68 protein-coding genes and 1 tRNA gene (2 of these 69 running past the window's edge) are annotated in these 57,133 nt (G+C 34.7%); 15 read left to right on the forward strand and 54 right to left on the reverse strand.

What is annotated here, in order from left to right:
* The 5 genes from ID741_RS12380 to ID741_RS12400 form a co-directional block, all read right to left on the reverse strand.
* A protein-coding gene (locus ID741_RS12380; protein WP_218327676.1) for a HAMP domain-containing sensor histidine kinase crosses the window boundary here: on the reverse strand, window positions 1-768 show its 5' portion. The gene continues 750 nt to the left of window position 1, outside the view; the window shows 768 of its 1,518 coding nt (coding positions 1-768); the start codon lies at window positions 766-768; its stop codon lies off the left edge, out of view.
* On the reverse strand, window positions 765-1,451 hold the full coding sequence (locus ID741_RS12385; protein WP_218327675.1) for a response regulator transcription factor: 687 nt from the start codon (window positions 1,449-1,451) through the stop codon (window positions 765-767). The genes ID741_RS12380 and ID741_RS12385 overlap by 4 nt, the downstream gene beginning before the upstream one ends.
* A gap of 153 nt (window positions 1,452-1,604) precedes the next feature.
* On the reverse strand, window positions 1,605-3,029 hold the full coding sequence (gndA, locus tag ID741_RS12390) for an NADP-dependent phosphogluconate dehydrogenase (RefSeq protein WP_218327674.1): 1,425 nt from the start codon (window positions 3,027-3,029) through the stop codon (window positions 1,605-1,607).
* A 144-nt stretch (window positions 3,030-3,173) separates the two neighbouring features.
* Window positions 3,174-3,353 (reverse strand): 50S ribosomal protein L32, encoded by a 180-nt coding sequence (gene rpmF / locus ID741_RS12395; RefSeq protein ID WP_218327673.1) that lies wholly within the window; start codon window positions 3,351-3,353, stop codon window positions 3,174-3,176.
* Between the two features lie 59 nt (window positions 3,354-3,412).
* On the reverse strand, window positions 3,413-3,952 hold the full coding sequence (locus ID741_RS12400; protein WP_218327672.1) for a YceD family protein: 540 nt from the start codon (window positions 3,950-3,952) through the stop codon (window positions 3,413-3,415).
* Window positions 3,953-4,100: 148 nt separating this feature from the next.
* Between ID741_RS12400 and ID741_RS12405 the strand changes: the two genes are divergently transcribed.
* Window positions 4,101-4,880 (forward strand): ABC transporter ATP-binding protein, encoded by a 780-nt coding sequence (locus tag ID741_RS12405; RefSeq protein ID WP_438720155.1) that lies wholly within the window; start codon window positions 4,101-4,103, stop codon window positions 4,878-4,880.
* Window positions 4,881-4,996: 116 nt separating this feature from the next.
* On the opposite strand, the gene pyk is transcribed toward ID741_RS12405, so the two are convergent.
* The 3 genes from pyk to ID741_RS12420 all read right to left on the reverse strand — a co-directional run bounded on the left by pyk (window position 4,997) and on the right by ID741_RS12420 (window position 11,185).
* Entirely contained in the window at window positions 4,997-6,781 is a 1,785-nt protein-coding gene (gene pyk, locus ID741_RS12410; RefSeq protein WP_218327670.1) for a pyruvate kinase, read from the reverse strand.
* 62 nt (window positions 6,782-6,843) lie between these two features.
* A complete protein-coding gene (pfkA, locus tag ID741_RS12415) occupies window positions 6,844-7,806 on the reverse strand; it encodes a 6-phosphofructokinase (protein WP_218327669.1) in 963 nt (320 codons plus the stop codon).
* 142 nt (window positions 7,807-7,948) lie between these two features.
* Entirely contained in the window at window positions 7,949-11,185 is a 3,237-nt protein-coding gene (locus ID741_RS12420) for a DNA polymerase III subunit alpha (RefSeq protein ID WP_438720156.1), read from the reverse strand.
* A 105-nt stretch (window positions 11,186-11,290) separates the two neighbouring features.
* Between ID741_RS12420 and ID741_RS12425 the strand changes: the two genes are divergently transcribed.
* On the forward strand, window positions 11,291-11,479 hold the full coding sequence (locus ID741_RS12425; RefSeq protein WP_218327667.1) for a YjzD family protein: 189 nt from the start codon (window positions 11,291-11,293) through the stop codon (window positions 11,477-11,479).
* A gap of 357 nt (window positions 11,480-11,836) precedes the next feature.
* Here the strand turns inward: ID741_RS12425 and ID741_RS12430 are convergent, their stop codons facing one another.
* Complete coding sequence (locus tag ID741_RS12430; RefSeq protein ID WP_218327666.1) at window positions 11,837-13,039, reverse strand: multidrug efflux MFS transporter; 1,203 nt, start codon at window positions 13,037-13,039, stop codon at window positions 11,837-11,839.
* Between the two features lie 168 nt (window positions 13,040-13,207).
* Between ID741_RS12430 and ID741_RS12435 the strand changes: the two genes are divergently transcribed.
* Both ID741_RS12435 and ID741_RS12440 read left to right on the forward strand, forming a co-directional pair.
* Complete coding sequence (locus tag ID741_RS12435) at window positions 13,208-14,014, forward strand: Cof-type HAD-IIB family hydrolase (protein ID WP_218327665.1); 807 nt, start codon at window positions 13,208-13,210, stop codon at window positions 14,012-14,014.
* A 1,294-nt stretch (window positions 14,015-15,308) separates the two neighbouring features.
* On the forward strand, window positions 15,309-16,319 hold the full coding sequence (locus ID741_RS12440; RefSeq protein WP_438720157.1) for an LptM family lipoprotein: 1,011 nt from the start codon (window positions 15,309-15,311) through the stop codon (window positions 16,317-16,319).
* Between the two features lie 605 nt (window positions 16,320-16,924).
* Here the strand turns inward: ID741_RS12440 and ID741_RS12445 are convergent.
* Window positions 16,925-17,773, reverse strand: a complete 849-nt coding sequence (locus ID741_RS12445; protein WP_438720158.1) for a glycerophosphodiester phosphodiesterase family protein — start codon at window positions 17,771-17,773, stop codon at window positions 16,925-16,927.
* Window positions 17,774-17,838: 65 nt separating this feature from the next.
* On the opposite strand from ID741_RS12445, the gene ID741_RS12450 reads away from it, so the two are divergent.
* On the forward strand, window positions 17,839-18,930 hold the full coding sequence (locus tag ID741_RS12450; RefSeq protein ID WP_438720159.1) for an acyltransferase family protein: 1,092 nt from the start codon (window positions 17,839-17,841) through the stop codon (window positions 18,928-18,930).
* A 24-nt stretch (window positions 18,931-18,954) separates the two neighbouring features.
* Here the strand turns inward: ID741_RS12450 and ID741_RS12455 are convergent, their stop codons facing one another.
* From ID741_RS12455 to ID741_RS12595, 29 genes are all read right to left on the reverse strand, one after another.
* A complete protein-coding gene (locus ID741_RS12455) occupies window positions 18,955-19,887 on the reverse strand; it encodes a GH25 family lysozyme (RefSeq protein WP_438720160.1) in 933 nt (310 codons plus the stop codon).
* 3 nt (window positions 19,888-19,890) lie between these two features.
* The gene (locus ID741_RS12460) at window positions 19,891-20,277 is read right to left on the reverse strand and encodes a phage holin family protein (protein ID WP_438720469.1); all 387 of its coding nucleotides are present in this window, start codon (window positions 20,275-20,277) and stop codon (window positions 19,891-19,893) included.
* A gap of 84 nt (window positions 20,278-20,361) precedes the next feature.
* Complete coding sequence (locus tag ID741_RS12465) at window positions 20,362-20,829, reverse strand: hypothetical protein (protein ID WP_438720161.1); 468 nt, start codon at window positions 20,827-20,829, stop codon at window positions 20,362-20,364.
* Between the two features lie 54 nt (window positions 20,830-20,883).
* Window positions 20,884-21,621: a glycerophosphodiester phosphodiesterase gene (locus ID741_RS12470; protein ID WP_438720470.1), complete on the reverse strand. Its 738-nt coding sequence runs from the start codon at window positions 21,619-21,621 to the stop codon at window positions 20,884-20,886.
* Window positions 21,608-23,359, reverse strand: coding sequence for a hypothetical protein (locus ID741_RS12475; RefSeq protein WP_438720162.1), 1,752 nt, complete (start codon window positions 23,357-23,359; stop codon window positions 21,608-21,610). The genes ID741_RS12470 and ID741_RS12475 overlap by 14 nt, the downstream gene beginning before the upstream one ends.
* A gap of 12 nt (window positions 23,360-23,371) precedes the next feature.
* Window positions 23,372-23,548, reverse strand: coding sequence for a phosphoribosyl-ATP diphosphatase (locus ID741_RS12480; protein ID WP_438720163.1), 177 nt, complete (start codon window positions 23,546-23,548; stop codon window positions 23,372-23,374).
* Window positions 23,548-25,509, reverse strand: a complete 1,962-nt coding sequence (locus ID741_RS12485; protein ID WP_438720164.1) for a phage tail spike protein — start codon at window positions 25,507-25,509, stop codon at window positions 23,548-23,550. The genes ID741_RS12480 and ID741_RS12485 overlap by 1 nt, the downstream gene beginning before the upstream one ends.
* A 19-nt stretch (window positions 25,510-25,528) precedes the next feature.
* A complete protein-coding gene (locus tag ID741_RS12490) occupies window positions 25,529-26,452 on the reverse strand; it encodes a distal tail protein Dit (RefSeq protein WP_438720165.1) in 924 nt (307 codons plus the stop codon).
* Window positions 26,452-29,664, reverse strand: a complete 3,213-nt coding sequence (locus tag ID741_RS12495; protein ID WP_438720166.1) for a tape measure protein — start codon at window positions 29,662-29,664, stop codon at window positions 26,452-26,454. The genes ID741_RS12490 and ID741_RS12495 overlap by 1 nt, the downstream gene beginning before the upstream one ends.
* Window positions 29,665-29,667: 3 nt before the next feature.
* Entirely contained in the window at window positions 29,668-30,012 is a 345-nt protein-coding gene (locus ID741_RS12500) for a phenylalanine racemase (protein ID WP_438720167.1), read from the reverse strand.
* Between the two features lie 92 nt (window positions 30,013-30,104).
* Window positions 30,105-30,458 carry a segregation and condensation protein B gene (locus ID741_RS12505; protein WP_438720168.1) on the reverse strand — a complete coding sequence of 118 codons (354 nt, stop codon included), beginning with the start codon at window positions 30,456-30,458 and terminating at the stop codon, window positions 30,105-30,107.
* A gap of 10 nt (window positions 30,459-30,468) precedes the next feature.
* Entirely contained in the window at window positions 30,469-31,209 is a 741-nt protein-coding gene (locus ID741_RS12510; RefSeq protein WP_438720169.1) for a phage major tail protein, TP901-1 family, read from the reverse strand.
* Window positions 31,210-31,220: 11 nt separating this feature from the next.
* Window positions 31,221-31,634: a tail completion protein gp17 gene (gp17, locus tag ID741_RS12515; RefSeq protein WP_438720170.1), complete on the reverse strand. Its 414-nt coding sequence runs from the start codon at window positions 31,632-31,634 to the stop codon at window positions 31,221-31,223.
* A 4-nt stretch (window positions 31,635-31,638) separates the two neighbouring features.
* Window positions 31,639-31,992, reverse strand: coding sequence for a hypothetical protein (locus ID741_RS12520; RefSeq protein WP_438720171.1), 354 nt, complete (start codon window positions 31,990-31,992; stop codon window positions 31,639-31,641).
* Window positions 31,993-32,307, reverse strand: a complete 315-nt coding sequence (locus ID741_RS12525; protein WP_438720172.1) for a hypothetical protein — start codon at window positions 32,305-32,307, stop codon at window positions 31,993-31,995.
* The gene (locus tag ID741_RS12530) at window positions 32,304-32,660 is read right to left on the reverse strand and encodes a phage head-tail connector protein (protein WP_438720173.1); all 357 of its coding nucleotides are present in this window, start codon (window positions 32,658-32,660) and stop codon (window positions 32,304-32,306) included. Before ID741_RS12530 ends, ID741_RS12525 begins: the two co-directional genes overlap by 4 nt.
* Window positions 32,661-32,675: 15 nt before the next feature.
* Window positions 32,676-33,563 carry a phage capsid protein gene (locus ID741_RS12535; RefSeq protein WP_438720174.1) on the reverse strand — a complete coding sequence of 296 codons (888 nt, stop codon included), beginning with the start codon at window positions 33,561-33,563 and terminating at the stop codon, window positions 32,676-32,678.
* 12 nt (window positions 33,564-33,575) lie between these two features.
* Window positions 33,576-34,229 carry a DUF4355 domain-containing protein gene (locus ID741_RS12540; protein ID WP_438720175.1) on the reverse strand — a complete coding sequence of 218 codons (654 nt, stop codon included), beginning with the start codon at window positions 34,227-34,229 and terminating at the stop codon, window positions 33,576-33,578.
* 91 nt (window positions 34,230-34,320) lie between these two features.
* The gene (locus ID741_RS12545; protein WP_438720176.1) at window positions 34,321-34,596 is read right to left on the reverse strand and encodes a hypothetical protein; all 276 of its coding nucleotides are present in this window, start codon (window positions 34,594-34,596) and stop codon (window positions 34,321-34,323) included.
* A 50-nt stretch (window positions 34,597-34,646) separates the two neighbouring features.
* Window positions 34,647-34,895 carry a hypothetical protein gene (locus tag ID741_RS12550; protein WP_438720177.1) on the reverse strand — a complete coding sequence of 83 codons (249 nt, stop codon included), beginning with the start codon at window positions 34,893-34,895 and terminating at the stop codon, window positions 34,647-34,649.
* 16 nt (window positions 34,896-34,911) lie between these two features.
* Window positions 34,912-36,330 carry a minor capsid protein gene (locus ID741_RS12555; RefSeq protein ID WP_438720178.1) on the reverse strand — a complete coding sequence of 473 codons (1,419 nt, stop codon included), beginning with the start codon at window positions 36,328-36,330 and terminating at the stop codon, window positions 34,912-34,914.
* A gap of 11 nt (window positions 36,331-36,341) precedes the next feature.
* Window positions 36,342-36,545, reverse strand: a complete 204-nt coding sequence (locus tag ID741_RS12560) for a hypothetical protein (protein ID WP_438720179.1) — start codon at window positions 36,543-36,545, stop codon at window positions 36,342-36,344.
* Window positions 36,538-37,890, reverse strand: coding sequence for a phage portal protein (locus ID741_RS12565; protein WP_438720180.1), 1,353 nt, complete (start codon window positions 37,888-37,890; stop codon window positions 36,538-36,540). The genes ID741_RS12560 and ID741_RS12565 overlap by 8 nt, the downstream gene beginning before the upstream one ends.
* Window positions 37,890-39,167: a hypothetical protein gene (locus ID741_RS12570; protein ID WP_438720181.1), complete on the reverse strand. Its 1,278-nt coding sequence runs from the start codon at window positions 39,165-39,167 to the stop codon at window positions 37,890-37,892. Before ID741_RS12570 ends, ID741_RS12565 begins: the two co-directional genes overlap by 1 nt.
* Window positions 39,164-39,556: a phBC6A51 family helix-turn-helix protein gene (locus ID741_RS12575; RefSeq protein WP_438720182.1), complete on the reverse strand. Its 393-nt coding sequence runs from the start codon at window positions 39,554-39,556 to the stop codon at window positions 39,164-39,166. The genes ID741_RS12570 and ID741_RS12575 overlap by 4 nt, the downstream gene beginning before the upstream one ends.
* Before the next feature lie 98 nt (window positions 39,557-39,654).
* On the reverse strand, window positions 39,655-40,191 hold the full coding sequence (locus tag ID741_RS12580) for a hypothetical protein (RefSeq protein ID WP_438720183.1): 537 nt from the start codon (window positions 40,189-40,191) through the stop codon (window positions 39,655-39,657).
* A gap of 1 nt (window position 40,192) precedes the next feature.
* Window positions 40,193-40,417, reverse strand: a complete 225-nt coding sequence (locus ID741_RS12585; RefSeq protein WP_438720184.1) for a hypothetical protein — start codon at window positions 40,415-40,417, stop codon at window positions 40,193-40,195.
* The gene (locus tag ID741_RS12590) at window positions 40,414-40,809 is read right to left on the reverse strand and encodes a RusA family crossover junction endodeoxyribonuclease (protein WP_438720185.1); all 396 of its coding nucleotides are present in this window, start codon (window positions 40,807-40,809) and stop codon (window positions 40,414-40,416) included. Before ID741_RS12590 ends, ID741_RS12585 begins: the two co-directional genes overlap by 4 nt.
* 197 nt (window positions 40,810-41,006) lie before the next feature.
* Entirely contained in the window at window positions 41,007-43,253 is a 2,247-nt protein-coding gene (locus ID741_RS12595; RefSeq protein ID WP_438720186.1) for an AAA family ATPase, read from the reverse strand.
* A gap of 171 nt (window positions 43,254-43,424) precedes the next feature.
* On the opposite strand from ID741_RS12595, the gene ID741_RS12600 reads away from it, so the two are divergent.
* Both ID741_RS12600 and ID741_RS12605 read left to right on the forward strand, forming a co-directional pair.
* Window positions 43,425-43,850: a hypothetical protein gene (locus tag ID741_RS12600; RefSeq protein WP_438719912.1), complete on the forward strand. Its 426-nt coding sequence runs from the start codon at window positions 43,425-43,427 to the stop codon at window positions 43,848-43,850.
* A gap of 133 nt (window positions 43,851-43,983) precedes the next feature.
* Complete coding sequence (locus tag ID741_RS12605) at window positions 43,984-44,310, forward strand: hypothetical protein (RefSeq protein WP_438720187.1); 327 nt, start codon at window positions 43,984-43,986, stop codon at window positions 44,308-44,310.
* 208 nt (window positions 44,311-44,518) lie between these two features.
* On the opposite strand, the gene ID741_RS12610 is transcribed toward ID741_RS12605, so the two are convergent.
* Both ID741_RS12610 and ID741_RS12615 read right to left on the reverse strand, forming a co-directional pair.
* Entirely contained in the window at window positions 44,519-44,743 is a 225-nt protein-coding gene (locus tag ID741_RS12610; RefSeq protein WP_438720188.1) for a hypothetical protein, read from the reverse strand.
* A 22-nt stretch (window positions 44,744-44,765) separates the two neighbouring features.
* Entirely contained in the window at window positions 44,766-45,095 is a 330-nt protein-coding gene (locus ID741_RS12615; protein ID WP_438720190.1) for a hypothetical protein, read from the reverse strand.
* Between the two features lie 119 nt (window positions 45,096-45,214).
* Here ID741_RS12615 and ID741_RS12620 point away from each other — a divergent pair, with 119 nt between their 5' ends.
* Window positions 45,215-45,448 carry a hypothetical protein gene (locus ID741_RS12620; protein WP_438720191.1) on the forward strand — a complete coding sequence of 78 codons (234 nt, stop codon included), beginning with the start codon at window positions 45,215-45,217 and terminating at the stop codon, window positions 45,446-45,448.
* Window positions 45,449-45,491: 43 nt separating this feature from the next.
* On the opposite strand, the gene ID741_RS12625 is transcribed toward ID741_RS12620, so the two are convergent.
* Window positions 45,492-45,623: a hypothetical protein gene (locus ID741_RS12625; RefSeq protein WP_438720192.1), complete on the reverse strand. Its 132-nt coding sequence runs from the start codon at window positions 45,621-45,623 to the stop codon at window positions 45,492-45,494.
* A 148-nt stretch (window positions 45,624-45,771) separates the two neighbouring features.
* Here ID741_RS12625 and ID741_RS12630 point away from each other — a divergent pair, with 148 nt between their 5' ends.
* Complete coding sequence (locus ID741_RS12630; RefSeq protein WP_438720193.1) at window positions 45,772-46,026, forward strand: hypothetical protein; 255 nt, start codon at window positions 45,772-45,774, stop codon at window positions 46,024-46,026.
* A gap of 58 nt (window positions 46,027-46,084) precedes the next feature.
* Here the strand turns inward: ID741_RS12630 and ID741_RS12635 are convergent, their stop codons facing one another.
* Together ID741_RS12635 and ID741_RS12640 are read right to left on the reverse strand one after the other, a co-directional pair.
* Entirely contained in the window at window positions 46,085-46,351 is a 267-nt protein-coding gene (locus ID741_RS12635; protein WP_438720194.1) for a DUF3850 domain-containing protein, read from the reverse strand.
* 11 nt (window positions 46,352-46,362) lie between these two features.
* Window positions 46,363-47,943, reverse strand: coding sequence for a DEAD/DEAH box helicase (locus ID741_RS12640; RefSeq protein ID WP_438720195.1), 1,581 nt, complete (start codon window positions 47,941-47,943; stop codon window positions 46,363-46,365).
* A gap of 46 nt (window positions 47,944-47,989) precedes the next feature.
* Here ID741_RS12640 and ID741_RS12645 point away from each other — a divergent pair, with 46 nt between their 5' ends.
* Entirely contained in the window at window positions 47,990-48,679 is a 690-nt protein-coding gene (locus ID741_RS12645; protein WP_438720196.1) for a DUF4145 domain-containing protein, read from the forward strand.
* On the opposite strand, the gene ID741_RS12650 is transcribed toward ID741_RS12645, so the two are convergent.
* From ID741_RS12650 to ID741_RS12685, 8 genes are read right to left on the reverse strand one after another with little or no spacing between them, the layout of a single operon-like run.
* Window positions 48,676-48,840: a hypothetical protein gene (locus ID741_RS12650; RefSeq protein WP_438720197.1), complete on the reverse strand. Its 165-nt coding sequence runs from the start codon at window positions 48,838-48,840 to the stop codon at window positions 48,676-48,678. The genes ID741_RS12645 and ID741_RS12650 overlap by 4 nt on opposite strands.
* Window positions 48,841-48,851: 11 nt before the next feature.
* Window positions 48,852-49,364, reverse strand: coding sequence for a hypothetical protein (locus ID741_RS12655; RefSeq protein ID WP_438720198.1), 513 nt, complete (start codon window positions 49,362-49,364; stop codon window positions 48,852-48,854).
* Between the two features lie 12 nt (window positions 49,365-49,376).
* A complete protein-coding gene (locus tag ID741_RS12660) occupies window positions 49,377-50,411 on the reverse strand; it encodes an ATP-binding protein (protein WP_438720199.1) in 1,035 nt (344 codons plus the stop codon).
* 3 nt (window positions 50,412-50,414) lie between these two features.
* Window positions 50,415-51,716 carry an AAA family ATPase gene (locus ID741_RS12665; protein WP_438720200.1) on the reverse strand — a complete coding sequence of 434 codons (1,302 nt, stop codon included), beginning with the start codon at window positions 51,714-51,716 and terminating at the stop codon, window positions 50,415-50,417.
* 28 nt (window positions 51,717-51,744) lie between these two features.
* Window positions 51,745-51,969 (reverse strand): hypothetical protein, encoded by a 225-nt coding sequence (locus tag ID741_RS12670; protein ID WP_438720201.1) that lies wholly within the window; start codon window positions 51,967-51,969, stop codon window positions 51,745-51,747.
* A complete protein-coding gene (locus ID741_RS12675) occupies window positions 51,966-52,157 on the reverse strand; it encodes a hypothetical protein (RefSeq protein WP_438720202.1) in 192 nt (63 codons plus the stop codon). The genes ID741_RS12670 and ID741_RS12675 overlap by 4 nt, the downstream gene beginning before the upstream one ends.
* Entirely contained in the window at window positions 52,147-52,386 is a 240-nt protein-coding gene (locus ID741_RS12680; protein ID WP_438720204.1) for a helix-turn-helix domain-containing protein, read from the reverse strand. Before ID741_RS12680 ends, ID741_RS12675 begins: the two co-directional genes overlap by 11 nt.
* A gap of 12 nt (window positions 52,387-52,398) precedes the next feature.
* The gene (locus ID741_RS12685; protein WP_438720205.1) at window positions 52,399-52,593 is read right to left on the reverse strand and encodes a hypothetical protein; all 195 of its coding nucleotides are present in this window, start codon (window positions 52,591-52,593) and stop codon (window positions 52,399-52,401) included.
* Window positions 52,594-52,891: 298 nt separating this feature from the next.
* On the opposite strand from ID741_RS12685, the gene ID741_RS12690 reads away from it, so the two are divergent.
* The 3 genes from ID741_RS12690 to ID741_RS12700 all read left to right on the forward strand — a co-directional run bounded on the left by ID741_RS12690 (window position 52,892) and on the right by ID741_RS12700 (window position 54,994).
* Entirely contained in the window at window positions 52,892-53,257 is a 366-nt protein-coding gene (locus ID741_RS12690) for a helix-turn-helix domain-containing protein (protein WP_438720206.1), read from the forward strand.
* 9 nt (window positions 53,258-53,266) lie between these two features.
* Window positions 53,267-53,701 (forward strand): ImmA/IrrE family metallo-endopeptidase, encoded by a 435-nt coding sequence (locus ID741_RS12695; RefSeq protein WP_438720207.1) that lies wholly within the window; start codon window positions 53,267-53,269, stop codon window positions 53,699-53,701.
* Between the two features lie 105 nt (window positions 53,702-53,806).
* Entirely contained in the window at window positions 53,807-54,994 is a 1,188-nt protein-coding gene (locus tag ID741_RS12700; protein ID WP_438720208.1) for a tyrosine-type recombinase/integrase, read from the forward strand.
* 124 nt (window positions 54,995-55,118) lie between these two features.
* Here ID741_RS12700 and ID741_RS12705 read toward each other — a convergent pair.
* Window positions 55,119-55,206, reverse strand: a tRNA-Ser gene (locus tag ID741_RS12705).
* Window positions 55,207-55,246: 40 nt separating this feature from the next.
* Window positions 55,247-55,819: a TetR/AcrR family transcriptional regulator gene (locus ID741_RS12710; RefSeq protein ID WP_218327663.1), complete on the reverse strand. Its 573-nt coding sequence runs from the start codon at window positions 55,817-55,819 to the stop codon at window positions 55,247-55,249.
* Window positions 55,820-56,203: 384 nt separating this feature from the next.
* Here ID741_RS12710 and ID741_RS12715 point away from each other — a divergent pair, with 384 nt between their 5' ends.
* Window positions 56,204-56,956, forward strand: coding sequence for a threonine/serine exporter family protein (locus ID741_RS12715; RefSeq protein WP_438720209.1), 753 nt, complete (start codon window positions 56,204-56,206; stop codon window positions 56,954-56,956).
* A gap of 12 nt (window positions 56,957-56,968) precedes the next feature.
* A protein-coding gene (locus tag ID741_RS12720) for a threonine/serine exporter family protein (protein WP_218327661.1) crosses the window boundary here: on the forward strand, window positions 56,969-57,133 show its 5' portion. Its footprint extends 294 nt past the window's final position; only the first 165 of its 459 coding nucleotides appear in the window; its start codon is at window positions 56,969-56,971; its stop codon lies off the right edge, out of view.

The raw sequence follows: 57,133 nt of genomic DNA on the forward strand, positions 1-57,133 counted from the left end.
TGAAAGATCCGCCAACTCATCATTTGAATTGATTTCGGGTACATGGACTTCAGCCTGCGGATCTTGCCGGATGCGATCCATTGTATCTCGTAAAAGTTTCAAAGGTTTCAAGAAGTATGAAGAAAGCATAAAGCCTAAAATACTACTAACCACTAGTGAAACAATTTCCAGCACAATCAAGGTGAGTAACAACTTACTGCGCATTTCGTAAAAATCAGTTAATTGATAAAACACTTGAACATAACCAATTTTTTCTTTGCTTTCCTTTGAGTAAACAGGTTCCACTGATAAAAAGCCATTCTCTCCATCTAAAGTCACGATTTTAGGTACCATTTCTTTTTTTTGAACCAATGGTTGATAGACATCTTGGGTTTTAAATACCAATTTCTTATTTAAATTATAAATAGAGAGCGATAATTGCGGTTGTCCTAATTCAGAAATAAAACTATCAATCCGCATAATGTTGCCTTCTAAAGTCATGTTTTGATCATATAAAGCTGTATCACTACTGGTGGATTCTGTTAAAGTCCGGTAGGTGTTTACCAAAGTCAATTCTTCGTCAGCGTTTGACAAACGAGAAGAAACTTCGGAAATCGTGTTGGCAATATTCACTCGTTCTTTATTTACGATTAAATTCACAGACGACTTATAAGTGATTACCGCAAAAATGGTAAATACTACGAATATAAAGAAAGAACTAGTAAAGGCCCACTTAATAGTGAGAGAAGGCCCTTGCAGTTCTTTGTCTTTATTGAAAATTTTTATCATGAGCGCATAACGTAACCAGTTCCACGAACAGTTTGGATATAACTGTCTTCGCCTGGTACATCAATTTTATTACGTAGATAACGGATATACACGTCCACTACGTTTGTCTCAACTTCAGTTTCGTAACCCCAGACTTTGTTTAACAATACGTCACGTGCCAATACAACATTCACATTTTCCATTAAGGTTAATAGTAATTCGTATTCACGTTTGGTTAATTCGATGATTTCACTACCTCGACGAACAACACGATTTTCTTTTTCGATTGTTAAATCGCGATAAGTGATAGTTGTTTGTTTCGCAACATTCTTATCACCTTCAATATCGATTCGACGTAATAGTGCGCGCAAACGAGCTAGTAACTCTTCAATCGCAAATGGTTTTACGATATAATCGTCAGCACCATGATCCAAACCTGAAACGCGGTCAATGACTGAATCTCTTGCAGTCATCATGATAATTGGCGTATTTTTAACTTGTCGTACGCGGCGACAGACTTCTAACCCATTTAGTTCTGGTAACATTAAGTCAAGTAAGATAGCATCCCAATCTGATTCAAGGGCAGCCTCTAGACCAGTTCGACCATTATAGTGAACTTCTGTTTCATAACCTTCATGTTTTAATTCCAATTCCACAAAACGGGCTAAATTCTTTTCGTCTTCAATAATCAGAATATTGCTCATTAAATTAATTCCTCTCCGATTTTGATTTGATTAAACCTTTGTTATTATAGGCATAAATCATTCAAAAAGCTATAGTCAATTCTAACATGAAATCTTAGATAAAAAAACTAAGGAAGATCATTTTGTTGAAATTCCCTAGTTATTTTTGGTTAATTATTCTTCGTGGTACCAGCTATAGTGGAAGATTCCTGCTTTATCTGTTCGTTCATACGTGTGGGCACCAAAGTAATCTCTTTGCGCTTGGATCAAGTTTGCAGGTAAGCGTTCAGCACGATAAGAGTCGTAGTAGGTAATTGCTGAAGAGAAAGTTGGTACTGGAATCCCTGCTTGAACCGCAATGGCCACAACTTCACGAACGGCTTTTTGATATTTTGCAGCAATATCTTTAAAGTAATCATCCAACATTAAGTTAGCAATATCTGGATCTTTTTTATACGCATCAGTAATCTTTTGCAAGAAACGAGCCCGGATGATACAACCGGCACGCCAGATTTTTGCAATATCACCAAATGGCAAATCCCAATCATATTCTTTTGAAGCGGTTCTTAATTGAGAAAATCCTTGTGCATAGCTCATTAATTTACTAAAGTACAAAGCCTGACGAATTTTTTCAATTAATTCAGTTTTATCGCCTTCGTATTTATATTCAGCTGGTGCTGCTAAAACCTTACTAGCATTTACTCGTTCTTCTTTATAGGCTGAAATGAAACGAGCAAACACAGATTCAGTAATTAATGGTAAAGGTACCCCTAAATCTAAAGCAGATTGTGACGTCCATTTACCAGTTCCTTTATTACCTGCTGCATCTAAAATAACATCAACAATTGGTTTGCCAGTGCCTTCATCGTCTTTACGAGTCAAAATATCAGCAGTAATCTCAATCAGATAACTATCTAATTCGCCCTTATTCCATTCACTAAAAACATCAGCCAATTCTTCAACTGAAAGGCCTAGTAATTGTTTCATCAAATCGTATGATTCAGCGATTAATTGCATGTCACCATACTCAATTCCATTATGCACCATTTTTACATAATGACCGGCACCGTTTGGTCCAATATAAGTTACACATGGTTCGCCATCTTCATCTGCTTTGGCAGCAATTTGTTCAAATATCGGCGCTACTAAGTCGTACGCTTCTTTTTGACCCCCAGGCATCATTGAAGGACCTTCTAATGCTCCTTTTTCGCCACCGGATACACCCGTACCGATAAAATTAATACCAGAGTTAGCTAATTCTTCATTTCGACGAATGGTATCTTGGAAGAAGGTATTTCCACCGTCGATCAAGATATCACCTTTGTCTAAATGAGGTAATAATTCTTTAATTGTTGCATCTGTTGCTGGACCAGCTTTAACCATTAGTAAAATACGGCGCGGTTTTTCAATTGAATCTGCAAATTCTTCCATTGTATAAGTAGCTTTTAAATTTTTATCTGGATGTTCTGTCACTACTTCGTCCGTTTTTGCACCTGTTCGATTAAATAGTGCTACTGAATATCCTCGACTTTCAATATTTAAAGCCAAATTTTTTCCCATTACCGCCATTCCGACGACACCAAATTGTTGTTTTGTCATACAAAGACCTCCTAAATATAGCTCATATCAAACTTATTATAGCTTAACAAATAATAAATGAGAAATGAATTGGTTTTTTTTAAAAGAAAAACCCCAAGACTCCATGGTTAGTCTTGGGGTTTAATAAGCTCTATCAAAAAATGCTTATGCTTCTTTAGCCATTACATCTTTCCCATCGTAGTAGCCACAGTTGGCACAAACGTGATGGCTTTTTTTCATTTCACCACAGTTAGGACATTCGTTTAATCCTTTGATAGTTAATTTGTAATGTGTACGGCGTTTTGCTTTCTTCGCTTTTGAAGTTTTTCTAGCTGGTACTGCCATTTGGTGTTCCACCTCCTTAAAAAATTTGTATCATGAAGATACATCTATTCCAATCCTACTTAGTCTTCTTCATTTAATAACTCAGATAACTTTGCAAGACGAGGATCAATAACTGGTTGTTGATTTTTTTGTTGTAGATAGTCTTCTTCACTAATGACCTGCCAATCATTTCCTTTTGGTAATTCATCTGCAGCTTCTTCTTCTTTTGAAAAAACTTGCAAAGGAATAGCCAGTAAAATGTTGTCTTCAATCGAATTAGTTAAATCAATTGAATCAGAATCAAGCACTAAAACCTCTTCATCCCGATCTTCTAAATCAGACCAATTTTCTCGTGTCATAAAAATCTCGTCAACTGACAAGTCTAATGGCAATTCAACTGGTTCAAGCGATCTAGCAGAAGGAACTGTTACAACAGTTTTTAGTTGATAATGTAACAAATATTCATTTTTTGCAACAGATAAAATACCTGTCACAGCAACTGGTTGCACATCTAAAATTTCGTTATCTCGGGCCATCAAATTCTTCTTAACATCAACAGTTTCGGAAAAATTTAAAGGCTCATCTTGGTAACGACGCAATTCACCAATCGACCATTTCATCTTCATCACCTCTAAGCAACAATCGCTATTATACAGGTGTTAAATTTAGTTGTCAATGAAATTTTCTTGACACCTTGAAATATTCCGATAAATTGTTTTTTTCGTTTCAATTTATGCTAAACTAGCTAAAAAATGAGGGGGTTTGACAATGATACTATCTTTTGAAAATGTCACTTTTACAAGAGAAAAAAGAAACCTATTAAAACAAATTAACTGGCAGATGGGAACAGGACAGCATTGGGGAATATTAGGATTAAATGGTGCTGGCAAGACGTTGCTACTGCAATTAATCACAGGTTCCTTATGGCCTAGCAGCGGAAAATTAACCGTCTTGGGTGAAGTATTTGGGAAAACTTCAATCCCAGAATTACAGAAAAAAATTGGCTGGGTATCCACCGCTCTTCAATACCGCATTCGTACCAATGAACTAGCTGAAATGATCGTTCTTTCCGGAAAATTTGCCAGCATAGGCATTTATCAAAAATATCAACCAGAAGATTTAAAAAAAGCGAAATCTTTACTAGGGCTCTTTGAAGCCAGTCATTTAATTGGAAAAACCTATCATTTGTTGTCACAAGGCGAACGACAAATTGTCTTGATTGCCCGGGCTTTAATGGCAGAACCAGAACTATTAATCTTAGATGAACCTTGTAATGGCCTTGATTTATTTGCCCGTGAAGAGTTGCTAAAAAAGATTGAGTTGTTAGCGACACAAGAAAATGCCCCAACCTTACTTTTTGTGACTCATCATACAGAAGAGCTTTTACCAATTTTCCAACACCTTATGTTGTTAAAAGACGGCACTATTTTTGCAAATGATACTCGCGATAAACTTTTTAATAAACAAATACTGTCAAAATTTTATAATCGACCAATCCTTTTTCAAGAAATTACACCTGAACGGTTGATGGTTTTACCAGGAGACTAAATTATTTAGTTTTAACCAATCAAAAATAATTAAACTTACTCAGTATCTTACAAATAATGAACAAGTAAAAAACTCGAAAGCAGCATAATTAGCGGTTTTCGAGTTTTTATTTACTATTAGATTGCTGTTGTTTCTCCACGGTATACAATACCACGACGAGGGTCAACAGTAACTAGTTCGCCATCAATAACAGTTGCAGTAGCATCTTTGGCGCCTACAATAACAGGAATGTCTTGAGCAATCCCTACAACAGCTGCGTGAGAAGTTAAACCACCATCTTCTACAATCAAAGCTGAAGCTTTTTCAATCGCAGGCATATAGTCCTTATCAGTTGTTGGTACAACTAAAATCATACCATCTTTAGCTTTTTTGTTTGCTTCTTCAGCTGAGCCAGCAACAACAGCATTGGCAACAACTGTTCTTTCACCAACACCTTGTGCTTCAATCAATTTAGAACCGATTAATTGAACTTTCATAACGTTAGTTGTTCCACGTTCACCAACTGGTACACCAGCAGTGATCAAAATTAAATCGCCTTCTTTAGCAAAGCCTAAATCAACCGCTTTTTTAGTTGCTAATTCAAACATTTCATCAGTTGTTGAAGGTTTTTCAGCAACAGTTGGGAAAACACCCCAGTTTAACATTAAACCACGTTTTGTTCTTTCGTCAAAAGTAACTGCTAAAATATCAGCATCTGGACGATATTTTGAAATCATTTTAGCTGTATGACCAGATTCAGTAGCTGCTACAATTGTTTTAACGCCCAAGTTTTTAGCTGCACGGGCAACAGATAAACCGATTGTTTCAGTTACGTCTGTTTTATCAAAATGATTAATTTGGAATGAACCTAATTCTGATAATGCTTGTTCAGCTTCCATATCGATTCTAGCCATTGTACCAACTGCTTCAATTGGGTAGTCACCATTTGCTGACTCACCAGAAAGCATTGTTGCATCAGTACCATCAAAGACAGCATTGGCAACGTCAGAAGCTTCTGCACGTGTTGGACGTGGGTTTTCTTGCATACTTTCTAACATTTGAGTTGCAGTAATAACAGATTTACCAGCAGCATTACATTTTTTGATGATGCGTTTTTGAACCATAGGTACTAATTCTGGTGCAATTTCTACACCCATATCTCCACGGGCGATCATAATTCCGTCAGCGACTTTCAAGATTTCATCGATATTGTCGATACCTTCTTGAGATTCAATTTTTGGAATGATTTGAACGTGCATCATATTTTTTTCTTCTAAAATTTCTTTAATATCTAAAACATCTTGTGCTTTACGAACAAAACTTGCTGCAATAAAGTCGATGTCATTATCTAAACCAAAACGAATATCATCAGCATCTTTTTCAGTGATACCAGGTAATGAAATAGAAACGCCTGGTGCATTCACACCTTTACGAGAACCTAACATACCAGCATTTTTAACAACTACTACTAATTCACGGTTGGCTTGATCTTTTTCAAGGATTTCCATATCAATTAAGCCATCATCAAATAGTACATGACCGCCAATATGAACATCATCAAATAACCCTGGATAAGTAACAGAGATTTTTTCTTTTGTTCCTTTTAATTCTGGATCCATAGCGATGCGTGTTTGATCGCCTACTTCAAATTTAATGTAACCAGCGCGACCGTAGTCAGCTTCTGTTGTATCTTGAACAGTCGTACGAATTTCCGCACCTTTTGTATCTAATAAGATGGCAGCATCCATACCAGTTTCTTTCACTGCTGTACGTACCATTTCCATCCGTTCTAATTGCTCTGCATGGTCACCATGAGAGAAGTTAAAACGAAATACATTTGCCCCAGCTTCGATTAATTGTGAAATAATTTCTACTGAGTTACTTGCTGGTCCTAATGTACTAACAATTTTGGTCTTTTTCATTACGTAAAACGCTCCATTCTTGATTGTTTATAATTAAATAGTTTCACTATTTATTAACGAGATTAAAATGAGATTGTATTGTTTAAATCAAACAATGACAAATCAGGGACATGCTTATTGTTTTCAAGAGTTTCAATAATATCGGCTGAAACAACTTCATTATTTTTCATCCCAATACATAAGCCGCCTTTACCTTCTTCTAGTAATTCAACCGCATATGCACCAAATTTACTAGCTAACACCCGATCACGTGCGCTTGGGGAACCACCACGAACAATGTGTCCTAAAATAGATACACGCGTGTGGAAATCACCATATGTTGATAATTCCTCAGCAAATTCATTTCCGCCCATGACACCTTCGGCTAAAACAATTAGACAATGTTTTTTCCCGCGGTCACGGCCAGCTTGAATTTTTTTAGCGATAGCTTCCATATCAAAATTATGTTCTGGGATAACAATTTCATCTGCTCCGCCAGCTACACCTGCCCACAAGGCGATATCGCCAGCATTACGACCCATTACTTCAATAACAAAAGTCCGTACGTGAGATGTTGCTGTGTCACGAATTCTATCAATTGCTTCCAAGACCGTGTTGATAGCTGTATCAAAACCAACTGTAAAATCCGTTCCCGGAATATCATTATCAATCGTTCCTGGAATACCCACAGCTGGGAAACCATGACGAGTCAGCGCCATTGCACCGTGATAAGAACCATCTCCACCGATAACAACTAATCCTTCAATACCAAATTTTTTCAATTGTTCAATACCCTTTAATTGCCCTTCTTCAGTAGCAAATTCAGGATAACGAGCAGAATAAAGGAACGTTCCACCTTTTTGAATTTTATCTCCAACATCCGCGATATCTAAACGACGAATATCACCAGCAACTAAACCGGCATAACCATAGTTAATACCGTATACTTCAAGTCCATCGTGGATCCCTTTACGAACAACAGCACGGATTGCTGCATTCATACCCGGCGCATCTCCACCACTAGTTAAAATTGCTATGCGTTTCATTTTCTCACCTCAAATTATATTTCAAACTAACAACCATCAATTTGATTCACGGTTTATTCTATCAAAGAAAGTTAGAAAAGTCCTCCATCAATTGAGATGTAAGCTTTTCCAACGGTAAAAAGTTTTTGGAAATCAGATGAAATCATCTTAATACGACGTTTTCTTCCCCTAATATGTCACCTAATTCAGTTAATATCCGTTCATTACGACCTATCCAAAAATTTCTACTCAGCGCAATCTTTCGACCGTCTGACTCGAAATAAATAATCACTGGGATATTTCCCGCTGATTTTTTTAAGGTGTCAGCAATCAATTGCTCAGTTTCTTTGACTGGTCGGTCTTTTGTCACTTTTAAATAAAGGGTTTGATCAGATAAAATATTCTCTACTGATTCCGCCAAGGTTATTTCCTCTACCAAAACCTGCAGACTTTGATCATAATTACTTCGCTCTACTTTTCCTTTTAATAAATAAACTTGATTGATCGACAAATTTTCACGAACACGGCGATAATACTGTGGAAATACGGTTGCAGAAATTTCACCGCTTAAATCATTGCCGGTTAAAAAGGCCATTTTTCCGCCTTTTTTTGTACGAATCTCACGAATTTCTTTTAAATAGAATAAAATCTCAGCCTGACTACCGACCGCTAATTGACTAATTGATTGAATATTGCGCTGTTTGTTTAACTTAGGAAAACCTTCTGTTGGATGCCCAGACAAATAAAAACCTAAATACTGTTCTTCGATGTCTAATTTTTCAGCTAAATCATAATCAGTTAATTCTTGCTTTTTCAAACTCATAATATTTAATAGATCTAAACTGCCTCCACTGTATACAACATTTTGTAACTTGCCCTCTAATTCTGCTAATAGTTCTTTTCGATTGTTATGCAAATTATCAAAAACGCCAATATAAATGAGTGGTGCAATGTAGTCATATTTTAACCATCGCTCATCAATTCTCAGTAAAAACTGGTCTAAAGACTTAAATGAACCACCTTGATTGCGACTACTTAAAATATTTGCCACAAAATCACGTCGAATACCTTTAATTGCATCTAAACCAAAACGCATTAAATTTTTATCTATCAGAGTAAAACTAAATTGACTTTTATTAATATCTGGACCCAATAAATCAATCCCTGCACGACTTGCTTCAGCAATATACTCCCGCATTTTTTTACTATCACCACGAACAGACTGTAATAAAGCGGTATAGAAGGGACCGGGATAATGAACTTTTAAATACGCCATTTGATAACCTACAAAAGAATAAGCAAAAGCATGGGAACGATTAAAACCATAATCGGCAAAACGTTCAATATAATCATAGACTTTTTCCGCACTTTGCTGACTATAGCCTTGATCCATAGAACCTTTGACAAAGTGTTCTCTTTCTTCATCTAAGATGTCTTTTTTCTTTTTACTTACTGCTCGTCTTAAAATATCTGCTTGTCCTAGACTAAAGCCAGCCATTTTAGCAGCAACCTGCATAATTTGCTCCTGATAAACAATAATGCCATAGGTGTTTTCTAAAATTGGTTGGAGCGCCGCTTCAGGATAAGTAATAGGTTCTTTTCCTTTTTTTCTAGCAATAAAAGTATCGATATTTTGCATTGGACCCGGTCTATATAGAGCATTCACCGCGGCAATATCTTCGATTGAAGTCGGTCCCAATTTTTTTAGAACATTACGAATACCAGCAGATTCAAATTGGAAAACGCCTGCCGTGTCCCCTCGCTGAAAAAGTTCTAAAGTTGCTGGATCATCTAATGGAATTTGGTTTAACGTAAGTGTTTCATGATTAAACTGTTGGATGTTTTTTAATGTCGTGTCAATAATTGATAAATTACGCAAACCAAGGAAATCCATCTTTAATAAACCAAGACGTTCAACGTCTCCCATCGTAAATTGCGTCAATAAAATATCTTCCGCGCCATTTTGCAGAGGAACTAAATTAACCAAGTCTTGATCACTAATAACAACTCCTGCAGCATGGGTAGAAACATGGCGAGGTAATCCTTCTAAAGTTAAAGCAGTTTGGTATAATAATTGATTCCGTTCGCTTTGATTCACTAAGTTTCGCAAACGATCCGATTGCTCATAAGCTTGGCCCAAGGTAATTTTTAATTGATTGGGAATAGCTGCTGACCAGCGATTGGCTTCGCTTTGCGATAACCCAAATACCCGGTTAACATCACGCAGAACCATTTTGGCTGCCATTGTACCAAATGTAGCAATTTGTGCAACGTGAAAACGACCGTATTTTTCTTTAACATAATGTAGAATTTCATTGCGTCGATTATCAGGAATATCCAAATCTATATCTGGCATCGAATTTCGTTCAGGATTTAAAAATCGTTCAAATAATAAATCATATTTAATCGGATCAACATCTGTGATATTTAAAACATAAGCTACTAGCGATCCTGCTGCTGAACCCCGTCCAGCACCACTAACAATCTGATTGCGGTGAACATAATCCATCACATCCCAAACAATTAAAAAGTAGTCATCAAAACCCATTCGATGAATAATGGATAATTCCATTGTTAAGCGTTCATGATATACCTCCGTAACAGTTTCCACGCGTTCAGATAATTTCTCCCAACATAATTCCTCTAAATAGTTATCGGCTGATTCCCCATCAGGGACAGGATAATGGGGTAAAAGTTTTTGATGTAAGGGAATTTCTAGTTGGCATGCATCAGCTATTTTTTGGGCATTTCCAATCGCTTCCGGATGATCATTATAAGCAGTAGCAAAAATTTCATGAGACGTTAAAAAATTTGGACCTTCTGTTACATGTAATTCTTCATTCGAAATATGGGTACCGTTTTGTAAATGATCCATCACTTTTATTGCAAAAGCCTCTTGAGGCTCTAAATAATTGACTTCGTGAAGCGCAACTAGCGGTAACTTACTGTTTATATTTTCTTGATTACTAGAAATACCTTGATAGATTTCCTTAAAAGATAAAAGTAACTGATCAACTTCTTCTTCAGAAATAAATGTTGGCAGGACTGCTATCAAATGGTCAGACTGGATATTGAAATGTTTTAAAGATAAAATTTTTTCCGCAATCATTCGTTCAGAAGAAATTCGCATCAATTCTTGGTAACCAAGCAAATCTTTGGCATATAATAGTATGTGGCGTTCTTCAATAGAAGAAAAACTTAAATTTAAACCGATAATCGGTTGTATTTGATATTTTTGACAAGCTAAAGAGAATTCAACAGCCCCAGTAAGCACATCATCATCAGTAATCGCTATGCTTGAGTAACCTAGTTCTTTAGCTTTTTTTACATAGGAATCAACGGTTAAGGTGCTTTTTAACAAAGAATATGAAGTTCTCGTATATAGTTGTGGTAATTTCATAGATTCCTCCAAGTTTAAACTATAACAATCTCTTGAGACTTTCCTTTACTTTTCAGAAAATAATGCTAAACTAAACTAGAAAATATGAGAAAAGAGGTGTCTCAAATGAAATATTTAGTGACTTTCTTTTGGGCTTTCTTAATTGGTCAGGCAGTTTGCTATCTCGGTAGCGCCTTACAAAGCGGTGCTTACAATTTCCCATTATCTACCGGCATTTCACTTTTTGTTGGTCTAATGGCAATTATTGTTGCTAGCTTCGTTAAACCAAAACAAAACATGACAAAAAAAGCATAATTTTTTCAACAAAAAACCAGTTACTCTATTGTAACTGGTTTTTTATTTTTTTCCTAGTTTCATACGATGGTTGTTTTTCACCGCTGAAGATACTTCTTCTATTTTATAAGATTCACTTTTTTAAATGCCCTATAAATCCAAATAAGAAAATTCAGCAAGAATATAACTACTGTAACCCAGACAATGGCCGTTCGTGTTTGACTAAATAATGCTAATAGCATTACTACCAAGTTGAGAATTGCTATCCAAAGTTCTGATGTTTTAAAAATACTTTTCTGCATTTTTTAATCCCCTTAATCCAAACAACATTTCGTTTATTTTCTCGCTATTTCATTGCAAAATCACAGAAACTGCTTTTTATTTAGCAGTTTTTTTGAATAATAATTTTCTAAAATTAAAGAGGCTCAAAAGAATATTTCCGAATATACAAACACTCGTCGCAATAAATACCATTGAATAGCTGAAGGTATTTGCAACTCCAGAACCCAACATTGGGCCGATAACTTGTCCAAAATTATTAAACATTTGGTTATAGCTGTAAACACGGCTGACGCCTTCTTTTGGGGTCATTTTCCCAATCAACGTATTAATAGATGGCATTAAAGCTCCTGTAGAAAATCCCAGGAAGAAGCGCAATACGCCTAATTGAAAAGGCGTCTGCACAAATGCCATTGGCACAGTACATAAGAAGGATAAGACCAAGCCAAAAATTAAAATTTTATGATTGCCGATACGGTCGCCTAATTTTCCCAATGTCGGTGAAGAAGCGATTGCAGAAATCCCAGAAACTGAAACGATAAAACCACTGATTAACAAAGTATTGCCACCATGACTATTTAATTGCCGGATATACAATGTCAAAATTGGACTAATACTGGTAATTCCCAGCTGTAAAATCATAGTACTAATAAATAAACCGATCAAAACAGAGACATGATCTATTTTTTTCGTTAGATCTCGAATACTAATCATCTCGCCTTTTTTCACTGGAACAAAATTCTCTTGTACTAAAAAGATAGTTAAAATCATACAGATGAATAAAATCGCACCGGTAATCAAGAAAACATTTTCTAATCCAAATAATTGGGCCAATAACCCGCCGATTGATGGACCAATTAAATTTCCGGCTAAAGCACCGGTTGATAAAGTGCCAAGCGCCCAACCGCTTTTTTCTCTTGGTGTTTGTGAGACAATCATGGCAGTTGCGTTTGGTATGTAGCCCGCCAAGACTCCAGTCATAAATCTCATAATCAATAACCAATAGGCATTTGGCACAAATGCTAACGAACCCATAGTTATCGTCATCCCTGCTGCGGCACGTACCATCATCATTTTTCGACCTTTTCGATCCGCCAAATTTCCCCACAATGGAGAAAAAATAGCTGCTCCTAAGGCATTTACTGAAATTGCTAGTCCTGCAAAAATATCTACTTGAGACGCTGGGGTTCCTAATTGCTCCACATAAACTGGAATAAATGGTAAAACCAAACTAAAACTGGCGCCAGTGAAAAAACAACCAATCCACGTAACGAAGAGATTTCTTCGCCAATTAACTTTCATTTTTTTCGCTCCCTATCTAGTCCAAAATGACTCAATTATACTATACTGCTATCTTTAGAATTAGACAATAAATCTTAAAAAATTTGCAAGAAACTGAAAAAAAGCCTGATATAGTTGTGTTTTCGTTACAATATGCTAGACTTAAACAAATTGAAACGAGGAGATTACATGAAAAAATTAATCGCGATTGACTTAGATGGTACTACTTTAAATCAAGATTCAATCATTACAGAAAAAACATTTAAAACTTTGCGACGTGCTGTTGAAGACGGCCATCAAGTTGTCATTGCAACTGGTCGACCTTACCGCATGAGCCAACAATTTTATCACCAATTAAAGCTAACTTCACCCATGATTAATTTTAATGGTGCTCTAGTTCATCTTCCTGGCAAACAATGGAAAGGCGAACAAGAAACTGCAATAAATCGTAAAATTGTTTTTGATTTATTGGCTGAAAAAAAGAATCTCAAATTAGACTTTATTGCTGCAGAAAATCGAAATACCTTTTTTATTGATGATTTAAATTTCTTTGATAAGGGTCTATTCGCCTCTGAACAAGCAACTTTAGATAATCTATTAACCACTGATACTTTAACTAGCAATCCTACTTCAATGCTTCTTCGTAGCCAACCTGAAAATTTAGTCAGTGTCTCTAATGAACTAAAAAATCAATTTGGTCAAGAGATTGAAGTCAATACATGGGGCGGTCCTTCATCAATTTTAGAAGTAGTAGCTAAAGGTATTCAAAAAGCCCATGGTTTAGAACGGGTAATCGATGAATTCCAAATGGACAAGAAAGATATCATTGCTTTTGGAGACGAACACAATGATGTCGATATGCTGCAATATGCCGGCTGGGGTGTTGCAATGGCAAACGGAACTGACCAAGTGAAAAGTGTCGCTAATGATATTACTGATAAACCAAACTCTGAAGATGGTCTAGCAGATTATCTAACAAAATATTTGGATCTATAATCATTTAACAATTGTACTTAACAGTCTGAAATTTTCAGGCTGTTTTTTTATTAAATAAAAAACTAACAATATCAACAGTAGTGCTATCAATATTGCTAGCTAATATAAAAAGTAAAATATAAGGAAGGTATAGGAACCTTAAACACTTAAAGTTGGCTGTCATAAGCCTTTATTTAACAAAGATTGCCCTTTACAAAAAACAAAATTCCTCATTACCAATCATGCGATTTGATCAATTGCTGGGGCAAAAACTTCAATAAGCCATGGTGGTTAATTTGTTTGTTTATTAAAATAATGTAGCCATATGAAATCCAAATATTATATAAAGCCATTACCGACGTGGCTAATAAACACATCATAATTACTGAGAAATTAATCTATTTCATTTAAATTTTTCATCCTAGCTCAAGCTCAAAAGCCCTTAAATCCTCTTGATCTTTACTTATCTGTTCCTTTTGATAGACAGTCATTAATTTTGATTTATTCAATGCATCACCATCAACTTGTAATTGTTGTCTCCGACATTGAATTAAAGACCTACCTTTGAAATTGAAATTATTTGATCATAACTGCATCTCAATCCCTCTTTGCTACAAAATAAGGCTATTAAGCTGTACTTCCAACCTGAACACCAGGTATCTTTCCTGCTCTTGTTTCTTTAAATAAAGTTGGTAATGTGACTTTCAAATATTACGCAACATGTTGCGAGTTCCACACTTTATTTGGAATAGCTTTTTCTGATATCAATACTTTCAGATCATCCAATGAAATCAAAACGAATTGTTGCATTGACAAATCCTCCTCACTTAACGCCAAATGCTTGTTTTAATATAGAAATAATTAAATTTGACTTTGGGTCAGTTCTTTTACCTGATAAAGCTGAAAATACTTCTAACTTACTAACATTAATTAAACCAGTTTGTTTGCTTCTTTAAACTTGATAATTCGCTCTCGTAAATTTGTTGTATCCGGCATAATATCGCCTCCTCATATTTATTTTGAAAGCAAATAAGTTAGCAAATCGAAATATTCATCGACTCTTTTAACACGTGATGTTAAAATTAACGCAAAGTTAAAAAAATGCAATAAAGCCTAATGAACGTTGGGGAACGGTTTTTAGGTCTTTTAGTTGTAGCCTTTTTACTAACTAACTTGGTTACAAGAACAATTTAATACCTTGTGTTAAAAATTTTCTTACTTAATTTTAAAAAAGTGTATTTTAAAGCCTTTCACAGTTTTTGTTGGTATGAACTAGGCTTTTAAAATAAATATTATGAACCTAAAGGAGAAAGAAATGAAAAAAATTATTGGTAGTATTTTAACGCTCATTGCAGTATTTAGTTTAGCGGCTTGCGGAAGGAACATATCAACAGCAGATTTAAAAGCAAATGATTGGATTGTAGAATCTGAGAAAAGTGATTATCCATCAATGATCCTTAGCTTTTCTGATCATGTTATAACATTTTCAATTGATTCAAATAACATGGAATCTTCAGCTAAAAGTGAAATGGAATCAATTGGAGAAGAATTTGCTAAAAGTATTATCGATGAAATGAATTTTAAATATGAGTATACTTTAGATAAAAACAAGCTGACATGGAAGAGCGACGATAAAGATAACTCAGAAGATGAAACATACTTGGTTGGGAGTGAAGGGAAAAATATTATCCTAACACCTGAAAAAATAAGTGATTCTTCAGAAAGTGAGAAGATGGTATTAAAACCAATTGAAAAAAATAAACAAAATAAAAAGGAAAGTAACGATGAATCTGATTCATCATCAAAATCTGAGAAAAAAGATAATTCACTCTTAAAAAATAATAAGAAATTTAGTTATTTAGCTACTAATAATGGTGCAGAAAAAACAAAAATTATTGATCAAAAAGATTACGCCACTAATTGGTCGGATAGTTCTTGGTCTGGGGTTAACGTCTCAATTGATGAAGTAAGTATACTAAAAGTTGAAGACTTCAAAGATTACTCTGATGAAGAATACCCAGCATTTATCATGGTTCACTTTAACATTGATAATACTTCAAGAGATGTTGGCATTTTTCCGGAATATGCAACTTTAAATACAAATACAGGTGAACAAACTGAAGGCAGTTACCACATGAAATCGTTCGCTGGAGATTTGTTTAGTGGTAGTAAAGTTAATGGCTATGCTTCATTTCCACTAACAAACCTAGAAAACGTTACTGATATTAACCAAATACGGTTAAAATTTAATAGCAGTTATGATACTGATGATTTTAATGATGATAATGCTTATCATGAATATGATGCAACTATAGATCTGCAATAAAAAAACACAATCCCACCCCTCCAAGAGTCAGATTGTGCAGAATAAATTAACCTAAGGAATAAGCTTATTTAATTATGCCTATTTTATCAAATTGAAAGAATTGATACAAATGGCAATTGAAAAAGAAACTGTCGAAAAGTTACCAAGCGAGAAATTCAGACTACTTATAACTGTTGGATATAACAAAAAAATCGTAAAAACGTGAATGAACTAGTGAATTATCTCGAAAGTTAGTCAATTACAAAAAAAGCTAGAAACATTAACAGAATTGCTCTGTATCAATGTTTCTAGCATTATTTGTAAGATATATAAGGAAGGTACAGGATTTGAACCTGCGCGCCGGGATGAACCGGTTCGACGGATTTCGAGTTAGTTATTTTAAATGCATAAAATTAAAAATACAGTAATTAAAAGAAGTTATCTAGATTCTGTATGACTGATTTTATGCAGTTTCACTTTTATCCTACCCACGTTTCTGCCCACATTTTTATTTTTTGTTTGTTATTTTAGAAGTCAAAACCAATGTTTTCAATATTCTATTCAACAATATCAATCAAACCAACCATATTATTAAAATATATATATCTAAAACCTCTAAAAATTGATTAATGCTCTCTTTTAATTTGTTCAAATTCTTCTATATTTATGTCATTAAATTTTGTTGTAATATAGTCAACCCCGCTCTCTTTTAAAAAATTAAATTTATCATAATCATACAAAGTCCATGATCCAACTGAAATTCCATTTAATCTAAACTTGGATACATTTTCTTTTGTTAAATCTGCTGAGTTTTGATCTACATTAACACCAAAACGATTTTTTTTGCACATTGACAGAACATCGTCATTTAATGAATTAGTTATATACCAAAGGTTAGCTTGGCCGGACATACTTCTTAATTTTTGCATTATGTCTAAACTAAGACTCATTAATATACAATTTTCAATACCTATATTTTGTTCGACATTTTTAAACAAGTTTTGATAACTTTTCTCAGAGTAATTTCTCTGTCTAAGCTCAATAATTGGTGTTAATCCCTTTTTTTTACAAATTTTCAGATATTCGGATAATGTAGGAATATCTTTTTCTTCATCCGTCATGTTGTTTATGTTAGGACCTATGTCTAATTTATATTTTCTGAGTTCCTTTAAAGTCATATCCTGAACATAACCACTTCCGTTAGTAGTTTTATCTATTGTAATATTGTGCATTAACACCCATTGATTATCTTTGGTATCAATTATGTCACATTCGGCTGCTTTTATATTTTTGGGAATACTTCTGTATCCAGGTAATGAATTTTCTGGATACTCTAGACTATTCCCAGCGTGAAGGATGTATTTAATCCCTTCTAAAATACCGTCTCCCGCTTTTACAGTATATGTGTTGGAAAGTCCCAAAACTATTACTATTAAAATTATAATTACTACCAAATTCACTAAAACCTTTTTCATTTCTCTATCCCCAATGTAATTTATTAGAATTTAATTGTTAAATAACACCAAAACAATCATATATTGTGAAAAATATTTTTTTAAATGGCTATATCACTAGATATTCCTGTATTAAATGCTATAATGATATTAAATTAAATCACAGTAGGGAGGCTATTTCAATAGATATTAAAATAAATAATGCTAAAGGCATTTTAATATTCTTAGTCGTTTTTGGTCATTTTTTAGAATTTAATGCAGGACCATATTATCCACTTTTTCTTTTTATCTACACATTTCATATGCCTTTATTTATAACGATAAGTGGTTATCTATCAAAAAGGATGACTCTTCAAAAAATTATTAGACTCTTCATTTTGTTAATCGCATTCCAAATATTTTTTGTATTCTTATTTAACTATTTTGATTTTATAAAATTCTCATTGTTGACAGCTTTGACTATTCCAATTTATCACTTGTGGTATTTGGCAAGTCTTATAGTTTGGTATCTAAGTGTTTTAGGCTTGAATAAAATTGATAATAAAAAGATAAAAGTAATGGCAATCGCAATTATCATCTTCTTCTGTGTAATTTCTAGATACTATACATCGAATATTTCAGCCTTAATTCCAATTCCTGGAGCATATAGTTATACATTTAGTTTTCAAAGAACCTTATCATTTTTTCCGTTTTTTCTTATTGGCTTTCTTATTCCAAAAAACATTATGCAACAACTTTACAATATAAAACCAAATATTTTGAAACTAGCATTTATTCCAGTTTTTCTAGTTACTTTAGCTCTGTTGAAAGTGGAGCATATAGACCTACTTCTTAGAGGTGCCGTTGGATTTTCAGAAATGAATTTATATCCAAGATTATTACCCAGCGTTCAATTATATATTTTTTACTTTCTTATTCCTTTAATATGTATTGGGGTCTTAAATATTATCCCTTCTAGAAAAACTATCTTTACGAATATAGGTTCCAAAACGCTTCCTATTTTTTTGCTACATCCTATTTTTATTCTTGTAGCTTTTAAACTTAAGTTTTTCATATTTGAATTTTCTTATTTTGTTCAGATAATAATTTGGCTAATATTTACTATCATTACTATTGCTATTACTAGTAATAAAATATTTGTAGATATGCTCAAATTAAAGAAAATAAAATTAAAGTAGCCCTCGATTAAGAGGACTACTTTTTTATTTATTCATAGATTCTAAAATGGTACTGATATCGTTTGTTGTAGATTCTCTAAACGCTTTATCTTTATAATATCCAAGTGTACGGAAAACAGCATCAGCCGTTGAGTTATTTTCTCGCCAATCAAACACCTGTAGTTCTTTTCCTTCGTGAGTTTGACTATACACACCCCGAATTGCTTTCCAATCATCTTCATTTTGTAGAACGCCAATTGTTCCACCTTGTACATAAAAAATTGCTCCTCTATTTGCAAATGCATAAATCATATCTTCTTCCTCCTCAATCACTTCTTCTATTTTTTCAATTTTTTGACCACCGATATAAGCACGCCAATCTTCTCGTGTCCCATAGAAGACATTTAAATCTAAACGACTACCATAACCATCTAACCAACCATTCGACGTATATTGGAACATAGCTGTTGTTGAAAAGTGGTTTGATACCGGCGGATTGGGTTGACTGTATCCTTGTGGTTGATCTGTATAATAATTTGCAATCCATAATGGATAACCCGCTTGAGCTATCGAACTAAAATTATAAGCATTAACTACTCCGGTATAAGTGTAGAAAAATGGCATACTTCCAGTTTGTTCTCTTACATAATCTAAAAAAGCTTTTGCCCATGCTACATTCGCTTTGTTGGTTGATTCCCAATCCAAAACTAGATTAACTTTGCCTATATAAGAAGCTATTTGTTTTAAAAAATGTTGGGCTTCTTGAATTGCTGTACCTTCTAGCCCTATTTCATTTGCGTAATGATACAACGCAACTTCTTTTCCAGAATTCATAGCTTGTATTAATTGACCTTGAAAATATGGATTAGTATAACCAACACCACCAGTAGCTTTTATAATGACGAAGTCAGCAGCTACTCCTCCAGCTCCAACATTTATACCAGCTTGCCAGCTAGCAATATCAATCCCATTTAACATGATTTAATCACCATCCTTTTTGTTACTCTTAAAATTATCCATAAATCGCTCAAATAGTGATGTATCATTACCCATCTTTTGATAGTTCTCAAAAATTGACTTGATTTCCATACATAGATAACCAATATACAAAACATAAATTAAACCGACTCCCGCCCCTCCTGGAACTAACGGCGCTAGAGGAATAAAATATATAAGTAAAACCACACTGGCAACTTTTCTTAAAATACCATTGATACCAACTTTTGATTTGAATTCTATATCTGGATTGATTTTTGCTGCAATAGTACCCGACAAAAAATCAATAATCATTGCTATACAGATGAGCATGAGAACGTAAACAGCCTTGAAATCTTGATCATCCACCAAGTGCGCTAAGTAACTAAACATTTCCATAATACCTACCTTCTTTCATAATAAAAGGGACAACCAAAATCATTTGGATGTCCCTTCCCCAAGCCCTTACTGTTGTATTTATTCCCAGAACCAGTTTTCTTTACCAAGTTCTTGAATGCGAATAAAATCTACTCCATAATTATAGAAAACATTAGGATAATTGGTATCTGCTTCAAGCTCAATCACATCACCTTTTTGAAAAGTAAAACGATTTGTAAAAGAAATGTCATTTTCCCAGCCGATATCACCGCTTAAACCAGCTAATCTAGCTAAGAATTTCCCATTTGTTTTAATATTTAAGTAACAATATGTCCCATCTCGGCGGACCATAGAATTAGAAAACATACCATCCATTTGCAGCATTGCATCACGCTTTAGAGTGACTTTTTTACCATCACTACTCAAGCTAAAAACATCATTATTAAGAGATCGCTCATTATCCCATCCCTTAATGCCTGTACCAAAAGATAGCAATTCACCTTTGCTCACTTTTTTATTTCTAACTAATCCACCACCGTAAGCAATTCCAAAATTTTCATTATTCATATTTTTCATTTCTCCTTTTAAAATTAATAAAAAAAACACACCGAAGTGTGTAAGTTATATGTTGAGATCATTCAAATTTGTAGTAATGTGGTCAACATTACAATCCAATAAATACTGATATCGATTTCGATTATATAAAGTCCATGCCCCAACTTCTACTCCAGATTGTTTAAAAGTAGTCACACGATCTTTTGTCAAATCAGTTGCACTTTCAATGACATTTACATTAAAACTATTTTTTTTACATATTGCTAATACATCCTCATTCAATGAATAAGCTAAATACCATAACTGAATTGAAGCAGACATCGCTCTTAATTTCTCCAAATTTCTCAAATAAAAACCCATTAAAACACATTCAGACATACTAAAATCTTCATTGATTTGTTTGAACAATTCCAAATAAGCATCATCAGTATAATCTCTTTGACGAAGTTCAATTAATGGTGTTACACCTTTTTCTTTGCAGATTAGCAATAACTCCTTTAATGTGGGGATCATTTTTTCGCTATCGGTCATATTATTGATATTTGGGCCAATATCTAATCGGTATTGTCTCAATTCTTCCAACGTCATATCTTGAACATAGCCAGAACCATTAGTAGTTCGATCTATAGTTAAATCGTGCATTAAAACCCATTGGTTATCCTTAGTGTTGATAATGTCACATTCAACTGCTTTAAAATTATCAGGCATAGTTCTAAAGCCTGGTAAAGAATTTTCGGGATATTCCTGACTATTACCCGCATGCAGAATATACTTATCAACAGTCAGGACATTATCGCCCCCGATTTAATGCCACCCCTATTACCTGACCAGCAAAAGCTGATGAGCCTGACGAACGATTATAAGCTCCGAATTGGATATTGGTACTTGATACACCGACCACCGCCATTGAATTGGCTACCGCTGAAGCAGCAGAAATACTAGCTGTTCCATAAACAGTATCAGCAAACTTAAAGTTATTTGGAATCTTGCTACTAGCTAATATCTCCACCCAAGCACCACTATTATTTGGTGGAGCAATAGAATAAGAAACAATAATCAAATCGTTAATCCGTTGAAACTTAATCCAGCCAGTCATACCGTTTGAAAAACCTGATGTTAAGGTTAAATCAACATATTTATCAGTGAATGGTTTACCACCTACAGTTGGCTCAGTAACAAAGTTCTTTGTCCCTGAAACAGTTTGATTCCCTGTAGCTTCGACAAATTTATCCGATGTCCATTTTGCAATTGCATCAAAAACTCTACGAGGTGTCATGAATTTGAGTAAAGAGGTACCTGATTCTGCATCTGATTGAGTAGCTGTTGCATAGTTGTCTACATTGCCTAATCCCACTTGATCTTTAGTTACTTGATTCGGATTGTCTCGTCTATCCTCAAAATCAGTAATAGCATTTGTAATTTCCTCTTTTTTGGCAAATCCACTTTGGGATAATACGGTTAAAGGATTCAAGCTAATGATTATTTGTAGACCAACATAATCAATGTCAATGCTTGAAGCTGTCACTCCATTTGAACTATCTGAATAGACGATAACATTTACTAAACCATCAGAATCAATGAAATTACTATCATTAATCTCATTAGTGAAATCAGTGTATTCAGTTGCGCTACTTTGAAGTTGTGTAGAATAACTATCAGTTGACTCTAAATAAGTAGCTGCCTTTAAGTTTTTGTTGTTTGGCGCACTCGCTTTACCTCTAATAGACAAAGAAAAAGAAACGAAGTTCTGTTTTATAAAAGCAATTGATTCTGCCAAAGACATTCCTGTGAAGATTGTAGGCGCTAAGGCTCTCACAGCTTCCACAACATTAAACTTATAAAGTTGTTGCGGAATAACGCCGCTTTGTGATGAACCAGTGGAAACACCAGTGTCATCACGACTGATTAAACTATTGTAGTTCGTTTGTGTCATTTCATTCCATGAGCCGCTAGGCTTTTTTAAGTTAGTAGCTGTGAAATCAGAAAATGCTTGATGTGGATTTGAAGCAGTGTTCCCTACTGTCTTACCACTAAAGTTCATCATCTTCGGTGTATTGACTGCGCCAGAAAATAATTGAATCGCATCAGCAGTCCTTAATCGGTTATTAAAATCACGATTTAATCGAGTCGCTAAAGTTGATTGCTTAATACCTTCAGTGTCAGTTCTTGCTTGCACAATTTCTGGATTACTATCACCAGATTCAGCTACTAAATCATCAAATTCATTCCGTAAGGTATCGAATTCTTGCTTATTTTGATTTGCCGTACTGACTGCCGAGTTTGAAGTGGTGATTGCCGTTTTAGAGTTGGCCAGAGCTTCATCAGCCTTAACGTTGGCTTGATTTCCGGCAGTTGTTGCAATTGACACTGCGTCCTCTCCAGCAGTTGTTGCAATCTGTTTTGCATCATTAATTCCATTTGTTAATTCTGTTTTATATCCATCAACTTTTGCAGAAGATTCATTTGACTGCTGTAAAATCGCATTTATCTTCACACGCCCTTGGTTCAGCGTATCTGTTTCATTAATACTTTGAACTGCCATGTAACCACTCTCCTATACTTCTTCTATGGATTCAATCGTTGATTTTTGTTTAATTATTTTTCCTAACATAATAAAAGGACCTTCCAAAGTACTATTCAATTCCTCGAATATATCTTGAAAAGTCCTACCATCATTTATTTGTATTTCAAATGAATCTATTTCATTAATGAATTTAATTTTTAATTTCACTAAAATTGTCCTCCTAATTGTGATTGTATAAATACACGACAAGTTACTTGTGCTTCGATCCTAGCTAGTTTATCGGGTTTTATCTGAATCGTATGATTTCCTCTTTGGATTTTTCCAGCACTTGTTTTCTTAAGATAATTCACTATATTCAACCTGCTTTGCGATGTATCATGATCTGGCAACGTAGTCCCATCTACAATAATATCCACCTTTGAAGCTGAATCACTAGCTTGAAAAATCCCCCATTCTAGAGGATGTGTATGTTCTGGAAGTTGTACCTCATGCTTATGAGCTGGTATATCAACAGTATGTCTATGATTAGGAATATTTACGGTATGGCGATGATTTTCTACTGTTAACGTATGGCTATGAGGATTAATATTTATCGAGTGTACATGATTACTTGAACCACCCGCTGTCTCAAGATCACTTAACCCTCCACCAGCAACGTAAATAGAATTACCATTTTTTGCGTGATATACATTTGCTACTTTTTCACTCCCCCAATCATGATTAACATACCTTATGGCTCTGAACATTAGATGAGTATGATCGCCTCCAGCTCCTGATGTCTGGGAAACCCCTCCACCGGAGGAACTCGTTTGTGTTTGACCGCCTCCAGATGAACTCGTTTGTGTAGAAGCACCTCCATCTGAGCTAGTTTGTCTGCTACTTCCACCAGATTCACTAGTAATGGTTTTTGAGCCTCCACCTTTTACTGCTTTGGTATAACCACGATATCTTTTGGTTTTAAAAGTTAATTCAACAGTATTTATATTAAAAACATCGTCATCGATATAAAATTCAATTTCTGCCGGATAAGCTGCCTCACAATTATCTTGATAAGAGTAATTTAGAATATTAGTTGCTCCTTGGCTGTAGGTTTCGTTAATTTGTTGCTTTCTTGCCAAATCAGATAATGTGGTACTGATATCGCCAGTTGTCGTGCCTAATTCTAATTTAATGTCTTGTGGATTGCCAAAAACATCTGCTTTTGATTCTTTCTTTATCCTAAAATTAATCGATCCATAATCATCAGTGTTTAGCATTACAACATTTCCTTGTCGTAATAAATCAATTTGAATTGGTTCATCAGTTAGCTTAGTCAAATCCACAGCAGTAGTCTTCCAACTTACTGAAGGGATGCTCCATTTCTTTAACATCGCCTCAGCATTATTTTTTAAAGATTGCGCATCTGTAAACCGTTGATCTACCCACACGTATTCAACCAATCCATATTTTGCAATCGAAGTCTTATCTTCGACATAAGCTATATTGTTATTCACTGATTTAATATTTAATTGGTTTACACCTTCGCCAGCACCCAATGGATAAATCCGATTCACTGTGTCATTTGGGTTTGATTCTACTTCGTAACCTACCAAGTTATATCCTTCTTGTAATCGACAAACCGGTTCAGTTTGAGGTTTAACAAGCGACAATTCAAATGGATAGACTTGTGTGTCCCACTCCCATAGATAATCTTCATCAAATGCTTTCGGTATACTAAACAAAGCATCTGCCAAGCCATTCTCGTTTTCCCAAGAATAACTAAAATATCTAGTAAACTCACACTTTTTCAGAATCCAATGTTTTACTTTTTGCTGAGATAAAACATAATTAATTACTGTTAGTGTCGGACGATTTACCATTTCATGGTAACCAAAAAGGACGCTATCTAATAACGTCCCTAATACATGTGTAGCTTCATATGTGATTGTATGGTTACTTTTATCTTTTTGAATCGTTGAAGGCATAATCCTATATAGTCCAATATATTCATCTTCATTGTCAGTTAATTCAACATATTGTAAAGCTTGAATCATTGAGTTCTTTGAATCAAATAACGGCATTTTAAAACTAATACTTCCAATCTGATTTTCACTTTTCTCATAGCTTACATCCGACGCATTTTCAAGAATAGCCGTATATTCTCGATTTAAATTCATAGTCATTAACAAAAAAATCACTCTCCTACTTTTACAAAAATCTATTTGGATATTCTATTGTTAATTGAATATTTCCTTCACGTGCTTCGACGTATAAAGGTTCACTAGGATAAATGTAAAAATCATTCATTGGCCGAATCATTGCCCTGCCATTCTTAGTGATATGGAAATTTTTCGTGTTAATAATAATTGTGGAATAGTCAAAATCTCCTAAATCAACCGTGTCATTCCGAGTCCTAATTTTCACTCCACGTCCAGTACCTATAATCGTGATTGTCGGTTTTACTTTTAAACCTTCAACTGTCGGATATATTTCATATGGTTGTGCAGCAATACCTTTGTCACCCATAAGATATCCTTGATGTTGAAAAGTAATTAAATCACTACCCCAAAAAGCGCCACCTTCGAACTTGATTCTAAGATTAACAGCGCCACTTCCTGTATTACCCATTAAGTAATTAGCCTGAAATGTAATAGAGTTTGAACCCCAAACAACAGAAGTAGCATCACTTTTAGTGTATTTATAAGGATCACCACATTTTAGAGTGAAGCTACTGATTGCCCAATTAACACCAGGGTCTACATCTTCGACTTTAGTTTTCTTACCGATAAAAAACATCTCTGGCTCATCGTTAAACCAAAACTCCACTTCCTTTTCAGTAAAAAGAGCCATGTTCAATCGATTAAATGTATCTCTAAAAGATTCATTGGAGTCAGCTTTCAGATAGTATTGAACAACAATCTCTCTTTCTGGGAACCTTGAATAAATATGACTTTGCCCATCTCTAATACCTAGTTGAACATAGTTTTCTTCTGATCCGAAAAGTTCCCGGCCTTGAACATTTAAAGTTCGATAGCCGGGGATCATATCTTCTAAAAATTTCCCATTAAAATTAATTGCTTCACTAGGTGTTCCTTCAAAAATAGATTGCCCATAAGTATCAATCTCATTCATTAATAGGCACCTCCAATTCGGTAGCCTTTAGAACGTTGCCCATTTACTTGTCTTTTTTCCAAAGCTACTGCAATGCGATCAATATCTGCTTCTTCTCTCACGACAAACGTTGCACCTTCATTCATTCCTCTATAGTCATGAACGACTGTACCACCTCCGGAATATTCAGTATTTGTTGCTGCACGTTTGGCTGATTCTTTCGCATATTTCATACTGACATCATGGGGAATAACCTGAGTTCCTGACGGTAGCATGGCTAGTTCTCCACGCCCACCTTCATTCATCCTAGCGAATCCACCTTGCCAATTATTAGTACCTGAATTCAAATATGGTATTTCTCCAAGTGAGACACCGGGTATTTTATTAATCAATCCAATAGCACCATTAATGCCGCTAATCACATCATTAACAAAACCTTTTACTACCGAGACTAAGTCATTGACGGCTGATCCAACACCTTCAAAAACTCCACTAACAAAAGCGGTTAGTCCATTCCATGCATTTTGAATGCTTTGAAACACACCAGAGATTACATTGCTTACATCATTCATAATTCCGCTAATGGTGCCGAATATTCCATTGAACACACTGGAAACAACACTACTAATTCCGCTAATTACTCCACCAATTCCATTAAAAACTGCTGATGTGAAATTCATAACGTTATTCCAAATACCTGTAATAGTAGTGAAAACTGTAGTAAATACTCCAGAGATAAAAGCAATGATGGGTGAAATTACACTCATCATAGAACCTATAACCCCAGCAATAAAGGATATAATAGGAGAAATGATCCCCATGATAGTAGCAATAATATTGCCCACAACACTAATAATTGTGCTGATTGTAGATATAACTGTTGTCACTACACTTATGACGACACCAATGATACTTGAAATAATAGGTATCAATGTTTGAATCACCGTAATGATCGCTTGAATAATCGCAATGACTGCTGGTGCTACTGCCGTAATAATATTCATTACTGCTGAAATAATATTTGCGATTGCCGGAGCCAACTGTGTAATTAAGGCAGAGATAAATGGTGCCATTGCTACAGCGAGTTGTAAAATAACTTCGAATATTTGTTGAAATACCGGTAACATTTGTTGAATCAAACTAGTTATGACCGGTAAGACCGCACTAATAATCTGAGTTATTGCTGTTTTAATAGACTCTAAAGCAGGTTGCATTGCTGAAATGATTGATTGTATAGACCCAACAACTGTTTCTCTAAATGAGCTGCTAGTCGCCATCAATGTTGCGAAGATAGCAATTAAAGCAGTTATACCTGCGACAATTAAAGTAACTGGCGAAAACAATCCACCAATGGCTGCACCAATGCCTTTTAATAAACCTGTTAATGGCATTGCTCCTGTAGCGAGCTGACCAATCACACCTACTACTTTACCAACTCCTCCGGCTACTGTTGTTACTACCGAAGTCATTCCAGGTCCAATCGAAGAAAAAGCAGAAATAATAATTTTTGCGATTGAAGTAATTGGTCCATTCAGTTTTATGGCTATTCCTGCAAACAAAGCAATAAATGTTGCTACCTGTGGTGAAAAATTAGCAATAACAGGCTGTAATACGCCACTTAAAGAGGATAAAACTTGTCCGATTGTACTTACTGCTGTACCTATTAAAGGTCCGACTGTTGAAGCAAAATCAGTAATAACATTTTTAACGTTATCGAAGATATTTTTGACGTTGGTTCCAAACTCTAATAATTTATCAGAACTGTCGGCATCTAGTACACCACCTAATGCAGCATCTAGATCACCCATAGAGGAAATTGATCCTGTAATAATTCCAATAAATGCTCCTACTACAGATTGGATATCTGATAATTTTTGAGAAAAATTCATCATAGAATTCCAAATAGATTCAGGAAACATAGTTAAAAATTTTTCTCGTAATTCTCCTATTTTTTCACCAGGTCCACTTGTAATCATAGTTAATAAGGCCATACTTAATATTCCAGCGCCTTGAACAACTTTCCAAAATGTTCCAATGATTTCAGACACTTTATTTCTAAAGCCTTCACTCTTAATCATGGCAATAGTAAATCCAGCTGCCAATAATCCAAATGCACCTACTACTAAACCTATCGGTGTCATTAAAAATCCTACTCCAGTTGTTAAAACGCCAAAAGCAGTGGTTAGCTTACCCACAATTTTTAAAGCAGGACCAATCCCGACAGCAATTCCTGAACCGACTAATAAAGCTTTGGTAATCAGTTCCTGAGTGGACGGCGACAAGCTTTCAAATCCTTGTTGAACCTTTTGAACTGCAGAGATTATTTTTTGAAATGATTCTCCAAACTTTTCACCTAATATGGCTGCTTTATCTTCCACGACTCCTAATCTGTTGTTAAAGTCTGCTAGCATTGGTTTAAGAGTAGAGAAAAAACCTCCGCCTTTACCACCCGCATCAAGGAAGTTGGCACCAATACGACCAATCGAAGCTCCGATATTTGCTATTGTTGATTTGAAAGAGTTTTGACCCATAATTTGGGCAGCACCACCAATATTTTTTTCAATAGCTTCCATAAACATTTCTGATGAAATCTTACCTTCTGAAGCCATGTCTTTTATATCGGATGCCGCAACTCCAGCAGCTTCACCTAACCATTGATAAATTGGTAATCCACGATCTGAAAGTTGTTCTAAATTTTCAGTCATAGCTCTACCAGAAGTAGTTACTTTATTTACAATCGAACCCATCTCAGACATAGAAGTACCAGCAATTGCCGCTGCATCTGCTGTAAGAGATAAATACCTGGTTAATTCGTCACCTTGCTTAACTCCGGCAGCTACGGCTCCAGCAGCAGTTGTTGCAGCTTCAGCCATGCCAAAAGCCGTTCCTTTAACTGATACTGTAGCTGATTTCATGATTTCATCAACTGCTCCAGCATCATGTCCAAGACCCATTAGTTTTGCTCTGGCATCGTCAATACCTGTTAAACGGTCAAAACCTTTTACTAATGCAATACCAGCCAATGCTGAGGTAGCAGCTAATGCAGGTTTAGTAATTTTACTTGATAAAGAGTCACCGACACTTGTAAGATTCTTCCCAATATCCTGCATCTTTTGACCTGATGAAGTAACTTTACTTTGTAGGCTGTCCAATGAACTTTTTGCACTGGACATCATTCTTTCAAATCCTGAACCATCACCAGTGATTTTTGCACTCAAAGTGTAATCTGCCATTTATCAGCTTCCCCCTCTCATTGGCTTTCTTAAACCATTAGCAGCATAAACTTTGTCTACCCATGATTTGCCGTCTCTTTCTTCTAAAGACAAAACAACATCAACGGCAGACTCATTAAATTCAACATCTGCTTTTGATTGTTTTTTCTTAAACAGCTCTTGAAATTTTGCACCTTTTTTCCTTAATGCATTCGATACAGCATTAAAGACAGCATCACGCATATAGGTAGCATCATTAATTGTTTTTCGTTCATATTCTTTTTGTATAAATAGTTTTTCCGTTTCAGTAAGTTGCTGATATTCCTCTTTTGTGTAACCAAAATTGACAACAAAAAAAGCCAAATCCATTTCATTTTGAAAAGGCTTGGCTACTTTATTTTTCTTTTTTTGTTCTGGTGTTAAAGGAATATCTGTATCCCAATACTCGTATTCAACGAGTTCTATTGGAATAAAAAACCCATATCTTCCTGAATTTTATCAACAATCAAACCATTTACTGTAATGGCACCATTGGCTTCAATAAAAGGCTCAAACATAGAAATTGCCTTTTTCTGAGGTACTGCTTTAAGCCCTTTAGACTCCACTAAACCAAAAGAAAAAAGTGTTTCCATCATTTGAATTGGCAAAACACCATTGTTATTTACCACAATCGCATTAACACTTTGTTTTGTAATAGTTTCAATAGTTTTGATTTTTTGAAGGTTATAACGAAGTTCATATATAACTCCATTAACTTCAAATTGTCCTTCTGATAATTCTTCCACTTGTTCAATATTTTCAATTTCTTCGTTCATGATTGTCCTCCTACGCGGTAACTGTTACTAGACATTTAGCAACAGCGCCTTCTTTTGTTGTAGCAATAACAGTTGCTTCACCCTCTGCAATTGCCGTGATCTTAGCTTGTGCTGGTGTTACTGTTACAACTGCGGAATCACTTGAAGTATAAGTTACTTTTGTATTTTCAGGATAAGTAATCGCCGTTAACGTTTCAGTCGCATCTTTTGCTAATGATAAAGTTGATTGACTTAAAGTAATACTTGGCGTTCCTTCTGGCATTTGGCTTGCCCCAGTTTCTTCAGATAAATCAACCAATGCTCCTGCACCATCTAAAGTGATTGAATAAGTCATTGCATCATCATAAGGCGCTTCTAAAGAATAATCAGTGACAATTGCTAAACCACCAAACATAGGGAGTTTATTACGCATATCTAAAACTTTAATACAGATAGGGTCATCACCATCAAAATACTTTCCTAACTCTTTATGAGAATCATCTGATCTTACATAAAGACCATCATTATCAATTGACCATTCTTTCATACCACCAATTTTAGATTTCCATCCACCTTTTGTGTCTTTTGATGTGATTTCAATAGAATCTTTTGAGCGGTTAATTGATAAACCTTGTTGGCCAGCAATAGCCAATAATTTATCTCCAGTTGTATTGAAAATAGCAAGAATGATATCTTTACCTGCTACTGCTTTTACCGCTGTAGATGAATAATCACAATAAAGCTGATCTTCAAATCCTTTTACTTCTGCCATGTTGTTTCCTCCTATATTTTGAATTTAAAACCATAAGTTACTGTTAAGGAATAACCTAGTACAGCATGTCGTGTTTTTGATTCATCTTCTAAAATTCTTTGTGCGCCCTCTGGCTTTTGAATTAATAATTCAAATCCGTCTGGAAGTTGTACTTCAACTGTCATCGCTTCTCTAATCTTATCGGCTAAATCAAAAATAGGCAGTGATCCTTTAGAACCATCTGCCCACCCATGTATATATATTTGATATTTATCTTTCCACATTGTCTTTGAAGGTATAGGCTCAACACCTATTAACTCAACACTAACAAATGGTAATTTTTGATTTTTTGGTACATGATCTAAAATCTGAATGTCTTTGATATTTTTCTTTAAAACGTCAATGACACCAACCAATAAATCGGAGAGTGATAGCTGTTCTAACATTTCATCACTCCTTTAGTTTATTTTTTAAATCTTCTTTGTAAATTAAACGCTGTGAATCAACATTTGTTTTGAAATAATACTGACCGGGCAAAAAACCGCCATTTCTAAGACGATGGCCAAATTCAACGTGAGGCCCATAATCTTTTGTATAGCCAGTTTCATCGCCTGTATAAGACATCGACATTCTTAGTTGTCCGCCACCAGCATAATCACCAACTGGTGTCCCTCCTGGCTCTTGTCCTCTAGTATAAATGTCCCGCATTTGCTTTTTCTGAACATTTATTAAATCTAGTTCGGATTTTCTTGCTAATTCTTTTTCAAGAGCCTCTGTACCAAACAAGCTCAATCCATAAGACATTTAATCACTTCCATAGTTTTTCACATAAACAATGCGCCATCTATCATCATCTTCACCTTTGATATTTTCAATTGTGAACTCTTCTTCTTTTAGCACTAATTGTGTAGCTTTTTTTAAAGACGTATTACTCAAGGTAGTAATCACTTTTTGAAGATTTTTAGTAACAATTCTTGAATCAAGAGCAATTTCTTCAGCAGTCCATGTTCCTTTGCGTCCCATACCACTATCTAAAAAAACATGTTCAACGATTGGATTATGAAGTTTATCCTCACCAACTATTTTTTCAATATTTAAAGCAATTGGATAAAATCTCATAAGAACACCAACTTACCTTTTTTATTGTCTGGATCATCATCTTGCGTCTTAAAATAATTAGAAAACTCACGATCATAACCAGATAGAATGTTGTCAATAAAAGACACACTAAATACATCAGCATTTTCCGAAGAAATACCTTCGTGATATTTTCGACGATACATAGCCATAACCACTTCAACGGCAATAGAATTAAAGGCGCTAGGAAAGTCCTTAACGCCTGTGTAAAGTTTAATCCTATCAATTGCAGTTTCAATAAATTCAGACGCTAATTCTTGTTGATCTATTAATTCTGGCTCTCTGATAACCACACGTTTGATTATTGCTTCTTTAGGTGTTAAATCGTCCGCCATGGGTAATCACGTCCTTTACTTTCCAGATGCTGGCGTTGCTGGTTGAATCGTTGCTTCGATAACTCCTTTAGGGATTTCAGGAAATAATACTAAAGCATTCATAAATAAAGATTCATAGGTTGCATTTTTTAATGTTTTACCACGAGTAGCAGAAATATAACCTGTTTCATCAGTGAAGTCAGCAAAGATACCACCTAAATCTGAAGTCAGCATATTTAAGTAAGCTAAAACAATATTGTCTACAGCAGTTGAATAAACCTTTCCTTGTGGAATCGCATTTAATACAACTACGTTTGAAGTTCCTAAAAAGTTTTTCAACAAAGTCATACCAAACACATTTGAGGCATTCGCCAAAACTGCAGTGTCTGATAAATAATCAGCAACATCTAATGGATTCACAAATGACACAAATTCTGCGCCGTCAAATTCTTCGTACGTTGATAAGGTTGCCCAAGATTTTGCTAAAGACTTTTGCAAGCTTTCTTCTGTTAATTTTGTTGGTGAAGTACCTAAGAAAGTAACAAAGTTGGATTTAATACCGCCTTGAATTTTACGGATTAATTTATTATCTGCTTCATCAATTGCTCGTGAAGCACCATGTCGTGCAATTGCTTCTGCTGAAACAGCTCTACGCCATTTATTGAAAGCCACTTGGAAAGATTTTCCTTTCTTGCGAGTTGCTTTTGACAATGGAATGTCTTCTCCTTCAGCAACCACACCAGATTTTAAATCTGTTTCCCACTCGTACATTTGGACCAATAAATCTTGAGTTAATTCTAGTTTTCTTGTAACACCTAATAATTCTAGTAATTCTGAAATTCCTGTTTCAAATCGGTTTACAAAATCAATGGATTTAATTTCGCCTAAGTCATCCATTGTTGTTAAATTAGTTTCTTGTGCCATATTTTTTTCCTCCTATTTTTTGAAAAGATGGATATTATCTTGAATAGCTTGTTGCCGGGTTGCATTATCCTTAATGGACATAATTTCTTGTTTAGTCATTTGTTTTCCCGGGTTCAAATTAATCTTAGGTGGCTTACCAGATAATGCCTGTTTCGTTTTTTCTTCCGCTTTTGCATCAACTAAAGAAATAAAAGCATCGACAGCTTGTTTAGTTTCTTCTGCTGTGTCTCTAACAACAAAATCAAGGATTTCATCATCAGCCGAAATCGAAACCTCTGACAGCATCTTGGAAGCCTCTTTTGACATTGCTGTATAATTTTCTTTGTTTTCTAATTCGGCAATACGATCAAGAAGTTTTTGCTTTTCATGTTCGGTTTTTTCATCATCATTCATACTTGCCAAACGTTCAGCTTCTTTTTGTTTTGCTTCCTGTTCTTTTTGCCATTTAGCTTTCCTACTTTTTACAATAGAATCAATGTCGTTATTATCCTTTAATTCGAACTTTTCTTTTATAGCAACTAAAGCTTTTTCTGATAAATCCTCAATTGAAACTAAATTGTTGTTTTCTTCGCTATTGCTGTCCTCTTTAGCTTCATGTTGGCCACCATTACCGCCATCATCAGCAGCGAAAAATTGCAAGTTCATTGGTAATAATAATTTTTTCATGTTGTTTCTCCTTCCATTGCTTTTAACGTGAATCAATGCTTGCACATCCATTGCTTTTATCGTCATCAATGCTTGGACAAAATAAAAAGCCCTATAAAATAGGACTAGTTTCATAAATAGTTTTTAGTTCGTTCATTCTTTGCTCAATTTCTGATTGTAATACCGCTTTTCTCTCTTGAACATTCAATGTTTGCTGCTTTTTAATCATTCTTCTAAGCCTTTTATCAGAGAAATAAACTGTAGTTTTAGCTTTGCAGTTCTTACATTCAAAAAAATTTCTTTGTATACCTTTTGATAAATTCTCAGTTTTTTGAATGAGCGGAGTTAGTTTAAAACACTTATCACATTTGAATAATTTTTGTGCCATAGCTACCCTCCTTATTTTGAAGTAGAAAAAAACGCCTAATTACCTAGTAATTAAACGTCAGATATATCATCATAAATTTCATACATACGCTGCCCAACTTCATTAACTTCTTCTTGATCATCAAGTCCATAATGTACGATAGCAAATGTTAAATTATCATCCCAATCGTCAAGAGATTCTTTGTCAGTAAATTTTATCTCTATAGAATCGGATTTTTCTACAACATCTAATCCCGCAATAATTTTTTTATCTATTTTTTTCAAAAAATCGTAATCAGATTTCTTTAGAGTAATTAACATAAAATCATCCCTTTCATTAAGATGGAGCTACTTGAATTAAATCACCCGTAACAATATTCAAAGTAACTTTAGCTTTTTTTCCAATATAACGATTTACCGTACCATCATATAAACTTGGCTTAACAGTACCATGCTTTACTGCTTGTACAACATCATCTATTGACACTCCATTTCTAGGCTTCCCAGTTTTAGGATCCTCAGAAGTACCTAATACTCTCTCGATAAAGTGTTTTCTTTGACCATTTATTTGAATTCCGTCAACAGTCGTTTGACCTATCAGCCTTTTTTCTATTTGTTTTTTGTAATAAACATAATCGCTAAAAGACGATAAAGCAGAAATATTATTCTTCTCTCTGGATTTTGCATAATCTTTAAACCACTGTAATTCATTACTATCATTATACCCCATCGTTTTGAAATCCTCAAAAGTAGGCATGTTATTTATGCCTAATAAATCAGCATATTTAGCATAGGATACATCAGCCCCATAATCATCAATTGTCTTTTCAATATCTTCCGAAAAGACATCGACTTTAACATCATTTTCAATAGGTACGACAGTTGATCGGCAAAAAGAATGCATCGGTGGTGCATTAAGTCCAGGTTTATAATCTTTAAACGAAAAGACTTTATTATTTAGCGCTCTACAAGTATCACTAGTACGATTATCAATAATTGAAGTGTAGCGATAATTCTCTATACCATCATCTATAAATGCATGGGCATTGGCAGTATTCATAAAAAATGCCGATTCGGTCCAAACTAATCTTTTTGCATAAAACTTTCCAACATCAATTCTATTCTGTAAAGATTTCACTAAATCATTATAATTCGTTCCATTTATTAGCCCATTGGATAAATCCGAATTAAACCAATTACGTAAAGTGTTTTTATTTTCCCATAGTCTGTCGGAGTAATTTTTTTTATCAAACCATTTATTCGACAGGGTCTGTTGCAACATAGAATTGTTAATACTAAAAAAACTTGAAGTATTCTCCAAGTTTTTCATTGTGGCCATATAGCCATATTCATATGATTTAGATAGATAATCAGTCATTTGCTGATCTTCTATGATTCCTAGCTGTGCCATTTTCATTCTAACCGACATTTGTAATCCTTCGAGCCGATTAAGATTATAAATATTATTTCTAACAGGTAATAGATTTACGTACTGGGGATTCTGTTGAACAAAGTTATCAAAGTCTCTAAAAACTGCTTCTCTTTCTGAGTCAGATAAAGCTCCCATCATGGTTCTGTATTCAATGACATCATTGACACCATAGCTTTGATAATAATAGGCAATATCTTTTTCTAAATCTTTTAAAACCCTGTCGTATTCTTTTTGAAGCTGAATAGTAAATTTCTCATCTTTTTTATCTAATCCAGCCATTAATGCATCTTGACGTTTTTTCCAATAATCAGAAGTATGAGCCATTTTATCAGCTCCTATTCTTCATCTGAATCTTTGTGAACTGGATAAATTGAATGACGACAATTTGGATGGCTTGGTGGAGTATCTAAACGAGTAAATTTTTCTTTTTTAAATTGCTTCCTTATTTCAATAAGTGTCACTCCTACAATACAAATACATAATGCTAAGGTAATGGAACAAACAATAGCAGCGCCACACCAAAATAAAATACTATTCATCAGTATCGCCTCCAATCCTAGAAAAATTATCAGTTACAGGGCCGCCTGATTCTTCACGCATTTTCTCAGCCGTTGCTTTGGGATCTGCAATATCAGAAATCATTGCGATGCGATCTTCAAGTGGCAATAATCCTGCAGCAGCTTGTGCTTTCTGAACTTCTGACAGTGTGTCTCTTGGAATATTTCTAAAAAACTTGTATTCAAGATTGAACCATTCTTCTTTTAAAGAAGCCGGAATATTAGTCGGTAATTGAAAAATCATTCTAAATCGTTGGTTCATTCCACTAGTGAACTTACGCTCACTATTTAATGCTAAATTTTCCATTTCTTGGATTTTAAATTGAAGGCCAACACCACTAGCATTTCCTAAGTTTTCACTTGCCAGATTAGTAACCATAGCCATTTGATAAATCAATCTCTCTAAACGATCCAATAAATGCTCCTGGGAAGTATCGCCATCGGGTTTACTTAAAAACTCAACAACAATATTTTTGATTTGTTCAGGATCATCTGTTCCGAAGAAGTTAATGATTCGATTATCTCGAATGTTTTTCATTCCCTCTTGATCTAGTTGCACGCCCAATACAGCTAAATAGGCATCTGCAAAATAATCTACATCATTGGCTTTTTCAGATAAAGCTTTGTTAAAAGCATTAATCATTGAAATGACTGGCTCAAAGATTCCCTGACGTTCATCATTATTGATATATTCAATCACAGGAACTTCATGATAATAGTGTGGTTGCTGTTCGTATATTTGATAACCTTTTTCTCCTTGGTGAAAGTAATATACAGAATCACTTGTATAAATTTCCCCCATCAATCTATTTTCAGTGTTGAGATAGTATCTAACAGAAAAATAAGGTCTTTGGGCAATTGTGTCATCATATACCATAAACATATCTAATGGGCCGTTATAAGTAATTCGTGTCATGGCCTCCTCATCTTGATAAAGGAATTCATACGCCCGGCCATATATCTGTACCAGCTTAGATAATTCAACATTGTTATCATTTTGATCGTTAAGTTTAAGAATACGATTCACTTGCTTTGATAATTCAGGATTCTCATGTGCTACTGTAACTGGTTTACCCATAAAGTAACCATTGAATGTATCAACAATGTATTTTGCAAAGTTAACTACTACTCGATTATCTGGCTTATATCGTTCTTTCAATGGCATTTCTATGATTAGGTGTTTGCCATAATACATCTTATACAACATTTCATAACGTCTGATTTCAGTTTTGTGCTTATTGATATAATAGGCTAATAATGAATTGTTAATTTCTTTCTCTCTTGAACAAGTCATCACCTTTACTGGTTCAAAAAATTCATACCTCATTACAAACCTCCTCTAAAAAATTGCATTCCAATTTTATTTTTCTTCTTAATTATTCTCATCAAACTAGCTGCACTATCGGGTGCATCATCGTGATCCGCATTTTCTGTATAGTCTAAAATCATTGAAATATACTCCGGGTCAGTCTCATCAAGCCAATCAATTTGATTCCAATATTTTCTTAAATATGTTGCGATTTTAATGTATTTATTTTGGCTTTCATGATATTCGCTAGTAGGTAATGACAGCTTTCTTAAATCCCTAGCTAAATACCCTTTATCAGCATTAGTTTCAAGATAAATTGTTCCTGCCTTAAGTTCTTCATGCTTGAATGAAATTTCTTCAATACAATCATTTACGTGTTTACTCCAAAGCTTGCCATAACCAATTATTCGACCATCTTCTTGCTCTTTGAATATTGTAAAAGCTGTCTTATCTGAACCACTATAGGCAGCATCAATATGAGCGACACCATTGTATATATCTTCAGTAAATGGGATGAAGTTAGCTTTCTCAAACATCGACTCGCTATCAGCTATATGTTTTAATTCATAATTGGCAGCGAACAACGAAGGACTCATTGAATCTCTTAAATCTTTTAATTGCTCTTTAGTGATTAATCCAGTTTGGTAGCAATCAAATCGTTGAACATTTGGCATCATAGATATCGCATCATCTTTGTGCCAAGGTGTACCAGTATTGATAAATCTACCACCACGATTTTTTACATTTTGAAGTTCCTGGTATTGTAGCTTTGTTCGTTCACGTTCTGCTTTACTGACACGATCTTTAATATTGACAATATCATCTGTGATAACAATATCTGCATGTTTACCAGTTAAGCTGGCACCAATTCCTAAACCTAATAGTTGCGAAGTACCACGAGCGGATGTTTTCAAGTTAGTATCAATCTCTGTAGTAGTTTCTTTAATTAGAACTAACTCGACATTGTAAAGGACTAATACTAATTGCTTAAAATAATCTGATAGTAAAATCTTTGCTACTTGAAGGATAATCTCTACAACATCAGTATCTGTTTTGCGCAAAAAAGCGATTGTCTTGTTGGGATAAATTACCATCAACAATGCAATCGCCAAAGCTAAGTCTGTAGTTTTATAAGAGCCACGATGGGCCAATAACGTTTGGTCTTTTGTTTCGAACAAAAATGATTTCAACCAATCATTATGTAGGTTTGTTAAATCAGGAAAACCGACTAAATGACCAAATTTTACAGGATTATTTTTTATAAGGTTTAAATACCGCTGTTGTTTAGGTGTCATGAGGAATCATCGCCATCAAAAAAAGATTCAATTTCTTTTGCCGCTCCAGATATATCAATATTTCCGGACAACTCAGTTTCTCTTTTTTCTACATAGATTCCAGCAATATTCAAAATCATTTTTCTATCTTGATGGCCTTTTTCTTTCATAGCATATTTATAGGTGGCGTTAAGGACATCAGAAGCTTTACCTTTTATTAAATCCATAGTTGTTTGGTTAACCAGATTTCTAAAATCTTCTTTAGACATGGCATCATAGTATTTTTTTCTACTTACCGTTGCATCTTTACAGATTGCTGTAACAGACTTACCTACATATTCAGGATTAATCAATACTTCTAACAGTTTTTTCTCTGCTGCAGTTGGTTGGTATTTGTTTCTTTCTGTCACTTAATTTCACCTTCTTTCTAGGCAAAAAAGACACCCCATAAGGGTGCCTAATCACATTTATTTCACGGTATCATAATATCATGAGCTATAAGACGACATCAAGACACGAATAAGACATGAGATAAATCATCCAGACTATCAATCCCGAAAAGAAAGATAGATAATTCTTCTGAAGATTTTTTAATATCACGATCAACAGTTCTAGCATCTATAGCATAATAGTCGGCCACTTCGGATTTTGTTAAATGAAAAGCTTTATTCTCAAAAGTATATAATTTAGAAACGACTCCTAATCTACGTTCTGCCATTGGACCTTGATTATGACAGTATTGGCTATATGAAGAAAACATCAGATCAAAATAATCTAACATTTCTTTGGTCCTAGCCTTATACTTCATAAGCATTGCTAAGTCTAATTCCTCTTGATTAAAAATTGAATCTTGATAAACTTCTAAAGTTGGAATAATCCCATCACAATGTTTTTTTAGTAATTGGTAATTCTTTAAAAGCAACTGAGTATTCCTCAATTTCCAATTTCGTCTTTCTTTCTTTTTTTCATTTGACTTTCTTTCCTGAATTTTTGAAACTTCTTTTGTGATTATTTCTATTTGATATTTTGTTAATCCCTCGGCCAAGTTATTTCCTCCCCGTTATCGTTTTAAAGTTATCATCCTGAAACTGGATTAACGCTGTAAGAAAGTTCAATACCAAAGGATGATTATTATATCTGTCTCCAATAATCCCGATCGTTTTTACTAGCCAACCCCAGTACTCATCAGTCGTTATAGGATGTTTTTTACTAATTTCATTTGATGCTTCCATCCATTTTTGAAGGTCATTAAAAAAATCTGTCCAATTCATTCAATCTCCTCAATTCTGATGTATATCCCTGGTATTTCAGCCCAAAACTTTTCATTAACTAAACTCACCACATAAGAGTCGTCTTTCCAAAAACCTAATTTAGTCATGCAGTCTTGAAGTAGTTTATTGCTATTATCCAAATCAGGTTTGGTAAACTTATACTCACCATCTTTATGGCTGCCAACTATTGGAAAACACCATTTGGTCGTCATGCGTACTGGTGACATAATTTTCTTCTCTGGTGCAAACTTGGCTAAATGAGCCATAAGTTTTACTCGAGCTTTTTTCAAATCCTCTGGCTCATAAAATACTGGCTTACCGTTTACGACATGAACTTTCTTTTGTTGATGTGTAGTTTCTGGTGGAATTATATTCATAAAAAATTCAATCATTATTTCACCCAATTTCTGTTATTTTATTTTGGCATAGTCCAGAATCACTTCATTCTTTCTTCATCCATTTTTGTCTCGCTGGTTTCTCTGTCTCTATCTATCCCCCCAAGGGGAGATAGAGACAGGAACCGAGACAGCGACATATCAACGTTTTTACTCTGTCGCTATCCAGTGCCTAGCTAAATAGCTTGATACAACTATTCAGTTCTTTTTTTTTCAATCATTCCATCTACAACTTGAAACTCGTTGTGTTTTTTAACTCGTGTGTAGGTGGTCTTTTTTGCTATTTCCAAATAATTTGCAATGTCCTCAACATCAACTGGATTACCATCTTCACTCAAAATATTAAAAGCCTCTTCTAATTCTTTCTTGCTTTTCTCGCTGCGTGATTCGTTGGCTTTTTGTGTACCTTTTTTCCATTTATCTTTGGGATCTTCTTCTAACGAAATATCTTGAAGAGTATCATCTAAAACATGAATAGGATATCTAAACCATGCATTGACTGGTTTGAACTTAGGAAACTCTCTTAATGTCCCTTCAATTCTCCAAGCACTAGCTTGTCTCGCTAAATCAACAGCTTTAAGTCTATTTTGTTCAATCAGTTTCAACACTTCTTGAGACTTAATGGCTGACATTAAATGATGTTTCATCTGCTTCTTGCTGTATTGATCATCAAGTCCAATCTCTTCATAAACTGGATTATATATTTGAATAGCCTGTAGATAGGTTCGACATATTACATCATTTTCCAAAGCCATTATTCGATCTTCGGTTAATGGTAGCTCTATTAGATCAAGTATTGCATCAGGATCTCTAGCGAATACTCCTGAACCACTGGAACGGTCAATTGAGCTTTTACCTCCTTGACTACCTTTTGAATGATGATGACAATAAATGACGGCGCACCCTAATTCTGTTGCAATCTTGTCAAACTGGTTGGTAAAGTTGGCCATTTCGTGGGCGCTATTTTCATCACCAGTTAAGACTTTATAAATCGGGTCAATGATCACCGCAATATAATTTTCTTTTTGAGCTCGGCGAATTAATTTAGGTGCTAGCTTATCCATTGGCGAAGTCTTACCTCGTAGATTCCAAATATCAATATTCGATACACTATCATGTCCTTGGCCTAAAGTATTATATATTTCAACAAAACGTTTTTTGGCTGATCGTTCATCTAATTCCAAGTTGACGTATAAAACTTTCCCTTTAGTGCAATCAAAACCAAGCCATTGACGACCTTCAGCTATTGCGACAGCTAACTGTATAAGTGAAAAAGATTTACCAGCTTTTGATGGTCCAGCAATAAGCATCTTATGACCTTGCCGCAAAACATCTTTGATTAATTCTGGTGCCAATACGATTTCACTCTCAAATAGATTTTCTAAGCTCTCAGGATCCGGCAAATTGTCATTCATGTCCTCAATATATTCTTGCCATTCTTCCCATGAAGACTTACCTATATTAGTGGCAACTAAAAATTGTTTCTTTTCACCTCGAATGAAACCAGGCAGCCGAGATAATCTCGAAGGATTCTTGTTTTGCTTATCAACCTTTAAACCATTCTTTTCGATAATTTTATATAAATAATCGACACGTTCTTGATACTGAGGATAATTAACTGCTTCAATCTTCACGATTGCATGTAAACTTTTTGAACCACTGTGAGTCAAAGCCACAATTGGCAATTCCAATTCTCGTAAAATTTCATTTTGTTGTTCTATGGACATGCTATCGGATTCTACTAAGGCATATCTAAAATCGACAACATTAGTATTTTTTACGCCTTCACCATCTAAGGGATTAAATCTAATCCATGCACCACTGTTGGGATTTGGGTCTCCAAGTACAGCACCAATGTCACCATTACAGCGTCTTAAATTATCAATCAATTCTCCAGCAGTCTTGGTATAAACTCCCGATGATTTAGGTAACCACTTTTCAGTATCATCGCCACGTTTTACTGGAAATCCATCATTGACGTAACCAACAATGTCTCCCGGATTAAAGACTGCTTCTAGATACTTGATTATCTGTTGGGCTGGATCCCAAGTCTTAGGCTCATTTATTTCTTGACCTAATACCCAATCCGTTTTAACTAACTTGTATCCTTTATCAACATCTACCGGCACAAATGTATCGTTCCAGCCAATGACAGTATTGCCATCTTCGCCATCAAAGTAATTACTCTGCCAACCATTTTCTTTAGCTAACTGAGTGATCGTTGCTCCTGTGACTGGAGAATTATTCCCTTGAAATGTAGTCCATTTTTTAAATGTTTCCCCGGGATGATATCTGGAATCATTTTGACTCCATTCATCCCAATCTGCTGCAGTATAGCCTTCATGTTTGAGCGCCATACCTACGTTGACCCATCCTTGATAATCCAGCATTGATGGATCAACGTATTGTAAAAGTTCTAATAAGTTTAGTTTGTTTTCCAAATGCTTTTACCTCTTTGTTTTATTGTTGTTTTCCGCAAAAGCCGACGTTAGCGGAATAATCGATTTTTTAGCTGCACATAAAGGTTAATAAACCAGCAACACAACCATTAGATCATCTTTACAAATATCAGATAATTTTATATGATTAAAAAAAATAGTAAGGGGTATCTTATGATCTATTTTGGTTTTTTTCTTTTTTTGTTACTAGCGTTTAATTTCTTTTTTAGAGCAATAAACTTTTTTATAAAAATTAATAAAATAGCTTATTCTGAAAATACGACTCACTCTTTCAAGTGCACTAACTGCAGTCAATCCTATAAATTAACAGGACCAGAAGCGAAAAAATTAGCAAAGGGTTCTATAAAAACTTCTAAATCATCGCCAAAAAGCAGATCTGTATTTTATTCTTTTACTTGCCCTAAATGCGGTGCTTATTCAAAACAAGAAAAATTGTTTGATGTGAATCGCTCAAAATTTTTAGGTAATTTAAGGGTTCAGGCAGATTACAATCAGGTGCCACTCATAGTTGATTTCTTACTCAAAGGAGTCTTACCAATTATTATAATTTTTCCTTTTCTATCTCTTTTTACTAGATAATATATTTTCAGATATACTTGAATCCGTAAAAGGCTGAGTTTGCTGACTTATTTCAATCTCTTACTACTGCATTCCCTTTTTAAATTTTTTTGACAATGATATAATTAATCAAAAGGGATTGAGGTGATTTAGAATGAGCCAAGTACAGTTTCTACTTGTTGCTTTTTGTGCTCTCGGTTTTTTTGGTAGTCTTTCAATACTTACCCCTAGTGTTCCTTGGCGTGATTTTACTATTCTCTTTCGCAAAGAAAAGAAAGAAGAGTACCTTAAATTTTCCAATAGCTTTCTTGGAAAAACTTGGCTAGCTGTTGGCTGCTGCTCATCAATATTACTTTTAGTTACTTTTGTTATAAGAATCAACATCCGTCCTCAATTAATCATAATTTGTTTTGCAGTCTTTTTATTAGTGATGAGAATTCTACTGGAAATTAGTTGGCAGAAAAATAAAAATAGCTTCTAAGAAGATAGTGCGATTTTAGTGCTATCTTTTTTTATCTTCTTACTATTCCGTAATCTTGGTGGTTAGCGGAATTCATCTAACTTCCGATCAAGATTGTCCTTAGCTTTTTCATCAAAAAATACATATTTTTCTTTATTAGGATTCGTAAAACCCTCTTTAATAATTTTAATGATTTGAACCAATTGTTTTAATATGAATCGAATTGTTTTCAATTTCTTTCTATGTCTATTTCTTCGCTAGAAAGATAATTCGCTAGACAGTCATTGTCACAAAACATATTGTCGCTACCATCTTCAAATTGAAAAAAATTCATAATTAAAAAATTGTCTCGAATTGTTACAAAGGATTGGCTTGTAAATCCTTCTTCATCAAATAAGTTTTTCCTACAGTTGGCGCAAATTGAATTTTCTTTATCAAAATTTGGATAACTCATTTTTATCCCTCGTTTCTTCGAATTACTGAATTGATTTTTTGTATTCTTCAACTGCACTAGCATTCTCTAAAATGTAATCTGAGTCATAACGTTTAGTTAGAATATTTTCTAATAATTTAGGGTCAATAAAAAAATTATTAGCTATCTCTCTCGCTTTTTTTGATTCTTGAAAAGTTTCATCATAAATTTTTGATGTTTCCAGGTTTGGCAAATAGCCCCCTGTAGCATCAACATACCAATAGAACACTATTACTCGCTTTCTACTTCGTCCATGAAGTTTTATCGAATAATCTATACCGTTATAACTAACACTTGCATATAAAGAATGAGGTGTTTTTTTTATTTTTCTCATCGCTTATCTCCTATGAATTCAGCAATCTCCGTCGTTTACGGAATAAATTTACTGACTTTACTATTACTAATTAAAAAGCTAAAATTAATCTCAGAATGAAATTCGAAGAGGTGTTCATAATGATTGAATTAATTTTAGGTATCTTATTACTTGTCTGGCCAATAGCAAAAATCCCATATTTATTAAGTAATAAAAGAAAATACGGAGTTTTTTTCCCTTCTGACAAGAGAATCTTTATTCCTAAATATACAAACTTTGGCAATGGTTTAAATACAAATAATAAGGTTGGATTTACTATCAATATCATTTTGAGCATTAGTTTATTAATTGATGGAATCCTTAGAATCCTATAAGTTCAAAGGTAATGTTATTCTGCTAAATGTTTCGTTAGCTTACTTACTGCAGCTGGACTCTAGCAAATTCTGCTAATACCTCTAGTTGCTCTTTATCACTAAGTTTTTCGAAGCTATTGACTATATGTTCTGCAGCCATACTATTTCTTTTCCCTAGTTCATAGATTAACCCCATAGGAGTACCCCAATCGGAATTCTTTATCAGCCATCTGAGGACATTATTTTGATTAATTATTTGTCTGTTTTCCATACTTTCTCCCTGTTTTTATATTTTTTTCATGGTAAACTTGATTAAAGCTATTTATTCGAAAGGAGTTTTTTTTATGATTCACAAAACTATCTTATGGACCGTTTTTTCTGATGATAATGATTTGGAGGGGTATCCTACAAATTTCTCATTTATTGAAATTGATCCATATGAGTTATCTGCAATGTCAATTATCACAAGAAGTGACAATCCTGAAGAACTTCTTCACCGAGTTATAGATGAAGGGGTGCCTCATAGCGGAGACAATATTAAATTTTATTATAGTGATGGCGAGTATTTAGCAGTTAGCGAATATGATAATAATTTTTAGAATGCCTTTTGGGCATTTTTTTATTAATAACTTTTAACTCATTAAGTTCTTTGACGGACTAACCAATTCCAATAGTTCTGGTTAGACCAAAAACAACATATCCGTCTTGCTGCATGTAATCAGTGATGTAGGTTATCCAAAAACTTAATGAATCACCTGTAAATTTTTGCCCATCAAATTCTTTCAAATGGACAGTATCATTGACTTTAAAATCCCTGTCGTTTTTTCTAATTTCAAACATTTTATTGCCAGATTCTACTTCTCTAAAATATTCAGGCAATATTTTTAAATTGTGCTCAGTCACAACGTATCCTTTTTTTTCCACAATTTCTTCCTTTAGCTGACTTGGTATTCTATTGGAATAATCCCATGTGGTACTCTCCAACCGTTTGCTGCAATTCGAGAAATCATTTTGCTAGCATCCTCAAAGCTCCAAGTACCAACTTTTTGAAATCCACGTTGTTCAAGTTGACGTATTTGTCGCGGTGTTGCTAAACCTTCTTCTCTACGCTTTGATAGTCGATCTAACATTTTAGCTGCCTTACCAGCATTATCAATTTGATCCGGCAGTATCCCTAATTTTTCTAGTGAGGATATTTGTTGTTCACTAGGCGGAGACATCTCCCAACCAAAGGAAGGAACATAGCTTGATAAATCTTCTGCATTAATAGACATTTCAAATTGAAGGGGATCAACGAGTTTACGTTTTCTTTTACGCATTTCAGCCAACTGTTTGGCTAATGCTTCTTCACGTTGGGCAACAACATCCTCTGTAGCAGTAATTTCTGCTTCTTCTAGGTCAACTGCAACACCAGCTTCTTCAATATTCTCAGTCATTTTTTTAGCTACTTCTTCATTTTCTGCTATCAAATGAGCTGGATGGCTTAATTCATGACGGTCTGTGTGCCAAAGAAAATCTAACAAAAGAAGTTCTTCTTTCCCTGGAAACAGTCGTGTTCCACGACCAACCATTTGACTATATAGTGAACGGACTTTTGTTGGTCTTAAAACCACAATGCAGTCCACTGCTGGTGAATCCCATCCCTCAGTCAGAAGCATCGAGTTACATAAAACGTTGTATTGATTATTTTCAAAGTCTTCTAATATTTCTTGACGGTCTTTTGACTCACCATTCACTTCTGCAGCTCTAAAGCCACGTTCATTTAAAATATCTCGAAACTTTTTACTTGTTTTAACTAATGGTAAAAAAACAACTGTTTTACGTTCTAAACAGTGTTTCACCATCTCATCTGCTATTTGATAAAGATAAGGATCTAATGCCGTACCTAAATCTTTGGTGCTAAAGTCTCCTGCCTGTTGCTTGACTCCTGTTAAATCAAGTTTCAATGGAATTGTTAATGCTTTGATAGGAGACAAGTAGCCTTCTTTAATTGCTGCAGGTAACGAATACTCATAAGCTAGTGATTCGAAATACGAACCTAAATTCCTCATATCTCCACGATCAGGTGTTGCTGTAACACCTAATACGTTTGAATTTTTAAAGTGTTTTAATACTCGTTGATACCCATCACTAATGCAGTGATGAGCTTCGTCCACCACAATTGTGTCAAAATAATCAGGAGGAAACTGATTTAATCGTTTATCCCGCATCATTGTTTGAACGGACCCAACTACTACACGGAAGAAACTTCCAATGCTAGTTTGATCTGCTTTTTCAGTTGCAGTTTTAAGGCCTGTAGCCTTTTGTAATTTGTCAGAGGCTTGTTCAAGTAATTCACCTCGGTGAGCAAGGACAAGCACGCGCTCGCCCTTTTTCACTCGATCCTCGATGACCTTACTAAATACGATTGTCTTTCCACATCCAGTGGGTAAGACTAACAATGTTCTTTTTTGACCATCAGACCATTCTTTTTGAATAGCCTGTCTGGCATCTTGCTGATATGGTCTTAGTTGCATGGATATTTCCTTTCTTGATTGGTATACTTATTTCGAGGTGAAAACTATGACAAAAAAATTTATTTGTAAATTTTGTGGTTCTAGCGTAGCGATAGATTTTAACACCACTCATAAACTATCTGTTGGATCTCGGCTAAAAACTGAAAAAGGAGAAAAAACATCTCGGGGAATAGCCATCATTTCTACCGATGAAATGACGCTTTATTATGAATTCTGCCCAAGTTGTGAAAAAACATCAGTATATGCAGTTGGTGAGGGTTCTGAATTTAAAGGTAAGACTTGGAATTTGTACCCAGATAGTATTGCAAAACAACTTCCCGATTATATTCCCTCATCAATAATTGAAGACTATGTGGAAGCTTGTAAGATAGTAAAACTTAGCCCAAAATCTTCTGCAACTTTATCAAGAAGATGTTTACAAGGGATGATTCGTGACTTTTGGAACGTTAAAAAAAGTCGACTGATAGACGAAATCGATGCTATAACTGATAAGGTTGATTTAGAGACTCAGGAGGTGCTCCATTCCTTGAGACAACTTGGGAATATTGGAGCCCATCCTGAAAAAGATATTAATTTAATTATTGATATTGAATCTGATGAAGCAGAGCTACTCATTCTTTTTATTGAATATCTTTTTGAAGAATGGTATATAAAGCGTCATGAAAGAAAATCTATGTTAAAGAAAATAAAGGAAATAAATAACAATAAAAATCAGATAAAAAAGGGCAAACTTTAATATTCATCCTTTTCTGCTAACAAAACTCCTTCTTTACTCCAGTATTGATGAACGATTCTCGCAGGATCTTCTTCAGTGCCCTTGCCACGTGTAGCTTCTACATGTATCACCTCAACTAGTTTAACTAGCTGAGGTGTTCTCATTTGAATTTGAGGTTTCATGCGCTCATCTCCTAAAATGCTCCTGGTTGAAATCCAGTATTAGCAGTATTTTGTGGTTGTGATGATGTTGTTTGTTGGAACGCTTGAGCATTAGCTTTTGGTTCCAAGTATTCATCAATTTGGTTATTTTCGATCTCTTTTCCGGATTTACTACTGGTATATTTATTAATAGATAATTTAGCAGTGCCTCGACTGCCCACTACTTGACTCCAATTCGGTGAGAAAGGCTGACCCACTATTGGTGCTTGTCCAATTCCAGTAAAAAATTGCGTCAACTTCCACTGCCATTTTTTCACCATGTAAAGGCGATCCAAAACTTTAGTTGTTCCTAATGGTCCGGTAAATTCCATTTCAATTTCGGCATAAGGTGTCCCATTTTGAATTTTGTCACTGTTACCGTCATAAATTTTCCGTTCAAATCCTGTTACAACGAATGGATAACTCCCGGCCTCAAACAGCTTAAAGTTACTTTCCTCAGCGACAAAACTGTCGCCCCATCCGATAAATTCATTTTCATTGTTCATTAATAAATCCTCCTAAAATTGTCTAATTTGTGTATTTAATAGCCCTAGAGCTTTATCCCAATTTGCGATAAAGTAATTCCATAGTTCACCAGGGACGTTTTCCAACGGTGTATCTGCTGGCATGAAACCACCTTGATAAATCACTTGCATAATTTCTTCATTTGTCACTTTTTCAGTTGCCATTAAGTCAGCCAATCCTTTTGGAATAACTGATGATACTGAAATTGTTTCTCTTTCAGGTCCAAAGGTTTGTTCTTCTGTCTGATTCTCCGAAATCTTACTTTCAGTTTGTTCAACTTTTGGAGTTTCGGTGGTTTCAACTGTTAATGTAGGTGTTACTTCGATAATCGCTTCGGCAATCTGGTTATAATCAAAAGGCAACTCATCTTGCAAACCCCAACGATTTTTAGCGTCCCAAGCTGGTCTGTGGGTGGTATACATCATCCGTTGGCCGCCTGTTGCTTTCTTGGAATTCGTTTTACTGTCGGTAATAACCGTTGTTTTATAGTTGGCGAAAATGACTGCATCAGCCCATTCTTTTACTAATGGCGCTGTCTTCTTTTCAAGCTTCAACTCATAACGATCATAAGCCCCCATTTCGTCAGGTTCTTCTTTTTTTCGAAGCATGGCATGAGCGGTAATGACCACGTTAACTCCGACATCAACGACATCACTTAATTTATTTAGTAAATTACCCATTTCTTTTGCCAAAGCTACAAACTTTTTCCCATAGCCTTCAGAATCAATCGCACTCCAATTATTCGCTGCCATCAAATGACGCTTACAGATTTCTTCTGCCCAGTCTATGGTGTCAATTACCAGTGTCTGGCACGGCTTATTTGCTTTAACGTAATCGACTTGCTGTAAAAGTATTGTCCAAGAAGTCGGTTTATCGAAACGCTTTACATCCATATGAAGAGTGGAATCTTCTGTATCAATAAATAATGGATATGGAAATTGACTAGCAAAAGTTGATTTACCAATCCCTTCCACGCCGTATAACACTACTTTCTGCGCCTTTGGTACCTTTCCTGTAGTAATATTCATTTATTAAAATGCTCCTTTCCCTGACCATCCTGTATTGATTTCTGGTGCAGAATTAATGGTTTCATTCTTTGTTGCATAACCATCTTCAATAATGATTTCGCATTCTTCACCAGTTGAAACTCTTGTGGCAATTGCCTGTAGATTTTCTTGCTCAAGCCATTTCCCGAATTCTTCTAATGAAACTAAATCCATTTGTTCCAGCTTATCTAGAAGAATAAATCCGCAATCTGGTTTCAGTTTTCGAACAATTGCTGTTGAAACTTTTAACTGATCTGAACCAGACATATTGTCCCAGCGCTGACCGTTATAAGTTAATTCTCCATCTTCGACGGATAATCCCGGTAGTGGTAACTTAGCATTCGTTAATAAGTCAGATTTTTGCTTGCGAATTTCATCAATCTTATTTGATAAAGTTTCATATTGGTTGCGATATTCTGACGCATCTTCTTCTGCTTTTTCCTTGTCTAGATTTACTCGTACTCGGCGATTAATTTCATCAATTTCTGCAATATTTTGTTCTAATTCTTCTGTTGATTCATCTTGTAAATCTTTTGCTGATTTTTGGGCAATCTCTAAATCCTTTGAAGTTTGAGCATGTTTTGTTTCCATTTCCAATAGTTGTTGCCGCATGTTCTCAATTTGTTGGCGCTCAATTTCAAATCGCTGGCTAATTTCATTAACTTGTTGCCGTTTTTGTTGGTTTTCACCATTCTTAGCCAGAACTGTTTGTTGCTGTGTAACCAACTCAGTAATGGAAACTAATTCTTTTGGTGCATCAGGAAAGTAATCCATCTCTTTAGCAAATTTTTCTTTTTGATCTTTTATCTGACCAATAGCATGACGCTGGTTATAAACTTCATTCTCAGTTCTTTCCAACTCAAATAATTGATCACCCACCCCAATAATTTGTAAAAGGGTCTGAGCTTTTTCTTTAGAAGAAGAGTCCATAAACTTTGGTAAATCTATTGCTAGCTCTTCCACAAAGCTATTTAGAAGGGATTGACCGCCCTTTTCACCATTAGGATCAATTACCTTTAAATCAGAGTTTTTACCTTTACGTTCCACAATCAATCCGTTACTCATAACGATATGAAGATGCGGTGGTGTCACGGATCCCTCTCTAGCTGCTTGACTAGGTTTATATTTATTCCCACCCAATGCCCAAGCAATTGCATCCAGCACACTTGTCTTTCCCTGATTGTTGTTACCACCTACAATTGTGAGTCCATTTTGAGTAGGCTCAATTTTGACTGCTTTGACTCGTTTGACGTTTTCAATTTCAAGCTTATTGATTTTCATAGCCATCTGTTTTACACTCTCCTTAAATAGATTGTTACACTTGGACACGATTTGCTTGCCGGCGGTCGTGTCTCTTTTTGCATTGGATAAAATTAGTAACTGTTAGAATTCCTATTAAAAAAATTGATAACTGCCAGATACCAGCTAAAATGCTGATTAATATTGAACCGGTCAAAAATGATTTTTTCGCACGTCTTCTAGAAATTTTTTTTGCATTTATTCTGGGAACTGAATTTGTAAAACAATAATCTTGTCTCATTTAAGCTTTCCTCCTAACTCAAGTTCTATATTTCTTAACTCGTCTAATTCATGCCTTATTAGTTCTTCTTGATAGTCAGTTAATAACTTTGATTTCTTTAAAACTTCACGATCAATTTGTAATTGTTGTCGCCGACATTGAACTAGATATCTTACTTTTGCATCTAAATCGTTTGATTTAAACTTCATTTGAATCTCTTTTTGCTACTAAACAATACAAAGCGATTGAACTGTATTTCCATTTATTACCAACTTGAACACCAGGAATGTTTCCCGACTTTGTTTCTTTAAATAAAGTTGGTAATGTAATTTTCAAATATTGAGCAGCCTGTTGCGAGTCCCACACTTCATTTGGAATAGCTTTTTCTGATATCAATACTTTTAAATCATCTAGTGAAACTAAAGCTAGTTGTTGCATTGTGAATCCCTCCTATCTAATTTTGAAATCAGAAATAATTTTTATGAGCAATTGTTTGGCTTTAGGGGTATCAATCAACTTCCCTTCTAAATAACTGCCAACATCTTGCTTAGTCATACCGTACATGACTGCTAAATCAACATTTTTTATGTCATTATCTTCAAGATATTGTAAGACCCGTTCACGTCCAACTTTTGCATCTGGCATATCTCACACCTCCTTATTAGAAATAAGTAAGATAAACAGTAAGTTATACTATAAAACTGTTGACTTTTTTTATAGAAAACTATAGAATATAATCATAACTAAATAAGCCTATAAAAACCCTATAAAATTAACGTTCTAAGTTTGCCGACCTCGAATTGTTTATTTTTAATAGGTGTATTTTCTTTAGCTTTTTTATTACTATTTATCTTACGAGGTCTATTTTATAACTAACTATAATTTTAGTCAACAGTTTTATAGTTTTTTATAAAATTTTCCTTGGCGAAGGAGAATCTTAGATATGACAGTATTTGATAGAATTAAGAATCTGGCCGACAAACAAGGTATCAGCGTTTCAAAGGTAGCTACCGATTTAGGATTTAGTGAAAATCTTTTCTACCAATGGAAAAAAGCAAGTCCAAAATCTGATAGACTGGAAAAAGTAGCTGATTATTTTGATGTGTCTGTAGACTACCTTTTAGGAAGGAATGAGACCCCTGATTGGGCATCACATGAAGATATAGTGCAGTTGGAAGATTTATTAAACTCTAATCAGCCGATGCAATATGGTGGTATTGAATTAAATGAAGAGGATAAACATAGAATTGATACTGTACTTTCTCAGGTATTTTGGGAGAGACTAAAAAAGAAAAAAGATTCTGAGTAGGTGATTTCAATGAATACTAAAAATGAAGTTATCAGTCAGTTGCACTATCTTCATAAAGAGTTCAAAACATTCGACCCATTCTCTCTTGCCGATGTATTGGATATTGAATACAAATATTTAGATACTTCTTCGGATTTCATAGGTCAATCATCGAATGTATTAAATGAACCATTAATTCTATTGAACTCGGACTTAATGGATGACCCGTATCGATTTGTAGTAATGGGCCATGAGCTATATCACGCAATTAACCATCCAGACTTAACTAGTTACTATAGCATGGGAAACTATCAGAAAAATAAATTAGAATATGAAGCTAATAAATTCTCTGCCGCGCTAATAATTAACTTATATACCGAAAGAACTGGACAAAAACCAATGTATTTTGATGATCTAAAAAAAGAGTTTAATTTGGAAGAAGAATTTGAAGAATTTTATTTTTGAGGAAAAAAACACATCCCGCCCGACCAAGAACGAGGATGTGAACTGTAAAAAAGCATACGCTTATTTAGCTATGCCTATTTTATCAAATTGAAAGGATTGATACAAATGGCAATTGAAAAAGGAACTGTCGAAAAGTTACCAAGTGGGAAATTTAGACTGCGTGTAACTGTCGGATATAACGAAAAAGGAAATCCAAAACGATTAAGTAAAACAATTAGCGCTGCAAGCATCCGAAAGGCTTATGTTGAACTAGATGAATGGATTGAGGATTTAGAGGAGCATGGTTATGAGGATATGTCTTCTATTACATTTGAATATTTTTTTGAGAACATGTGGAAAAAACAAGCTAAGCTATTAATGGAAGCTCGCACATTTAATGATTATAAAACAACTGTTGAAACTCGTGTGCTGCCTGTTTTCGGCTCAAAAAAGCTCACAGAAATTAAACCATTTGAAATTCGGGACTTTATATTAAGTCAAAAAAAAATAAAACAACCAGATGAAGAATTATCGAGAGAATCAAAAAAACGCATTTTAAGCGCCCTGTCTAGTGTCTTTAATATAGCTTTGTATGAATATAGATTAATTAAAGAAAATCCTTGTACTGGTTTAAGATTACCTAAAAAGCAAAAAGCTGACAGAATAAAAAAAGGAGTTCAGCAGCCCTACTCATTGGAGGAGTTACATAATCTTTTTGAAAAATTGGAAAATGAAACTCTACATGTAAAAACAGTCATCCTTACAGCTTTTGTCACTGGCGCTCGTGAAGGGGAAATTGCAGCTTTAGAAGTAAAACATTTCTTATTCGATACTAACCAGGTGAAATTTGAACAACGAATTATAAAGATACCGGGTAAAACTTCCGAAAGATATGATGGTCTTAAAAACGGCACAGAATTGATTGTGGACGTTCCTACGTATTATTTGGAAATTATCCAGCAATATATACAAGAACGTATTGAGCAACGTAAACAACTGAATTTGGCCCAACCAAAGCATGATTATCTTTTTGGTCACATTGACGGCAAGCCAATTAATCCTTCTGCGCTTTATGGAGTATGGCGTCATTTTGTCAAACGAGCTGATCTTAGAATGATTCGTTTTCACGACTTGCGTCATACAGCAGCTTCATTTTTAGTTGCTAACCCAGCTATCCCGGATAAAACCGTACAAGAGCATTTGGGTCATAGTGACTATAGAACAACAATGAATATGTACGTTCACTCTATTCAAGAATCTAAAAAAACACTGGTTGATGCTGTAGAGGATATGATTAATCCTAAAAAGCAATAACCAGTGCGTTATTTAAAATACTAACTTGAAATCTTCTGCCCACGTTTCTGCCCACGAAGGCAATTTATTACTATTTTTAAAGGTGTTTATTAACATCAAAAAGTGCTATAAATATTGTAAGATAAGGAAGGTACAGGATTTGAACCTGCGCGCCGGGATAAACCGGTTCGACGGATTTCGAGTCCGTTGCATTACCACTCTGCCAACCTTCCGCACAAATTATCTTACCTCTTTGAAAGTAAATGTCAAGAATTATAAAGAATCTAAGACTGATGTATCTTCTTTTTCTAAAACATTTTCGATGGCACGGTTCAACAAGTGAACAATCTCATCTTGTGTTGGCGAAATGATTCCTGAAGACATCAATGTTGCAATCCCAGTAACCGTAATCCAACTACCTACATGTAAAGCATTGATATGATTTTCATCTAACTTACTATATTTAGGGTGCTCACTAACCAATTGTCGGAAATACTTGTAAGAAAAATCATGCATCTTTTTCCCACCACCGTATTCTTGTACGTAAAGAGCGTTGTATAAATTATTTTGCTCTTTGGCAAAGTAAACATAATTTAAGCCTAAATCAATAATCGTATCTCCAGTCCGTACCTCTGGAAAAACATCGTAATATAGATGGTTACAAATCTCATCTAATAAAGTATTTTTTAAATCACCCATATTTTTAAATTCCAAATAGATTGGCTGTGTACTGATTCCCATTTTTTTAGCAATATTTCGGGCGGTGAATCCAGAAAAGCCTTCTCCTTCAACAACTTCATAAGCGGCCTTCAAAATCTGATCTTTTGTGTACACTTTTCTTCTCATCAACGTTTCCTCCTGAGGTGTTATTATTTTTCTTGTAATTTTATTTTAAACTCAAAGTATTTAGTTTGGCAACCCCTATCTTAAATGTTATTCAAAAAATGTAAAATTTCTTATTAAATAGATTCTAACTTGAGTGTTTTCTGTAAAATAGCTATTGAAATCGTTTTTATAATCTTTATAAATAATCTTATATAATTTCAACCAGAGATGTAGGCGTTATGCTTTCATCTATTTGGTCGTTTTCTGAGTGATTGAGAATGAATGTATTTTTTTACTATTTCATGTTACTTTATTCCACTATCTTTCAAATTTTTATCTCACTAGAAAAACTTTTCTTGCCTAAACTCAAATTTTTCCCTACTATTGGAATAAGGCGGTGAAATAATGGAGCAAAGTAGCTACACACAACTAATTTTAAGTACTTGCTTAAGGGCTGGAAAAATAATGATGGAGTCTGGTTCAGAAGTGTATCGCGTGGAAGATACAATGAAACGAATTGCAAGAAACGCTGGACTTCAGGATATTCAAACATATGTGACTGCAACAGGTTTGTTTGTAGGATCACCGTCTGAAGAAAAAAGTCAATTAATTGAGATTACTCGCCAATCAATTAATCTAGAAAAAGTTGCAGCGGTCAATCGTGGTTCACGCTTGTTTGCATCTGGAGAAATTTCTTTACGAGATTTATATTATGCATTAGATTTTGTAGATGATAATACAGCGGATTTTCCTTATTGGTGGAATGTGATTGCAGCAGGGATTGTCAGTTGTACTTTAATGATTATTTTACAGGGAGACTGGCGAGATTTTATTCCAACTTTTATCATTGGTGCACTGGGTTTTACTGTTCATAATTTCTTCGGAAAAAAATTACGTATGTATTTTTTCAATGATTTTTTTGCCGCACTAATTATCGGTGCGCTAGCAAATATTTTTGTTTTACTAGGTTGGGCACTGAATGTGAACAGTATTATTATTGGCTCTATCATGCCTCTGGTTCCTGGATTAGCAATTACCAATTCTTTTAGAGATATTATGGCTGGTCATTTAATTAGCGGAATTGCTCGCGCTACGGAAGCGCTCTTTGTTGCAGGAGCCATTGGCGGCGGAATTATTGTTGCTTTTCATTTTTTTTAAGGAGGAAACTTTTTGACTATACTTATCAATTTTTTCTTTAGTATGATTAGCACGATAACTTTTGGTGTATTAACTAATATTCCTCGCCGTGCATTTTTAACGACTGGTCTTACAGGGGCATGTGGTTGGATGACTTTCTGGGGATTAGAAACGTATTTTAATCAAAATGCTGGAATT

Origin of the sequence: Enterococcus sp. AZ103 (assembly GCF_051714685.1) — a bacterium.
GTDB classification, from domain to species: domain Bacteria; phylum Bacillota; class Bacilli; order Lactobacillales; family Enterococcaceae; genus Enterococcus_A; species Enterococcus_A alishanensis.

Bases quoted from the DNA above. Each gene is read 5' to 3' on its own strand.
- ID741_RS12715 (WP_438720209.1), top strand. From the start codon at position 56,204: ATGGAGCAAAGTAGCTACACACAACTAATTTTAAGTACTTGCTTAAGG.
- ID741_RS12545 (WP_438720176.1), bottom strand. From the start codon at position 34,596: ATGGCACAAAAATTATTCAAATGTGATAAGTGTTTTAAACTAACTCCG.
- ID741_RS12505 (WP_438720168.1), bottom strand. From the start codon at position 30,458: ATGAACGAAGAAATTGAAAATATTGAACAAGTGGAAGAATTATCAGAA.
- ID741_RS12475 (WP_438720162.1), bottom strand. From the start codon at position 23,359: ATGGCAGTTCAAAGTATTAATGAAACAGATACGCTGAACCAAGGGCGT.
- ID741_RS12400 (WP_218327672.1), bottom strand. From the start codon at position 3,952: ATGAAATGGTCGATTGGTGAATTGCGTCGTTACCAAGATGAGCCTTTA.
- ID741_RS12655 (WP_438720198.1), bottom strand. From the start codon at position 49,364: ATGAACAATGAAAATGAATTTATCGGATGGGGCGACAGTTTTGTCGCT.
- ID741_RS12690 (WP_438720206.1), top strand. From the start codon at position 52,892: ATGACAGTATTTGATAGAATTAAGAATCTGGCCGACAAACAAGGTATC.
- ID741_RS12680 (WP_438720204.1), bottom strand. From the start codon at position 52,386: ATGCAACAACTAGCTTTAGTTTCACTAGATGATTTAAAAGTATTGATA.
- ID741_RS12385 (WP_218327675.1), bottom strand. From the start codon at position 1,451: ATGAGCAATATTCTGATTATTGAAGACGAAAAGAATTTAGCCCGTTTT.
- rpmF (WP_218327673.1), bottom strand. From the start codon at position 3,353: ATGGCAGTACCAGCTAGAAAAACTTCAAAAGCGAAGAAAGCAAAACGC.
- ID741_RS12650 (WP_438720197.1), bottom strand. From the start codon at position 48,840: ATGAAACCTCAAATTCAAATGAGAACACCTCAGCTAGTTAAACTAGTT.
- ID741_RS12565 (WP_438720180.1), bottom strand. From the start codon at position 37,890: ATGAGGTATGAATTTTTTGAACCAGTAAAGGTGATGACTTGTTCAAGA.
- ID741_RS12695 (WP_438720207.1), top strand. From the start codon at position 53,267: ATGAATACTAAAAATGAAGTTATCAGTCAGTTGCACTATCTTCATAAA.
- ID741_RS12495 (WP_438720166.1), bottom strand. From the start codon at position 29,664: ATGGCAGATTACACTTTGAGTGCAAAAATCACTGGTGATGGTTCAGGA.
- ID741_RS12645 (WP_438720196.1), top strand. From the start codon at position 47,990: ATGACAAAAAAATTTATTTGTAAATTTTGTGGTTCTAGCGTAGCGATA.
- ID741_RS12560 (WP_438720179.1), bottom strand. From the start codon at position 36,545: ATGAATAGTATTTTATTTTGGTGTGGCGCTGCTATTGTTTGTTCCATT.
- ID741_RS12420 (WP_438720156.1), bottom strand. From the start codon at position 11,185: ATGAAATTACCACAACTATATACGAGAACTTCATATTCTTTGTTAAAA.
- ID741_RS12670 (WP_438720201.1), bottom strand. From the start codon at position 51,969: ATGAGACAAGATTATTGTTTTACAAATTCAGTTCCCAGAATAAATGCA.
- ID741_RS12520 (WP_438720171.1), bottom strand. From the start codon at position 31,992: ATGTCTTATGGATTGAGCTTGTTTGGTACAGAGGCTCTTGAAAAAGAA.
- ID741_RS12685 (WP_438720205.1), bottom strand. From the start codon at position 52,593: ATGCCAGATGCAAAAGTTGGACGTGAACGGGTCTTACAATATCTTGAA.
- ID741_RS12425 (WP_218327667.1), top strand. From the start codon at position 11,291: ATGAAATATTTAGTGACTTTCTTTTGGGCTTTCTTAATTGGTCAGGCA.
- ID741_RS12590 (WP_438720185.1), bottom strand. From the start codon at position 40,809: ATGATTGAATTTTTTATGAATATAATTCCACCAGAAACTACACATCAA.
- ID741_RS12555 (WP_438720178.1), bottom strand. From the start codon at position 36,330: ATGGCTCATACTTCTGATTATTGGAAAAAACGTCAAGATGCATTAATG.
- ID741_RS12540 (WP_438720175.1), bottom strand. From the start codon at position 34,229: ATGAAAAAATTATTATTACCAATGAACTTGCAATTTTTCGCTGCTGAT.
- ID741_RS12525 (WP_438720172.1), bottom strand. From the start codon at position 32,307: ATGAGATTTTATCCAATTGCTTTAAATATTGAAAAAATAGTTGGTGAG.
- ID741_RS12710 (WP_218327663.1), bottom strand. From the start codon at position 55,819: ATGAGAAGAAAAGTGTACACAAAAGATCAGATTTTGAAGGCCGCTTAT.
- ID741_RS12605 (WP_438720187.1), top strand. From the start codon at position 43,984: ATGAGCCAAGTACAGTTTCTACTTGTTGCTTTTTGTGCTCTCGGTTTT.
- ID741_RS12665 (WP_438720200.1), bottom strand. From the start codon at position 51,716: ATGGCTATGAAAATCAATAAGCTTGAAATTGAAAACGTCAAACGAGTC.
- ID741_RS12640 (WP_438720195.1), bottom strand. From the start codon at position 47,943: ATGCAACTAAGACCATATCAGCAAGATGCCAGACAGGCTATTCAAAAA.
- ID741_RS12600 (WP_438719912.1), top strand. From the start codon at position 43,425: ATGATCTATTTTGGTTTTTTTCTTTTTTTGTTACTAGCGTTTAATTTC.
- ID741_RS12460 (WP_438720469.1), bottom strand. From the start codon at position 20,277: ATGTTTAGTTACTTAGCGCACTTGGTGGATGATCAAGATTTCAAGGCT.
- ID741_RS12620 (WP_438720191.1), top strand. From the start codon at position 45,215: ATGATTGAATTAATTTTAGGTATCTTATTACTTGTCTGGCCAATAGCA.
- ID741_RS12570 (WP_438720181.1), bottom strand. From the start codon at position 39,167: ATGACACCTAAACAACAGCGGTATTTAAACCTTATAAAAAATAATCCT.
- gp17 (WP_438720170.1), bottom strand. From the start codon at position 31,634: ATGTTAGAACAGCTATCACTCTCCGATTTATTGGTTGGTGTCATTGAC.
- ID741_RS12440 (WP_438720157.1), top strand. From the start codon at position 15,309: ATGAAAAAAATTATTGGTAGTATTTTAACGCTCATTGCAGTATTTAGT.
- ID741_RS12430 (WP_218327666.1), bottom strand. From the start codon at position 13,039: ATGAAAGTTAATTGGCGAAGAAATCTCTTCGTTACGTGGATTGGTTGT.
- pyk (WP_218327670.1), bottom strand. From the start codon at position 6,781: ATGAAAAAGACCAAAATTGTTAGTACATTAGGACCAGCAAGTAACTCA.
- ID741_RS12675 (WP_438720202.1), bottom strand. From the start codon at position 52,157: ATGAAGTTTAAATCAAACGATTTAGATGCAAAAGTAAGATATCTAGTT.
- ID741_RS12615 (WP_438720190.1), bottom strand. From the start codon at position 45,095: ATGAGAAAAATAAAAAAAACACCTCATTCTTTATATGCAAGTGTTAGT.
- ID741_RS12535 (WP_438720174.1), bottom strand. From the start codon at position 33,563: ATGGCACAAGAAACTAATTTAACAACAATGGATGACTTAGGCGAAATT.
- ID741_RS12435 (WP_218327665.1), top strand. From the start codon at position 13,208: ATGAAAAAATTAATCGCGATTGACTTAGATGGTACTACTTTAAATCAA.
- ID741_RS12550 (WP_438720177.1), bottom strand. From the start codon at position 34,895: ATGTTAATTACTCTAAAGAAATCTGATTACGATTTTTTGAAAAAAATA.
- ID741_RS12510 (WP_438720169.1), bottom strand. From the start codon at position 31,209: ATGGCAGAAGTAAAAGGATTTGAAGATCAGCTTTATTGTGATTATTCA.
- ID741_RS12465 (WP_438720161.1), bottom strand. From the start codon at position 20,829: ATGAATAATGAAAATTTTGGAATTGCTTACGGTGGTGGATTAGTTAGA.
- ID741_RS12660 (WP_438720199.1), bottom strand. From the start codon at position 50,411: ATGAATATTACTACAGGAAAGGTACCAAAGGCGCAGAAAGTAGTGTTA.
- ID741_RS12610 (WP_438720188.1), bottom strand. From the start codon at position 44,743: ATGAGTTATCCAAATTTTGATAAAGAAAATTCAATTTGCGCCAACTGT.
- ID741_RS12585 (WP_438720184.1), bottom strand. From the start codon at position 40,417: ATGAATTGGACAGATTTTTTTAATGACCTTCAAAAATGGATGGAAGCA.
- ID741_RS12700 (WP_438720208.1), top strand. From the start codon at position 53,807: ATGGCAATTGAAAAAGGAACTGTCGAAAAGTTACCAAGTGGGAAATTT.
- gndA (WP_218327674.1), bottom strand. From the start codon at position 3,029: ATGACAAAACAACAATTTGGTGTCGTCGGAATGGCGGTAATGGGAAAA.
- ID741_RS12445 (WP_438720158.1), bottom strand. From the start codon at position 17,773: ATGAAAAAGGTTTTAGTGAATTTGGTAGTAATTATAATTTTAATAGTA.
- ID741_RS12490 (WP_438720165.1), bottom strand. From the start codon at position 26,452: ATGAATGAGATTGATACTTATGGGCAATCTATTTTTGAAGGAACACCT.
- ID741_RS12405 (WP_438720155.1), top strand. From the start codon at position 4,101: ATGATACTATCTTTTGAAAATGTCACTTTTACAAGAGAAAAAAGAAAC.
- ID741_RS12530 (WP_438720173.1), bottom strand. From the start codon at position 32,660: ATGGCGGACGATTTAACACCTAAAGAAGCAATAATCAAACGTGTGGTT.
- ID741_RS12625 (WP_438720192.1), bottom strand. From the start codon at position 45,623: ATGGGGTTAATCTATGAACTAGGGAAAAGAAATAGTATGGCTGCAGAA.
- ID741_RS12500 (WP_438720167.1), bottom strand. From the start codon at position 30,012: ATGGATTTGGCTTTTTTTGTTGTCAATTTTGGTTACACAAAAGAGGAA.
- ID741_RS12630 (WP_438720193.1), top strand. From the start codon at position 45,772: ATGATTCACAAAACTATCTTATGGACCGTTTTTTCTGATGATAATGAT.
- ID741_RS12455 (WP_438720160.1), bottom strand. From the start codon at position 19,887: ATGTTAAATGGGATTGATATTGCTAGCTGGCAAGCTGGTATAAATGTT.
- pfkA (WP_218327669.1), bottom strand. From the start codon at position 7,806: ATGAAACGCATAGCAATTTTAACTAGTGGTGGAGATGCGCCGGGTATG.